Source organism: Nesterenkonia sp. CL21, assembly GCF_031705515.1.
Classification (GTDB): domain Bacteria; phylum Actinomycetota; class Actinomycetes; order Actinomycetales; family Micrococcaceae; genus Nesterenkonia; species Nesterenkonia aethiopica.
Map to the genome: position 1 here is coordinate 226,051 of NZ_JAUTWR010000002.1, position 56,287 is coordinate 282,337.

General features: G+C 71.0%; 53 protein-coding genes and 1 tRNA gene (2 of these 54 running past the window's edge). 24 read left to right on the plus strand and 30 right to left on the minus strand.

Annotated elements, in window-relative coordinates; all coding sequences use genetic code 11:
* From Q7C18_RS05985 to Q7C18_RS06015, 7 genes are all read left to right on the plus strand, one after another.
* On the plus strand, window positions 1-318 hold the final stretch of the coding sequence (locus tag Q7C18_RS05985) for a 3-hydroxybutyrate dehydrogenase (RefSeq protein WP_311024597.1). 480 nt of this gene lie to the left of the window's left edge; only the last 318 of its 798 coding nucleotides appear in the window; its start codon lies beyond the left edge, outside the window; it ends in the stop codon at window positions 316-318.
* 118 nt (window positions 319-436) lie between these two features.
* A complete protein-coding gene (locus Q7C18_RS05990) occupies window positions 437-1,219 on the plus strand; it encodes a CoA transferase subunit A (protein WP_311024598.1) in 783 nt (260 codons plus the stop codon).
* Window positions 1,220-1,226: 7 nt separating this feature from the next.
* Window positions 1,227-1,895 carry a CoA transferase subunit B gene (locus Q7C18_RS05995; protein WP_085437072.1) on the plus strand — a complete coding sequence of 223 codons (669 nt, stop codon included), beginning with the start codon at window positions 1,227-1,229 and terminating at the stop codon, window positions 1,893-1,895.
* 66 nt (window positions 1,896-1,961) lie between these two features.
* Window positions 1,962-2,948, plus strand: a complete 987-nt coding sequence (locus Q7C18_RS06000; protein ID WP_311024599.1) for a 1,4-dihydroxy-2-naphthoyl-CoA synthase — start codon at window positions 1,962-1,964, stop codon at window positions 2,946-2,948.
* Between the two features lie 110 nt (window positions 2,949-3,058).
* Window positions 3,059-4,186, plus strand: a complete 1,128-nt coding sequence (locus tag Q7C18_RS06005; RefSeq protein ID WP_311024600.1) for an aldo/keto reductase — start codon at window positions 3,059-3,061, stop codon at window positions 4,184-4,186.
* Between the two features lie 59 nt (window positions 4,187-4,245).
* Window positions 4,246-5,427 (plus strand): AMP-binding protein, encoded by a 1,182-nt coding sequence (locus Q7C18_RS06010; protein ID WP_311024601.1) that lies wholly within the window; start codon window positions 4,246-4,248, stop codon window positions 5,425-5,427.
* 63 nt (window positions 5,428-5,490) lie between these two features.
* Window positions 5,491-6,366 (plus strand): 1,4-dihydroxy-2-naphthoate polyprenyltransferase, encoded by an 876-nt coding sequence (locus Q7C18_RS06015; protein WP_311024602.1) that lies wholly within the window; start codon window positions 5,491-5,493, stop codon window positions 6,364-6,366.
* Here Q7C18_RS06015 and Q7C18_RS06020 read toward each other — a convergent pair whose 3' ends face one another.
* The gene (locus tag Q7C18_RS06020) at window positions 6,367-6,888 is read right to left on the minus strand and encodes a PLD nuclease N-terminal domain-containing protein (protein ID WP_311024603.1); all 522 of its coding nucleotides are present in this window, start codon (window positions 6,886-6,888) and stop codon (window positions 6,367-6,369) included.
* A gap of 122 nt (window positions 6,889-7,010) precedes the next feature.
* Here Q7C18_RS06020 and Q7C18_RS06025 point away from each other — a divergent pair, with 122 nt between their 5' ends.
* A complete protein-coding gene (locus Q7C18_RS06025; RefSeq protein WP_311024604.1) occupies window positions 7,011-7,388 on the plus strand; it encodes a DUF4229 domain-containing protein in 378 nt (125 codons plus the stop codon).
* Window positions 7,389-7,491: 103 nt separating this feature from the next.
* Here the strand turns inward: Q7C18_RS06025 and Q7C18_RS06030 are convergent, their stop codons facing one another.
* The 6 genes from Q7C18_RS06030 to Q7C18_RS06055 form a co-directional block, all read right to left on the minus strand.
* Window positions 7,492-8,451, minus strand: coding sequence for a hypothetical protein (locus Q7C18_RS06030; protein ID WP_311024605.1), 960 nt, complete (start codon window positions 8,449-8,451; stop codon window positions 7,492-7,494).
* Between the two features lie 221 nt (window positions 8,452-8,672).
* On the minus strand, window positions 8,673-9,797 hold the full coding sequence (ccsB, locus tag Q7C18_RS06035) for a c-type cytochrome biogenesis protein CcsB (protein ID WP_311024606.1): 1,125 nt from the start codon (window positions 9,795-9,797) through the stop codon (window positions 8,673-8,675).
* The gene (locus tag Q7C18_RS06040) at window positions 9,797-11,485 is read right to left on the minus strand and encodes a cytochrome c biogenesis protein ResB (RefSeq protein WP_311024607.1); all 1,689 of its coding nucleotides are present in this window, start codon (window positions 11,483-11,485) and stop codon (window positions 9,797-9,799) included. The genes ccsB and Q7C18_RS06040 overlap by 1 nt, the downstream gene beginning before the upstream one ends.
* Complete coding sequence (locus Q7C18_RS06045; RefSeq protein ID WP_311024608.1) at window positions 11,485-12,291, minus strand: cytochrome c biogenesis protein CcdA; 807 nt, start codon at window positions 12,289-12,291, stop codon at window positions 11,485-11,487. Before Q7C18_RS06045 ends, Q7C18_RS06040 begins: the two co-directional genes overlap by 1 nt.
* A complete protein-coding gene (locus Q7C18_RS06050) occupies window positions 12,288-12,938 on the minus strand; it encodes a TlpA disulfide reductase family protein (RefSeq protein ID WP_083277572.1) in 651 nt (216 codons plus the stop codon). Before Q7C18_RS06050 ends, Q7C18_RS06045 begins: the two co-directional genes overlap by 4 nt.
* Window positions 12,939-13,157: 219 nt before the next feature.
* Window positions 13,158-13,841 (minus strand): histidine phosphatase family protein, encoded by a 684-nt coding sequence (locus tag Q7C18_RS06055; RefSeq protein WP_311024609.1) that lies wholly within the window; start codon window positions 13,839-13,841, stop codon window positions 13,158-13,160.
* 113 nt (window positions 13,842-13,954) lie between these two features.
* Here Q7C18_RS06055 and Q7C18_RS06060 point away from each other — a divergent pair, with 113 nt between their 5' ends.
* Window positions 13,955-14,989, plus strand: coding sequence for a hypothetical protein (locus tag Q7C18_RS06060; RefSeq protein WP_311024610.1), 1,035 nt, complete (start codon window positions 13,955-13,957; stop codon window positions 14,987-14,989).
* 220 nt (window positions 14,990-15,209) lie between these two features.
* Here the strand turns inward: Q7C18_RS06060 and Q7C18_RS06065 are convergent, their stop codons facing one another.
* Entirely contained in the window at window positions 15,210-15,698 is a 489-nt protein-coding gene (locus tag Q7C18_RS06065) for a hypothetical protein (RefSeq protein WP_311024611.1), read from the minus strand.
* 53 nt (window positions 15,699-15,751) lie between these two features.
* Here Q7C18_RS06065 and purN point away from each other — a divergent pair, with 53 nt between their 5' ends.
* Both purN and Q7C18_RS06075 read left to right on the plus strand, forming a co-directional pair.
* Complete coding sequence (gene purN / locus Q7C18_RS06070; protein ID WP_070160719.1) at window positions 15,752-16,336, plus strand: phosphoribosylglycinamide formyltransferase; 585 nt, start codon at window positions 15,752-15,754, stop codon at window positions 16,334-16,336.
* 10 nt (window positions 16,337-16,346) lie between these two features.
* Window positions 16,347-17,246: a DUF4031 domain-containing protein gene (locus Q7C18_RS06075; protein WP_311024612.1), complete on the plus strand. Its 900-nt coding sequence runs from the start codon at window positions 16,347-16,349 to the stop codon at window positions 17,244-17,246.
* A 188-nt stretch (window positions 17,247-17,434) separates the two neighbouring features.
* Here the strand turns inward: Q7C18_RS06075 and Q7C18_RS06080 are convergent, their stop codons facing one another.
* On the minus strand, window positions 17,435-18,841 hold the full coding sequence (locus Q7C18_RS06080; RefSeq protein ID WP_311024613.1) for a DUF6350 family protein: 1,407 nt from the start codon (window positions 18,839-18,841) through the stop codon (window positions 17,435-17,437).
* A 64-nt stretch (window positions 18,842-18,905) separates the two neighbouring features.
* Entirely contained in the window at window positions 18,906-19,667 is a 762-nt protein-coding gene (locus Q7C18_RS06085; protein ID WP_311024614.1) for a sulfite exporter TauE/SafE family protein, read from the minus strand.
* A gap of 201 nt (window positions 19,668-19,868) precedes the next feature.
* Here Q7C18_RS06085 and Q7C18_RS06090 point away from each other — a divergent pair, with 201 nt between their 5' ends.
* Window positions 19,869-21,062 carry a glycosyltransferase family 1 protein gene (locus Q7C18_RS06090; RefSeq protein ID WP_311024615.1) on the plus strand — a complete coding sequence of 398 codons (1,194 nt, stop codon included), beginning with the start codon at window positions 19,869-19,871 and terminating at the stop codon, window positions 21,060-21,062.
* Window positions 21,063-21,114: 52 nt separating this feature from the next.
* A complete protein-coding gene (locus Q7C18_RS06095) occupies window positions 21,115-24,450 on the plus strand; it encodes a S41 family peptidase (RefSeq protein ID WP_311024616.1) in 3,336 nt (1,111 codons plus the stop codon).
* On the opposite strand, the gene Q7C18_RS06100 is transcribed toward Q7C18_RS06095, so the two are convergent.
* Together Q7C18_RS06100 and Q7C18_RS06105 are read right to left on the minus strand one after the other, a co-directional pair.
* Window positions 24,451-25,575 carry an App1 family protein gene (locus Q7C18_RS06100; RefSeq protein ID WP_237089899.1) on the minus strand — a complete coding sequence of 375 codons (1,125 nt, stop codon included), beginning with the start codon at window positions 25,573-25,575 and terminating at the stop codon, window positions 24,451-24,453. It abuts the gene before it with no gap.
* A 157-nt stretch (window positions 25,576-25,732) separates the two neighbouring features.
* Entirely contained in the window at window positions 25,733-27,154 is a 1,422-nt protein-coding gene (locus tag Q7C18_RS06105; protein ID WP_311024617.1) for an MFS transporter, read from the minus strand.
* Window positions 27,155-27,323: 169 nt separating this feature from the next.
* Here Q7C18_RS06105 and Q7C18_RS06110 point away from each other — a divergent pair, with 169 nt between their 5' ends.
* From Q7C18_RS06110 to Q7C18_RS06125, 4 genes are all read left to right on the plus strand, one after another.
* On the plus strand, window positions 27,324-28,235 hold the full coding sequence (locus tag Q7C18_RS06110; RefSeq protein WP_311024618.1) for an inositol monophosphatase family protein: 912 nt from the start codon (window positions 27,324-27,326) through the stop codon (window positions 28,233-28,235).
* Between the two features lie 53 nt (window positions 28,236-28,288).
* Complete coding sequence (locus Q7C18_RS06115; protein WP_070158706.1) at window positions 28,289-28,897, plus strand: TetR/AcrR family transcriptional regulator; 609 nt, start codon at window positions 28,289-28,291, stop codon at window positions 28,895-28,897.
* 122 nt (window positions 28,898-29,019) lie between these two features.
* Window positions 29,020-29,559, plus strand: a complete 540-nt coding sequence (locus tag Q7C18_RS06120; protein ID WP_311024619.1) for an ester cyclase — start codon at window positions 29,020-29,022, stop codon at window positions 29,557-29,559.
* Between the two features lie 100 nt (window positions 29,560-29,659).
* Window positions 29,660-30,766 (plus strand): VIT1/CCC1 transporter family protein, encoded by a 1,107-nt coding sequence (locus tag Q7C18_RS06125; RefSeq protein ID WP_311024620.1) that lies wholly within the window; start codon window positions 29,660-29,662, stop codon window positions 30,764-30,766.
* A 50-nt stretch (window positions 30,767-30,816) separates the two neighbouring features.
* Here the strand turns inward: Q7C18_RS06125 and Q7C18_RS06130 are convergent, their stop codons facing one another.
* A complete protein-coding gene (locus Q7C18_RS06130) occupies window positions 30,817-31,272 on the minus strand; it encodes a pyridoxamine 5'-phosphate oxidase family protein (RefSeq protein WP_311024621.1) in 456 nt (151 codons plus the stop codon).
* Window positions 31,273-31,711: 439 nt separating this feature from the next.
* On the opposite strand from Q7C18_RS06130, the gene Q7C18_RS06135 reads away from it, so the two are divergent.
* The gene (locus tag Q7C18_RS06135; protein WP_311024622.1) at window positions 31,712-32,437 is read left to right on the plus strand and encodes an MBL fold metallo-hydrolase; all 726 of its coding nucleotides are present in this window, start codon (window positions 31,712-31,714) and stop codon (window positions 32,435-32,437) included.
* A gap of 238 nt (window positions 32,438-32,675) precedes the next feature.
* On the opposite strand, the gene sucD is transcribed toward Q7C18_RS06135, so the two are convergent.
* The 3 genes from sucD to Q7C18_RS06150 all read right to left on the minus strand — a co-directional run bounded on the left by sucD (window position 32,676) and on the right by Q7C18_RS06150 (window position 37,487).
* Entirely contained in the window at window positions 32,676-33,611 is a 936-nt protein-coding gene (gene sucD, locus Q7C18_RS06140) for a succinate--CoA ligase subunit alpha (RefSeq protein WP_070158701.1), read from the minus strand.
* 16 nt (window positions 33,612-33,627) lie between these two features.
* Window positions 33,628-34,791, minus strand: coding sequence for an ADP-forming succinate--CoA ligase subunit beta (gene sucC, locus Q7C18_RS06145; RefSeq protein WP_311024623.1), 1,164 nt, complete (start codon window positions 34,789-34,791; stop codon window positions 33,628-33,630).
* A 122-nt stretch (window positions 34,792-34,913) separates the two neighbouring features.
* Window positions 34,914-37,487, minus strand: coding sequence for a UvrD-helicase domain-containing protein (locus Q7C18_RS06150; RefSeq protein WP_311024624.1), 2,574 nt, complete (start codon window positions 37,485-37,487; stop codon window positions 34,914-34,916).
* 135 nt (window positions 37,488-37,622) lie between these two features.
* On the opposite strand from Q7C18_RS06150, the gene Q7C18_RS06155 reads away from it, so the two are divergent.
* Both Q7C18_RS06155 and Q7C18_RS06160 read left to right on the plus strand, forming a co-directional pair.
* Complete coding sequence (locus Q7C18_RS06155) at window positions 37,623-38,306, plus strand: hypothetical protein (protein WP_311024625.1); 684 nt, start codon at window positions 37,623-37,625, stop codon at window positions 38,304-38,306.
* 15 nt (window positions 38,307-38,321) lie between these two features.
* Window positions 38,322-38,397: transfer RNA gene (locus Q7C18_RS06160), tRNA-Arg, on the plus strand.
* Window positions 38,398-38,444: 47 nt separating this feature from the next.
* Here the strand turns inward: Q7C18_RS06160 and Q7C18_RS06165 are convergent.
* The 6 genes from Q7C18_RS06165 to Q7C18_RS06190 form a co-directional block, all read right to left on the minus strand.
* Window positions 38,445-40,226, minus strand: a complete 1,782-nt coding sequence (locus Q7C18_RS06165; protein ID WP_311024626.1) for an ABC transporter permease subunit — start codon at window positions 40,224-40,226, stop codon at window positions 38,445-38,447.
* Entirely contained in the window at window positions 40,213-41,607 is a 1,395-nt protein-coding gene (locus tag Q7C18_RS06170; RefSeq protein ID WP_311024702.1) for an ABC transporter substrate-binding protein, read from the minus strand. The genes Q7C18_RS06165 and Q7C18_RS06170 overlap by 14 nt, the downstream gene beginning before the upstream one ends.
* 128 nt (window positions 41,608-41,735) lie before the next feature.
* Entirely contained in the window at window positions 41,736-43,139 is a 1,404-nt protein-coding gene (locus Q7C18_RS06175; protein ID WP_311024627.1) for an MFS transporter, read from the minus strand.
* The gene (locus tag Q7C18_RS06180) at window positions 43,136-43,822 is read right to left on the minus strand and encodes an ATP-binding cassette domain-containing protein (protein WP_311024628.1); all 687 of its coding nucleotides are present in this window, start codon (window positions 43,820-43,822) and stop codon (window positions 43,136-43,138) included. Before Q7C18_RS06180 ends, Q7C18_RS06175 begins: the two co-directional genes overlap by 4 nt.
* Window positions 43,819-44,490 (minus strand): ATP-binding cassette domain-containing protein, encoded by a 672-nt coding sequence (locus Q7C18_RS06185; RefSeq protein ID WP_311024629.1) that lies wholly within the window; start codon window positions 44,488-44,490, stop codon window positions 43,819-43,821. The genes Q7C18_RS06180 and Q7C18_RS06185 overlap by 4 nt, the downstream gene beginning before the upstream one ends.
* A gap of 128 nt (window positions 44,491-44,618) precedes the next feature.
* Complete coding sequence (locus Q7C18_RS06190; RefSeq protein WP_311024630.1) at window positions 44,619-45,542, minus strand: CPBP family intramembrane glutamic endopeptidase; 924 nt, start codon at window positions 45,540-45,542, stop codon at window positions 44,619-44,621.
* Window positions 45,543-45,744: 202 nt separating this feature from the next.
* Here Q7C18_RS06190 and Q7C18_RS06195 point away from each other — a divergent pair, with 202 nt between their 5' ends.
* Entirely contained in the window at window positions 45,745-46,608 is an 864-nt protein-coding gene (locus Q7C18_RS06195; protein WP_311024631.1) for a DMT family transporter, read from the plus strand.
* 51 nt (window positions 46,609-46,659) lie between these two features.
* Here Q7C18_RS06195 and Q7C18_RS06200 read toward each other — a convergent pair whose 3' ends face one another.
* The gene (locus tag Q7C18_RS06200) at window positions 46,660-47,715 is read right to left on the minus strand and encodes an Lrp/AsnC family transcriptional regulator (RefSeq protein ID WP_170922625.1); all 1,056 of its coding nucleotides are present in this window, start codon (window positions 47,713-47,715) and stop codon (window positions 46,660-46,662) included.
* 71 nt (window positions 47,716-47,786) lie between these two features.
* Here Q7C18_RS06200 and Q7C18_RS06205 point away from each other — a divergent pair, with 71 nt between their 5' ends.
* The 3 genes from Q7C18_RS06205 (at window position 47,787) to Q7C18_RS06215 (ending at window position 51,654) form a co-directional block, all read left to right on the plus strand.
* Window positions 47,787-48,980 carry an amidohydrolase gene (locus tag Q7C18_RS06205; protein ID WP_311024632.1) on the plus strand — a complete coding sequence of 398 codons (1,194 nt, stop codon included), beginning with the start codon at window positions 47,787-47,789 and terminating at the stop codon, window positions 48,978-48,980.
* A complete protein-coding gene (locus tag Q7C18_RS06210; protein ID WP_311024633.1) occupies window positions 48,977-50,332 on the plus strand; it encodes a DUF3100 domain-containing protein in 1,356 nt (451 codons plus the stop codon). Before Q7C18_RS06205 ends, Q7C18_RS06210 begins: the two co-directional genes overlap by 4 nt.
* Window positions 50,333-50,442: 110 nt before the next feature.
* Window positions 50,443-51,654 (plus strand): MFS transporter, encoded by a 1,212-nt coding sequence (locus tag Q7C18_RS06215; RefSeq protein ID WP_311024634.1) that lies wholly within the window; start codon window positions 50,443-50,445, stop codon window positions 51,652-51,654.
* Between the two features lie 35 nt (window positions 51,655-51,689).
* On the opposite strand, the gene Q7C18_RS06220 is transcribed toward Q7C18_RS06215, so the two are convergent.
* From Q7C18_RS06220 to crtI, 7 genes are all read right to left on the minus strand, one after another.
* A complete protein-coding gene (locus Q7C18_RS06220) occupies window positions 51,690-52,529 on the minus strand; it encodes a hypothetical protein (protein ID WP_311024635.1) in 840 nt (279 codons plus the stop codon).
* Window positions 52,530-52,597: 68 nt separating this feature from the next.
* Window positions 52,598-53,062, minus strand: coding sequence for a pyrimidine dimer DNA glycosylase/endonuclease V (locus Q7C18_RS06225; protein WP_311024636.1), 465 nt, complete (start codon window positions 53,060-53,062; stop codon window positions 52,598-52,600).
* 2 nt (window positions 53,063-53,064) lie between these two features.
* Window positions 53,065-54,294, minus strand: coding sequence for a ferrochelatase (locus tag Q7C18_RS06230; protein WP_311024637.1), 1,230 nt, complete (start codon window positions 54,292-54,294; stop codon window positions 53,065-53,067).
* A gap of 70 nt (window positions 54,295-54,364) precedes the next feature.
* Complete coding sequence (locus tag Q7C18_RS06235) at window positions 54,365-55,213, minus strand: prenyltransferase (protein WP_311024638.1); 849 nt, start codon at window positions 55,211-55,213, stop codon at window positions 54,365-54,367.
* Window positions 55,210-55,563 carry a lycopene cyclase domain-containing protein gene (locus Q7C18_RS06240; RefSeq protein ID WP_311024639.1) on the minus strand — a complete coding sequence of 118 codons (354 nt, stop codon included), beginning with the start codon at window positions 55,561-55,563 and terminating at the stop codon, window positions 55,210-55,212. The genes Q7C18_RS06235 and Q7C18_RS06240 overlap by 4 nt, the downstream gene beginning before the upstream one ends.
* Window positions 55,560-55,898 (minus strand): lycopene cyclase domain-containing protein, encoded by a 339-nt coding sequence (locus Q7C18_RS06245; RefSeq protein WP_311024640.1) that lies wholly within the window; start codon window positions 55,896-55,898, stop codon window positions 55,560-55,562. The genes Q7C18_RS06240 and Q7C18_RS06245 overlap by 4 nt, the downstream gene beginning before the upstream one ends.
* Window positions 55,891-56,287 carry the final stretch of a phytoene desaturase family protein gene (crtI, locus tag Q7C18_RS06250; protein WP_311024641.1) on the minus strand. It continues 1,184 nt past the right edge of the window, so 397 of the gene's 1,581 nt are visible here — the last part of the coding sequence; its start codon lies beyond the right edge, outside the window; its stop codon occupies window positions 55,891-55,893. Before crtI ends, Q7C18_RS06245 begins: the two co-directional genes overlap by 8 nt.

Here is a 56,287-nt window from a genome sequence, read left to right on the forward strand (position 1 = left end):
GTGGCCGCCAAGCACGCGCTGGAGGGCCTGTCCAAGGTCACAGCCCTGGAGGGCGCCGACCACGGCGTGACCTCCAACTGTCTCAACCCGGCCTATGTGCGCACCCCGCTGGTGGAGAAGCAGATCGCCGACCAGGCCCGCCTCCACGGCATCGGTGAGGACGAGGTGGTGGAGCGCATCATGCTCACCGAGTCCGCGGTGAAGCGACTGGTGGAGCCCGAGGAGGTCGCCTCCCTGGCCACCTGGCTGGCCTCCGACGCCGCCGGCATGGTGACCGGCACGTCCTACGCCATCGACGGAGGGTGGACCGCGAGCTGACGGGCCGCTCCCACCGACGCCGGCCTCCCCACCAGAGATCCGCACCGACCACCACGACCCACACAGACCCACACAGACCTGCACCGATCCAGAGCCACCGAGTCCCCGAGGAGGACCCATGACCATCGACAAGTCCGTGGCGACCGCCGCCGAGGCCGTCGCCGACATCCCCGACGGCGCCTCGCTCGCCGTCGGCGGCTTCGGCCTCTCCGGCAACCCCATCCAGCTCATCGAGGCGCTGCTGGAGCAGGGGGCCTCCGGGCTCTCGGTGGCCTCCAACAACTGCGGCGTGGACGACTGGGGACTGGGCATCCTCCTGTCGGCCGGGCGCATCGCGAAGATGACGTCCTCGTACGTGGGTGAGAACAAGGAGTTCGCCCGCCAGTACCTGGAGGGCGAGCTGGAGCTGGAGCTGGTCCCGCAGGGCACCCTGGCGGAGAAGATGCGCGCCGGCGGTGCCGGGATCCCGGCGTTCTACACCCGCTCCGGCGTCGGCACCCAGGTGGCCGAGGGCGGCATCCCGATGAAGTACGACGGCGTCGGCGGAGTCGCACAGGAATCTCCCCCGAAGGAGGTGCGTCCCTTCACCGTCCATGACGGACGCGAGCTGGAGTTCGTGCTGGAGGAGTCGATCGTCACCGACTTCTCCCTGGTGCACGCCGCGAAGGGCGACCGGCACGGCAACCTGGTGTTCAACAAGGCGGCCCGCCAGTTCAGCCCGGACGCGGCCATGGCCGGCCGCATCTGCATCGCCCAGGTGGAGGAGCTCGTGGAGCCGGGCGAGATCGACCCCGACACCGTCCACCTCCCCGGGGTCTTCGTGCACCGCGTCGTGGAGGTCGGCACGGAGATCGAGAAGCCCATCGAGAAGCGCACCGTCCGCAGCGACGAGAAGGAGTGACCCTGCCATGAGCAGCGACTTCAGCACCGAGACCCGCGCGGGCTGGACCCGTGACCAGATGGCCGCGCGCGCCGCCGACGAGCTGCCCGACGGCTCCTACGTGAACCTGGGCATCGGCATGCCCACCCTGATCCCCAACCACATCCCCGCCGAGCGCACCGTGGTGCTGCAGTCGGAGAACGGGATCCTCGGGGTGGGCCCCTACCCCACCGAGGATGCGGTGGACCCCGATCTGATCAACGCCGGCAAGGAGACCGTCACCGTCCTGCCCGGCGCGGCGTTCTTCGACTCCTCCACCAGCTTCGGGATGATCCGCGGCGGCAAGATCGACGTCGCCGTGCTGGGCGGGATGCAGGTGGCCGCCAACGGAGACCTCGCCAACTGGATGGTCCCCGGCAAGATGGTCAAGGGAATGGGCGGCGCCATGGACCTGGTGCACGGGGCCGAGCGGGTCATCTGCCTGATGGACCACGTGGCCAAGGACGGCTCCCCGAAGATCCTGCCCGCCTGCACCCTGCCGCTGACCGGCAAGGGCGTGGTGGACCGGATCATCACGGACCTGGCGGTGATCGACGTCGTCGGCACCGAGGCCGAGCCGCGCCTGCAGCTGGTGGAGACCGCACCGGGGGTGAGCGAGGAGCAGGTGCGCGAGGCCACCGGTGTGGAGCTGCACTGAGAGCTGCGCCGCGAGCTGGACTGATCGGCGCCGCGCGGGCCTCCCGCCTGTCGGTAGACTCTGGGCGTGACCGACGCACTGAACTCTGACGCACCCCTCGCTGACGCACCGCAGCTTCCCGAGAAGGTCTCCGACGTCTTCGACCCCTGGCAGTGGCGCCCGGTGGAGGGCTTCGAGCTGACCGACATCACCTACCACCGGCGCGTGGAGCGGGACGCGGACGGGCGGATCCTGCGTGATCTGCCCGCGGTGCGCATCGCCTTCGACCGGCCGGAGGTCCGCAACGCGTTCCGCCCCGGCACGGTGGACGAGCTCTACCGCACCCTGGACCATGCGCGCATGACGCCCGACGTCGGCGCGGTGATCCTCACCGGCAACGGCCCCTCCCCGAAGGACGGCGGGCACAGCTTCTGCTCCGGCGGGGACCAGCGCATCCGCGGTCGGGACGGCTACCGCTACGCCTCGGGCGAGACCGCCGAGACGGTGGACCCCGCCCAGGCCGGCCGGCTGCACATCCTGGAGGTGCAGCGGCTGATCCGCACCATGCCGAAGGTCGTCATCGCCGTGGTCAACGGCTGGGCCGCCGGCGGCGGGCACTCCCTGCACGTGGTCGCCGACCTCACCCTCGCGTCGAAGCAGCACGGGAGGTTCAAGCAGACCGATGCCACGGTGGGCTCCTTCGACGCCGGCTACGGCTCCGCCCTGCTGGCCCGTCAGGTGGGCCAGAAGAAGGCCCGAGAGATCTTCTTCCTGGCCCGTGAGCACTCGGCCGACGACATGGTCGCCGCCGGGGCCGTCAACGAGGCGGTGGACCATGAGCAGCTGGAGCAGGTGGCGCTCAAATGGTGCGCCGACATCGCCGCCCAGTCCCCGCAGGCGGTGCGGATGCTGAAGTTCGCCTTCAACGCGGTGGACGACGGCATGGCCGGTCAGCAGGTCTTCGCCGGGGAGGCGACCCGCATGGGGTACATGACCGACGAGGCGGTCGAGGGCCGTGACGCGTTCCTGCAGAAGCGGGACCCGGACTGGTCCAGCTACCCGTACTACTTCTGAGACCCTGACGTTGACTCCGGAGATATGGTCGCACTGAGCGCACTGACGCGACGTTTAGCGACCACGCGTCCGGAGGCAACGTCAGCCGTCCCGTCTAAGGAGGACACACTGTGAGCACCCCAGACGCCCCCACTGGTTCCACGCCGTTCTACCGCCAGCTCTCCCCCACCTGCGGCCTCCGGGTCTCCCCCGTCGCCCTGGGCACGCTGACCTTCGGCCGTGGTGAGGAGCTGACGCACATGGGCGACCTCGACGCCGACCGTGCCGCAGAGATGCTGTCCCGCGCGCACGAGGCCGGGATCAACCTGATCGACACCGCCAACCTCTACGGCCGCGGAGTGGCCGAGGAGGTCGTCGCCGCGGCGCTGAAGAAGCTCGACCATGCCGAGGACTTCCTGATCACCACCAAGGCCCGCATGGTCATCGGTGACGGTCCCAATGACGGCGGCGCCTCCCGCTGGCACCTGCTGCGTGAGGTCGACCGTTCCCTGGCCCGGCTGGGCCGGGACCACATCGACCTGTTCTACCTGCATCAGTGGGACGGCCAGACTCCGCTGGAAGAGACGCTGGAGACCATGGACACTCTGGTCCGGTCGGGCAAGATCCGCTACTACGGGGTCTCCAACTACATGGGCTGGCAGCTGCAGAAGTCCCTGCGGGTCTGCGAGGCCCACGGCTTCGTCAAGCCGGTCGCCCAGCAGATCCTCTACTCCGCCTACACCCGCACCGCGGAGTACGAACAGATCCCCGCCGCCCTGGACGCGGGGATCTCCACTCAGCCGTGGAGTCCGCTGAACATGGGCCTGCTCACCGGAAAGTGGCGCCGGGGGCAGCAGCCCGACGGCCCTGCCCGCCTCAAGGACGGCACCGGTCAGGAGATGCGCGTGCCGGACTGGGACCGCCTCTACGACGTCGTCGACGCCCTGGAGGAGGTGGCGGGCAGGCACGGCGCCACCATCCCGCAGGTGGCGCTGGCGTGGACGCTGACCCGTCCCGGAGTGCACAACACCGCCGTTGCGGCCCGGAACCTCGACCAGCTGGAGGACCTGCTGGGCTATGCCGCGCTCGAGCTCACCGAGGAGGACCGGACCGCGATCGACCGCGTCGGCCGGCCGGAGATCATGTACCCGCACTGGCACCAGGCGGATATGGCCGGAGAACGACTGGGCGCGGCCGATCGGGACATCATCGGCACCATCGGCGAGCAGGTGGCGGGACAGTTCGGGGCCCGAGGCTGAGAGGGTCAGCGGATCATGCCCACAGTCGTCACAGCGACCCCCGACCCATCCACCGCCCGATGAGCCGCACCGGTCACTCCTGGATCGAACCCGCCCTGGAGGCGCTCGACGCCGCCCTCCGCGGCGAGACTCCCCCGATCGAGTTCCTTCCGGCCGCCGACGACGCCCCCCGCTGGGTGCACCGCCCCGACGCGACGGACCATGGCCGCGACGGTGAGGCCCCCGCCGTCGTCGTGCGCACCTCCGGCTCCACCGGGACGGCGAAGCAGACCCTGCTCTCCGCCGCCGCGCTGCAGGCTTCCGCCGACGCGACGGCGGCGGCACTCGGCGGACACGGGCACTGGCTGCTGACCCTGCAGCCCAGCTATGTCGCGGGCCTGGCCGTGCTCTCCCGCAGCCTGGTGGCCGGCACCGTCCCGGTGCCGCTGCTGACAGGGACCACCGATCCCGCGGCGTTCGCGGGCGCCGCCGAGCAGCTGACCGCTGAGCCTCGCTTCGTCTCCCTGGTGCCCACGCAGCTGGGCAGGCTCCTGGAGGCCGGAGATCCCCGGACGCTGTCCGCGCTGCGGAGCATGGACACGATCCTGCTCGGAGGCGGCGCCTCCCCGGCGCCGCTGCTGCGCCGAGCCGATCAGGCCGGCCTGCATGTGGTCCGCACCTATGGCATGAGCGAGACCTGCGGGGGGTGCGTCTATGACGGCCATCCCCTTCCCGGCGTCACCGTGGACACCGACGACGCCGGCCGGGTCCGACTGGCCGGTCCCATGGTCGCCCTGGGCTATCTTGACGACCCGGAGCTCACCACCGAGCATTTCGACGTGGAGCCGCTCATGGGGCACCGCCGCTACCTCACCGACGATCTCGGGGAGCTGACGCCTGCCGAGACCCGAGGCGCCACGCCTGAGCTGAGCATCTCCGGCCGCGCCGACGACGTCATCAACACCGGCGGGGTCAAGGTCTCCGCGGAGCGGGTGCGCGCGGTGCTGCTGGACCATCCCGGAGTGCGCGACGCGTTCGTCGGCGCCGCCCCGGACCCGGACTGGGGGCAGCGAGTCTGCGCCGCCGTCGTGCTCTCCGCCGTCACCCGCACCGACGACACCCTGGGCGACCTGCGGGAGGCGGTGCGGGAGACGCTGGGCCCCGCGGCCGTGCCGAAGGACCTGCACGTGCTGGCCGCCCTGCCCCTGCTGACATCCGGGAAGCCGGATCGGCGAGAATTGCTCCAGATGTTCTCCGGCTGACCTGCTGACCGGACGCGCACCCGACCCACCCCCCCCCCATCCGTCCCCCATCGAAGGAGTCCCGTGGCCACCACCGCAGAATGGATCGCAGGTTCCCGCCCCCGCACGCTCCCGATGGCGGTGGCCCCGGTGGTGATCGGCACCGCCGCGGCCGCCGGGCTGGGCTCCTTCGACCTGTTGATCGGCGCGCTGGCGATGATCGTGGCGCTGACCCTGCAGGTGGGCGTCAACTACGCCAACGACTACTCCGACGGTGTGCGCGGCACCGATGACTCCCGGGTAGGGCCCATGCGGCTGACCGCCTCGGAGGCTGCGTCCCCGGGTGCGGTGAAGGCCGCCGCGTTCATCTCCTTCGGCATCGCCGGTGCCTCCGGTGTAGTGATCGTGGCCCTGTCAGGGATGTGGTGGTTCCTCGCCGTCGGCGCGGTGTGCGTGCTGGCCGCCTGGTGGTACACCGGCGGCTCGCGCCCCTATGGGTACCTGGGGCTCGGTGAGGTGATGGTGTTCATCTTCTTCGGGCTGGTCGCCACCCTGGGGACCACCTGGGTCATGGCCGCCCAGCTGAGCCCCGCCGCCTGGGTGGGTGCGGTGGGCGCCGGGCTGATCGCCTCGGGGCTGCTGATGGCCAACAACGTGCGGGACATCCCCACGGACCGCGAGTCCGGGAAGATGACGCTGGCAGTGCGGCTCGGGGAGCGGAAGGCGCGGATCAGCTACGTGCTGATGATCGGGGTGGCGGTGCTGCTGCCGCTGGCGCTGGTGGCGCAGAACCTGTGGTTCCTGCTGGTGCTGTTGGTGTGGCCGCTGTGCGCCGGCCCCGTGCGGATCATGCTCTCGCGCCGGCACACCGGGCGTGCACTGATCACGGTGCTGCAGCTGACGGGCCAGGTGAGCCTGGCGTTCGCGGCCACGATGGCCGCGGCGATGCTGCTGGGCTGATCAGGTGCTGTGCGGGTCGTCGACGTCGGTGTCTTCGGCGGCGTCGCCGGCCGAGTCCTCGGGGCGCCGAGGCGGACGGCCGTTGCCGTTGCGGCTGCCGTCGCCGTCCTTGCCCGCGCCAGGGGCGCCGGAACCGTCGGACGGTGTGTCCGTCGCGGCGCCGTCGTCGGGCTTCTTCTGCGGGGTCTGACCCTTCTGCCGGGCCTCGAGCTCGGCCTCCTTGCGACGGAGCTCCTCCTCGCGCTGCTTCTGCATGCGCTGGATCTCCAGGTTCCGCAGGAAGTTGGGGTCATCATCGGGGGCGGACGGGCGCTTGGGCGCGGCTCCGGGAGCCGCCACCCGGCCGCGGCCGAACGCCAGCCACAGCCCGGCGCCGATGATCGGCACCAGCACGATCACCGCGAGCCAGGCACTCTTGCCGAGCACCCGCACGCGGTGGCGCGGGGTCTGGATGCATTCGATCAGGCTGTAGATCATCAGCCCGGCACCCACAATTCCCAGCGGGATGATCACCTTCAACATATCTTCCAGGGTAGTTCATAGGGCGCCGCGGGATCACGCCGAGACCTCCTGGTCAGCTCCGGGCGGACACCGCGCCGACACCGGGCCGGCACTGCCACCTCTACAGGACGTAGAATCGAGTGATGGCCGTTCTCAAGTACTCCCTGATCCGCCTGGCGACCTTCTTCATCCTCTTCGCCGCATGCCTGCTGCTGGAGCTGGGCATGATCTTCGCGCTCATCGTGGGGCTGCTGGGGTCCTGGGCGGTCGGCTACCTGTTCTTCAACAGCCTCCGCGTCGAGGCCGGCGAGGCACTGGCCCGCCGATTCGGGGGCGCCCGGCGACTGGGCGCCGGAGAACAGCAGGACAACGACGCCGAGGACGCGCTGGCCGAGGACTTCCACCGGCAGCAGGACGAACAGCGCCGGGACTCCTCGCCGGGCGAGGCTGAGCAGGACGGAGACTCGGGGACTGACCAGGACGGAGACCCAGGGACTCGCCAGGGAGACACACCTCGCTGATCCCCGCCTCATATCCAGTGGCCACGAATCCCGGCATCTCCCCGATGACGCGCCGCGACACGGCCTGAGAACCCGGGGTTCGTGACCAGTGGATGCACGGAGCTCAGCTGTCCACCCATCCACGCGCTCGCAGAGCACGGCGGATCTTGAGCAGACCCGGCCGCCACTGCTCCCGGCTGTGGTCCTTGGTGATCCTCAACTCCCACCATCCCATCGCCTCGGCCCGATCCGCGCGCCGGACGTCTCGGAGCACCTGGCCCGGCTCGGAGTGCACCTCGACGCCGTCGTACTCGATCGCGATCCGATACTCGTCGATCGCCAGGTCCGGCTCGAGCACCACACGCCCCGCCTCATCCAGGATCTGGGGATTCACCCGAGGCTCGGGCAGCCCATCCCTCCACATGGCGAGCCGCAGCCGCGTCTCCTGCGGCGAGTCGGCCCCCACCCGAGCCAGGTCGGCGGCCAGGCGCACCCTCCGGATGCCCCGACTCCCCCGGCGTCGCGCGACGGCGGCGCGCATCTCCTCGCACCGCATCACCGCGTCCCCGTGCTCGCCGAACTCGTGCCGCGGCGGACGCAGCATCCGGTCAGCCAGGATGACCGCGTCGGTCAGGGTGCGTCCGAGCGCCAGGTCCACCCAGGTCCGGCCGGGCCGGGTGAGCCGGACCCCGCCCAGCACGGTGATGTCCTCTTCAGGGACGTCAGAACGGTGCGCCCGCACCTGCCCGCGCCGGATCCGCCCGCCGGCAACGGGGCTGGTGATGTGCAGCGGCGGGACCAGTCGGAACCCCGGGACGCCGAGCAGTGCGGCAGCGGTGGTGTGGCTAGCCACCTGGTCGCCTGAGGCCGTGAGCGCCTGCAGCAGGGTGAGGGATCGTGCCTCGACCTCCGTCGTCAGGGCGCCATAGATCCCGTGGTCCACCCGTTGCAGGGTGCTGTAGTCGAGGGACCGGCGGACATCCGCCTCCTCCCACCCCAGGTCCAGCAGCTCATGCATGCGGTGGGCACCGGCAGGCGCGGGCCGGGGAATCCTCCGGCGGCGGTCGTGCTGAGGGAACTCCATGCGCCCATCCCAGCGGGACGGCGGACGAGTCCGCTGCGGCACCGGGTCACTTGGGGAGGGATGCGCGTGTCGGAGCCAGACGGCGTCGGGCTGTGGAGGAGTGCCCTCCTGGAACCACTGGCCACGAATCCCGGCATCTCAGCCCGTGTCGCGGCGTGTCATCAGGAAGATGCCGGGATTCGTGGCCACTCGAGGCAGTGGGGGTCAGCTGCGGCGGAGCCTCACTCCGGCAGGCCGGCGTAGGAGTGCAGGCCCGGGAAGTACACGTTGACCACCGAATAGTTGAAGATGATGCAGGCGAAGCCGATGATCGACAGCCAGGCGGCCCGGTTGCCGGTCCAGCCGCGGGTGGCCCGGGCGTGCAGGTAGCCGGCGTAGACCACCCAGATCACGAAGCTCCAGACCTCCTTGACGTCCCAGCCCCAGTACCGACCCCAGGCCTCCTCGGCCCAGATCGCACCGGTGATCAGCGGGCCCAGCGTCCACAGGACGAAGCCGACCGCGTTCATCCGGTAGGCCCAGTTCTCCAGCGACGTCGACGACGGCACCATCCGCATGAACTGCCAGCCGCCGGTGCCCCGCAGGTCCCCCGCGGCGACCTTCAGCTCCCGGCGGTGCTGCACCAGCTGCAGGATGTTCATGGCGAAGGTCAGGGTGAACAGGCCCATCGCCAGCACCGCGAGGGTCACATGCACGGCCAGCCACGGGGACTGCAGCGCCGGCTGCACATGCGCCACCGGCGTCGGGAAGCCCATGGTGGCCGCCGTCATCATGACCACCACCAGGCCGATGGCGAAGGTGCCCAGGAACCGCAGGTCCTTCCGAATGAGGGTCAGAAGGTAGACCACCGCGACGATCAGCGCGCCGGTGGTGAGGAACTCGTACATGTTGGCCCACGGCACCCGGCCGGCGGCCACCCCGCGGGCGACGACGGCGAACGCGTGCGACCCTGCGGCCAGGATGGTCAGCGCCACCGCCACGTTCGCGAACGGTCGGCGGGTGCCCAGATAGGCCATGTCCTCGTCGACGAGGTCCTCTGCCTCGGCGGCCACCGGAGCGTCCGCCTCGGCGTCGCCGGCTCCCTCAGGGACGGAGCGCCCGGAGACAGCGCCCTCAGAGACAGCGCCCTCCGCAGAACCGCCTCCGGCGCCGACCAGCGACCCGCGCCGGGCCCGGGCCAGCTCCTCCTGCGCCTCCTCGGCCAGCTCGACCTCCAGGCGGCGGATCGTCGCTGAGCTGCGGACCATGTCCACCGCGAAGACGATGAACGCTGCCGTGTAGATCAGCGCGGCGATGAGCATGAACAGATCGCTGTACTGGGCCAGCTCCTGATTGACGGGATCCATCAGTCCTCCTCCTCGGGGGCCCGCACCGGCCACCGCTTCTCCAGCTGGGCGCGCAGGGCGATGTTCTCGTCCCGCAGGCGGAAGTCCTCGCCCCGGGACAGCAGGCCGTAGCGCACCAGCGTGCGCCCGGCCTCGGTGGTCTCCACCGTCACCCAGGCCCGACGGCGGCGCAGGAACAGGGACAGGATCAGCCCGCCCAACGCGGTGAGCGCGAAGACCAGCACCCCGCCCTGCGCGGGATTGTAGTGGATGTCGATCGCGATGTAGTCCTGGACGTCCTCGAAGGTGATGGACCCCATCCCCTCGGGGAGCTCCTGGGTCTCCCCCGGGTCCAGGACGATGCCGCCGGCGTCGACCTCCCGGGAGTTCAGGACCTCGAGACTGTCGGTGTCCAGGACATAGACGTTCTGCGGGATGCCCTCGTCCAGGCCGAGGTCCCCGTAATAGGAGTTGAGCTGCAGCTGCGGGTTGTACAGCTCCGGATCCACGGAGATCGCCGGGCCGCCGTCCTCCGCCTCATGGGCGGTGGGCAGGAAGAGCCCCACGAAGCCGAGCTGCTCGGGCTGCGCGTCCGGGGCCTTGATGACCGCCATGGAGGTGTAGACCTGGTCGTCCGGCCGGGAGATCACCGGCCCGGAGAAGGCCACCTCACCGTCGCCGTCGCGGATGGTCACCACCGGCGCGTAGCCGTTGCCCACCAGGAACACCCGGGCGCCGCCCAGGGTCAGCGGGTGGTTGACCTTCAGCTCCTCGGTCTCCGGCTCGCCGTCGGCGCCCTCCTGGGTGGTGACGGTGGCGGTGAAGTCCAGGGCTTGTCCGTAGTGGGTGGCGGAGTCGCGGTCGAAGACCCGCTCGAAGTCGTCCAGCCGCAGCGAGAACGGGTGCAGCCGGGATTCGTCGAACCAGGTGCCCGGGTAGAAGTTGTCATAGGCGACCAGCGCGTTGACGAAGCCCTCGTCCTCGATGATCACCTTCTGCCCGCGGTAGCTGAGCATCGACCCCAGGGCCACACAGATCAGCACGCCGACCAGCGCCACGTGGAAGAGCAGGTTCCCGATCTCCTTCAGGTACCCCTTCTCCGCACCGATCGACGCCGGTTGGGGGCGGCCTCGGGCGTCCTGGCCCGCGGCGCGCACGTCCACCCGGTAACGGCGCTTCCGCAGGACGTCGGCGGCGTCCTCGAGCGCCTGCTCGGGGGTGGGGCCGGCGTCGTCGAGCTCCAGGGCTCCGTACTCGGGCAGCCGCTCCAGTCGGGCGGGGGTGCGCGGCGGGGCCGAGCGCATCTGCTGGATGTGCTTGCGGGCCCGCGGAATGATGCAGCCGATCAGGGAGATGAACAGCAGCAGGTAGATCGCCGAGAACCACACCGAGGAGTAGACGTCGAAGGCCTGCAGGGTGTCCAGGATCGGACCCGCTGTGGGGTTGTCGTCGATCCAGGTCTGCACGGCGAAGGCGTCCTGGACGCGCTGCGGGAACAGCGAGCCGGGCACGGCGGCCACGGCCAGCAGGAGCAGCAGCATCAGGGCGGTGCGCATGCTGGTCAGCTGGGTCCAGGCCCACCGGAGCATGCCGACCAGCCCGAGGGCCGGCGGGGAGACCTCCTGGCGGGGTGAGTCCCCCGTGGCCTCGTGGAGAGCGTCCTCCCGGGCGTTGTCCCGGTGCGCGGACGGCTGAGATGGCTGGGTCATCAGATCGGCATCCTCACCTCATTGGCGAACCAGTCCTGCAACGCGTAGACCCACATGTTCCACACGCCGGAGAGCATCAGCAGTCCGACGACGATCAGCACGCCGCCGCCGATGCGCATGACGGCCACCCGGTGCTTCCGGAAGAAGGACACCGCCTTCATGCCCCGTTGAATGCCGAAGCTGATGAGGATGAAGGGGATGCCCAGGCCGAGGCAGTAGACCAGCATCAGCAGGGCACCGCGGGCGGGGTCCCCGCCCACCGGGGTGGAGAGGGCGAGCACCGCAGCCAAGGTGGGACCGATGCAGGGAGCCCAGCCGATGCCGAAGGTCGCGCCCAGCAGCGGGGCGCCGAGCAGACCGTCGGGCGGGCGGCGCTCGATCTTCCGCTCCCGCTGGAAGATGCTGAACGCGCCCATGAAGATCAGGCCCATGAGCACGACGACGGCGCCGAGCAGCTGGGTCAGCCAGCCTCCCTCCACCCGCAGCCACACGGTGGCCTGGGTGAACAGGACGCCGATGAGCACGAAGATCACGGAGAAGCCGAGCACGAACAGGGTCGCACCCAGCACCATGCGGGATCGACGCCGGGCGGCCAGGTCCACCCCGGAGAGCCCGGTGACGTAGCCCAGATAGCCGGGCACCAGGGGCAGCACGCAGGGCGAGAGGAAGGAGACCAGCCCAGCGAGCAGCGCCACCGGGGCGGAGATGAGCAGGGAACCGTCGAAGACGATCTCCGCGAACCGGTTGTTGACCGCACCCAGAGGGTTGGCCGCGCTGAGGGTCGCGAGCCCGACGTCGGCGATCATGCCTCCGCGGACTCCTCCAGCGCGGTGGTGATCAGGGCGCGCAGGGTGCCCGGCTCGGCGATGCCGAGGATGCGTGCGGAGACCCGACCCTCGCGGTCCAGCACGAGGGTGGTGGGCACCGCCGACGGCGGGACATAGTCGGTCATGGCCAGCATGACCTGCCCGTCCCGGTCCTCCATGGACGGGTAGCCGATGCCGAAGCGTCGCTCGAACGCCTCCGCGGTGGGCTGGGTGTCGCGGGTGTTGACGCCGTAGAACTGGACGCCGTCGTCGGCGAACTCCTCGTGGATCTCGGCGAGGTCGGGGGCCTCCACGCGGCAGGGTGCGCATGCGGCGTACCAGAAGTTGATGACGGCCACCTCACCTTCCCAGCGGGAGGGCTCCACCGTTGAGCCGTCGAAGAGGGTGGACTCAAAGTGCACGGGTTCGCCGCGTTCCTCGGGGGCGAACTCCTGGACGGATCCGTCGCCGGCCACGTAGTTGCTGCCGTCGTTGGCGGCCTGCTCGGCGAGCCGGTCGTTCTCGGAGCTGCAGGCGGTCAGTGCGAGCAGCCCCGCCATCAGCCCGGAGGCACCGATCAGGGCACGGCGTCCCATCACCGGCCGGAGGCGGTCCGGCTGATGCGCGGCGGAGTCAGGTGAACTCATGGGTCGGTCCTTGCGGGGTGACGCGTGGTGGTGTCGCTGGTTCGGCGGCGCGCAGGGGCGCTGACGCGGACGTCGGCATAATTCTACAGCGTGTAGTAATCCTGGTCGCTGGCGGCGTCGTCATATGACCACGCCACCCGCACCGACCCTGCGGGCCGACGCCGGGAACGGTCCGGCGCCGTCGGGAAAGGTATCAGCCGAACCTGGGCGTCCGCCTGATCAGGCGCCGGGCAGGGCGATGGCGTCTTTGAGGAGCTCCTTGTTGGGCTCCGCGTAGCTGACCGACTCCACCCCGTCGGGACCGATGTGCAGGCTGGTGATGGAGGTCAGGGAGCATTCGCGGCGTCGCGGATCGTGCCACAGCGGGCGATCCTCAGCCCACAGACGGGTGACCCAGATGGGCAGCTGGTGGGAGATCACGACGACCTCAGCGCCGTCGCCATGCTCGGCGACGGCCAGCTCGGAGAGGTCCTTGGCCGCGGCGAGCATCCTGCTGACCTGCTGGGCGTACGGCTCGCCCCAGGAGGGGCGCAAGGGGTTGACCAGCAGGGGCCACCAGCGGGGACTGCGCAGCTGCTGCTTGACGCGGGAGAGTCCTTCGAAGGCGTTCTCGGCCTCCAGGACCCGCTCCTCGGTGAGCACCGGCATGTCCAGCCGTTCGGCCAGCGGGGCGACGGTCTCCTGCGCGCGCTGCAGCGGCGAGGCCGCGAGCAGGTGGACCGGATGCCCGGCCTCCGCCCGCGCGGCGAAATGGTCCGCGATGCCGGCGGCCATGCGATGGCCGAGCTCGGAGAGCCCGAACCCCGGCAGGCGGCCGTAGAGGACCTTCTCAGGATTGTGGACCTCCCCGTGACGGACGAGGTGGACGGTGGCCGTGGTCTGCGCGGTGGTGCTGGATGCCATGGGCACCAGTGTCGCAGAGTCACGGAGCCGCACCCTGCCTTTCCCCCGCTCAGAGCGATAGGGTTCTGTCAACGAGCGCTGAACGACCCCGACGGCGAGAGGTATCGACGACGATGAGCACCACCGGTGATGAGAACCAGGGCGGGCCGCAGGATCCTGACGGGGCGCAGCAGCCGCAGGGCCAGCCACCGCAGGAGCCCCAGCACGGGCAGCAGCACGGGCAGCAGTACGGGCAGCAGCAGGGCCAGCACGGCTCGGCGCCCTCCGCCGGGTCTGCGCCCGGCGCTCCGGCCTATGGCGCCGGCTATGGACAGCCGCCCCAGTACGGCCAGCAGAACCAGTACGGCCAGCAGAGCCAGTACGGGCAGCAGGGCCCCTATGAGCCGGCAGGGCAGAGCCCCTACGGGGCGCCCGGCCAGCCGCCTGCCGGGCCGGGCCCGACCGGTCAGCCGACGGTCACGGCAGAGAAGCCGACCCGTCCACTGACGATGACGCTGTCCATGATCTTCCAGCTGCTGGCGGGCCTCCTGCTGGCTGTCGCCGGGGTGATCTCCGGTGTGAGGATCATGGGGGCCCACCCCACCCAGCTGCTGCCCGAGCAGGAGTGGCAGGAGATTGCGGACGTCTCCATCGCTGAGGCGCAGGACTACATGGCGATCTTCGGCGTCGCCCTCATCATCGGCGCCGTGGTCCTGGCCCTGCCGTACTTCGCCCTGGCTTTCCTGAGCACCCGGGGCTCCCAGGTGGGCCGCATCCTGGCCACGATCTACCTGGCGCTGAGCATCTTCTCCGTGTTCTTCGGCCTGCTGAACCTGCTGCTGGTCGTCCTGCCCAGCCTGGTGGCCCTGGTGCTGCTGTGGCTGCCGGCCAGCAACACCTATGTGCAGCAGGTGCGCGCGGCGAAGCAGGGATCGGGCACCCCGGGCCAGGGACCAGGGACGTATGGCACGGGCGGATACGGCACCGGCGGGTACGTCCAGCCCGGGCAGCAGCCGGGTCAGCCGGGTCAGCCAGGTCAGCCGGGTCAGCAGCCCGATCCCTACGGGCAGAATCCCTACGGTCAGCCTCCCCAGGGCGGTTACGGCCAGCAGCCCGGTCAGCACCCCGGACAGCCGGGTCAGCAGCCGGGTGGACCCTACTCCTCCTGAGCCGGGAGAACCACCTGTCACGACGGCCGGCCGGGCGCCTGTTCGAAGGCGCCGGGTCGGCCGTCGTCGTCCCTGTGGGCGCGCTCGGCGTCGGCCTATGTGCGGTCGCATCGCGCCGCGGCACGTAGCGACCGGAGCCCGGCCCACGCGATGTTCAATCCCCGGGTGCCGTCCAGCAACCTGGGTCAGACGATCCAGCAGCCTCCCGGCTTCTGAACGGTCAGCGGCTTCCCGGGAGTCCGGGGATGGTGGTCAGCATGTCGTCCTCGTAATCGAGGTAGCACTGCGTCATGGAGCGCTCCGTGAGCGCGTGGGTGCGGCACTGGTCGAACTCGACGGTGGCACCCCAGAACATAGCCTGGGCGGTGGCTGTGGCCGCGAAGAGACCGCAGCACACGATCGCCGCCGCCGCACTGACATGCATGAGGGCCGGCAGCTTCTTCCGGATGGCCTGCACCAGAAGGATCACCCCGCCCGTCGTCCCGACGAGTCCAGCCACCACGGCCAGCAGCCGGTAGGGCAGCGGCGTCTGCAGTCCGATGTAGGACACGATCAGCGCGAGCACCAGCCACCCGGTGAAGCGGGCGTACCGACGGAAGGTCTCCGGCTCCAGATCCACGGCACGACGGCGGCCCGGCTTGCCGCCGTCGGGCCCGCCGCCCGCGGACCCGTTCTGCGGGGGCTGCTGCTGAGGTGGAGTGACGCTCATAGCTCACCAGCCTACGCGGCGCGGGCCCCGCCCGGGGAAGTAGGGTGGAGTCCATGCGCATCGTGGTTCTGGTCTCCGGCTCGGGGACGAATCTCCAAGCCGTCATCGACGCCGTCTCCGCCGGCTCCCTGCCCGTGGAGATCGCCGCCGTCGGTTCCGACGTCCCCGGCTGCGGCGGCTTGGAACGGGCCGAGCGGGCCGGGATCCCCACCTTCGCGGTGCCGTTGGCACGCGGGGGCGATCGTGCCGCATGGAACTCGCGTCTGCGGGACGAGGTCCGCGGCTTCAGCCCGGCCCTGGTGGTCTCCAGCGGTTTCATGCGGATCCTCGGCGCGGAGTTCCTCGACGGCGTCGGGGTCCCGATCATCAACACCCACCCGGCACTGCTGCCCAGCTTCCCCGGGGCTCACGCGGTCCGTGACGCCGTCGAGCACGGGGTGAAGATCACCGGCTGCACTGTGCACCAGGTGGACGCCGGGGTGGACACCGGTCCGATCCTCGCGCAGGAGGCGGTGCGGGTGCTGCCGGATGACGACGTCGACACGCTGCACGAGCGGATCAAGGTCGAGGAGCGCCGACTGCTGGTGGAGACCATCGCCGGCATCGCCGACGGCCGGATCGGACTGCCGAGCTCGTGAACGCCGCCTCGTGACCATCTACATCGACCCGCCCGTATGGCCCGCCCATGGGACGGTGTTCGCGCACCTGATCTCCGACTCCTCCTTGGAAGAGCTGCATACTTTCGCCGCGCGGACCGGCATCCGGCGCCAGGCCTTCGACGAGGACCACTACGACGTCCCGGAGCACCGGCACCGTGACCTCATCGCCGCCGGCGCCACACCGGTCAGCGGCACCGAGCTGGCGAAGATCCTGGCCTCCTGCGGGCTGAGGGTGCGCAGCGTCGAGCGCCCGACGAAGGTCCGTGCCCGGCTGCTGCGCGCCTGGGAGCGGCTGCTGGACACATCCGACGCCGCCGTGCTGGGCGAGGAGCTGTTGGATCGCTGGGCGGAGCCGCACCGCCACTACCACTCGCCCGCCCATCTGGCCGCGGTGCTCAACGCCGTGGGCGTGCTGGAACGCGCCGGAGAGCTGCCGGCCGAGTGGCGCCGCCCGGTCCGCTTGGCCGCCTGGTTCCACGACGCCGTCTACGCCGGGGCCGCGGGCCAGGACGAGGAGGACAGCGCCCGACTGGCGGAGGAGCGACTGGCTGGCCTGCTCCCCGCCGAGGAGGTCACCGAGGTGGCCCGCCTGGTGCGCCTGACCGCCACCCATGACCCGGATCCCGCGGATGCCGCAGGCGCCGTCCTGGTGGACGCCGATCTGGAGGTGCTGGGGCGTGCCCCGGCGGCCTACCGGCGCTATACCGCCCAGGTGCGCAGGGACTTCGACCACGTGCCCGAGCCCCTGTTTCGCGAGGGCCGGGCCCGCGTGCTGGCCACCCTCTTGGAACGGCCCCGCCTGTTCCACACCCCCGCGGGGCAGCAGCTCTGGGAGAGCGCCGCCCGGGCGAACCTCACCGCCGAGCTGGCGGAGCTGCGGTCCGCCTGAGCGGCTGCCCCAGGCGTCGGCACCCGCTCCCTGGAACCCCGCATCGAGGAGTCATTCTCCGGCACATCTCTCCTCGGGTGATGCGCTTCAGCTCGGGATGATGCACGGGAAAATGACTCCTCGACGCGCGACGCGAAGTGCTGAACGGCACCCCGGGGCGCGGAGAGCGGAAGTACCGCCCCGAGTCCTCAGTCCTCGGGCTCGTCCGGGCTCTCCCCCGGCTCCGCAGGGTCCTCCGCGGACCGTCGGCGGCGCGCCGAATGCGCCGCCGGGGCGATCAGATAGCCGAGGATCGTCCCGACGCACACCCACGCGCCCAGCAGCCCGGCCGCCAGCAGCGCATGCGGGCCGATGTCGGTGAGCCGGCCGATGCCCAGGGAGATGTGCGAGAGCCACAGCGGCAGCACGGCGACGCCGGCAGCCACCACTCCGGTGAGCAGCCCGAGGACCAGGGTGGAGAGCGTCAGGGAGATCGGGCGCCAGGAGATGCGCAGGACGAACCAATCGTCCAGGTGGTTCTCCCCCTCCCGCATGAGCCACCAGCCGGCGATGATCCCGGCCAGCAGCGGCACGGCCAGCACCGCGAGGAAGGCCTCCCCGGCGCCGCTCGGCAGCGCGCCGAGCACGGGCAGGGCCGGCACGGGTCCGAGCTCCACGGCCTGCGGGGCCACGGTGGTGCCGGTGCCCAGTGCGAACCCGGCACCGGTGGAGTAGGACAGCGTCCACAGCACCATGTTGGGCAGCAGCCCCAAGTGAAGCAGCGTCAGGCCGACCACTCCCCACACCCCGGGGTCCAGCTGCTGGTACGTGTTGGCGATCTCCATCCAGGAGACCCCCAGCTGAACAGCCAGCAGCACGGCGGAGAGGCCCACGGCGGCGACGACGGCGATCAGCCCGCCACGCAGCACACCCCACAGGTAGCTTCCCGCCCATTTCAGCCGCTGGGAGAGCCGCTCCACCCGATCCTCCAGGTCCACCCCGATGAGCCGGGCCCACGAGCGGGCCTCCGCATAGCTGCCGGCCAGCGCCCCGACCGCCATGACCCCGGCGGCGCACAGCCCCGCCCAGTGCAGCTGCGCGGTGAAACCCTCCGCCTGCCCCAGGTGCGCGATCCCGACGCCGGCGCCCGCGTAGACCACCACGAGGGCGAGCAGTCCCTGCCAGAGCTGATCGGACCAGGCGCCGCGGGCAAGCCGCCCTCCAGCCCGCCACCCCAAGGCCAGGGGCACCAGAGTCAGCCCCATGGGCAGCAGGTGGAGCCAGCCCTCCGCCAGCGTCACGCCCTCGCCGAGCACGTCCCCGGGCACCGGCACCGCGAGCTCCGCCGGGGTTCCATGCAGGATGAGCCACACCTGGGCGGAGAACCTCGCCACGAACTCCAGGTCGATCCGGGTGAACCCTCCGGCCAGCCCCACGGCGAGCACCGGCAGCGCCACCAGCAGCACGGTGGCCAGCAGCGCCTGCACCGCCTCCAGCAGGCCCAGCAGCCACAGGGGCGGAGCGGGCAGGCGGAACCGGCGACGAGGGCGGTCGCCGCCGTCGTCGGCGCTTCCGGGGTCGCCGGGGGTGCGGGTGTCGGCTTCGGAGGGGGTCATCGGGTCCATCGTGCCAGCCGGGGGCACGGATCAGCGCCGCAACAGACCGGCGTCCACGGAACTCTCAGGTTCCGATCAGCAGCCGGATGCCGGTGCCCAGCGCCAGCAGGGATCCCAGGATGGCCAGCGCGATCACGAACTTCCGGACGGTGGCGTCGTCCACCCGGCGCTGGATCCACTCGCCGACCCAGATGCCCAGCACGATGGAGACCACGCACCCGGCCCAGGCCCACCAGGGCATGTCCGGCATCTGACCGTCGTCGAAGGCCCATTTGATGCCGAAGGAGAAGGCGGAGATGAGGATCCACAGCGGCTGCAGGGTGGCGACCATGCGCATCACGGGCCACCGGGAGACCACCGCGTAGATGGTCATCGCCGGTCCGCCGACCCCGCCGAGCACAGTGCCCACTCCGGAGCCGAGGCCGGTGAGGATCTGGGCTGTGCGGCCGTCGCCGTCGACGGCGGAGCTGATCCGGCTCAGCAGCATGGAGGTGATCAGCCCGAAGAGCACCAGGGCGGCCACCACCACGTACAGCGGGCCCGCCGGGGAGACGACGGACACCCAGGCGGCGGCCGGCATCACCAGCACCGCAGGGATGCCCAGCCACAGGACCTTGCGCCATTCGATGTCGTCCCAGATGCGCGGCAGCACCAGCACCGGGGCGATGATGGAGAGGAAGTTGACCAGCATGACGCCCTCGTGGGCACCGATGAGCACCACGAGGAACGGCGCCAGGATCATGCCGAACCCGAGCCCGGCGATCCGCTGGATGGTGGCGGCCAGCAGCACGAATGCCACCACGCCGACGGCCATCGCGATGCCCATGCTGTTCCTCCCCTCCGCTCAGCCGCGCGCGCGGCTGCCAGGACCACCAGCAGACTCTACGCCGCGGTCCACAGTCCTGCAGAATGCAGTGACTGCCGTCTCACCCCGCGGATGACCCGCTCCGGCAGGGTTCTTCGGGGGTTCACCTGCCCTCCATGACCACGACGGCGCCAGGGCACCTTCAGCCGCCACGCTGGTGCCGTGAAGGTCGTGGTGGTCGCAGAATCATTCCTCCCGCACATGAACGGGGTGACGAACTCCGTGCTGCATGTGCTCGCCCACCTGCGCCGGCGCGGAGACGAGGTGACGGTGATCGCCCCGTCCTCCTCCCTGCTGGACGCCGGGCAGGACGCCGAGCTGTGCGAGGGCTTCCCGGTGGTGCGGGTGCCCTCCCTGCCGTTCCCGGACTACCCGAAGGTGCGGGTGGCGGCAGGCTTCGTGCCGCGCATCCGGCACCTGCTGGCGGAGCTCCGGCCCGACGTCGTCCACGTGGCCTCTCCGTTCGTGCTGGGCTGGCGGGCCATCCAGGCGGCCCGGTCGCTGGGCCTGCCGACCGTCTCCGTCTACCAGACAGAGGTGCCCACCTATGCGTCCCGCTACCGCCTGCCCTGGGCGGAGGAGCTGCTGTGGCAGCACGTGGACCGCATGCACACCTCCTCCACCCTGACCCTGGTGCCGTCCCGCTTCTGCAAGGACCAGCTGAGCCGCCGGGGCATCCGGCGGCTGAAGACCTGGCGGCGCGGCGTCGACCTCCGGCGCTTCTCCCCTGCGCGCCGGGACGAGACGCTGCGCCATGAGCTGGCCCCGGGCGGGCAGAGGCTGATCGGTTTCGTCGGCCGGCTGGCCGCGGAGAAGCAGGTGGAGGACCTGGCCGCGCTGAACAGCCTGCCGGACAGTCGGCTGGTGATCATCGGCTCCGGGCCGGCGGAGGAGCAGCTGCGCCGCCGCCTGCCGGGCGCCCACTTCGCCGGGTTCCGCAGCGGCGACGACCTCGGCCGGCACGTGGCCAGCCTGGACGTCTTCGTCCACCCGGGCGAGGCGGAGACCTTCTGCCAGACCATCCAGGAGGCGATGGCCGCCGCCGTGCCGGTGGTCGCCGTCGGGCGGGGCGGCCCGTTGGACCTGGTGGACGAGGGCCGCACCGGGTGGCTTTACCGCCCCGGGGATCTGGCCCGTATGCGTTCGGCGGTCGCGCACCTGGTGTCCGACGACGACGCCCGCGCCCGGTTCGCCCGGGACGCGGCCGCCTCGGTGCAGGGCCGCACGTGGGAGGCGATCTGCAATCAGCTGATCGGCCACTATGCCCGAGCGATCGACGTCACCGAGCGCCTCCAGCGCCAGCAGGCCAAGGATTTCATCCGGCAGCAGGCGTGGCTCGCGGGAGGATTACGCTGACAGCCGATCCGGAGCTGATGCTTGCCTGAGGCAACCTCCCTAGGGTGGAGTCATGACCTCCATCACTCCATATCTGCGGCACCCCCACCTGCAGGGTGACCTCATCACGTTCACGGCCGCCGACGACGTCTGGCTCGCCCCCGCGGACGGCGGCCGGGCCTGGCGGCTCACCCGCGACGGCACACCGGTGCGCACCCCGCGCCTCTCCCCCGACGGCACTCAGGTGGCGTTCATCTCCACCCGCGACGGGCACCCCGAGGTGTACGCCGCCACGATCGACTCCGGTGAGGTCCGGCGGCTCACCTGGTGGGGCGCCTCCAAGGCGGCCGTCCTCGGCTGGGCCCCGGACGGCCGGCTGCTGGTGGCCACGCACGCCGTGGAGGCGAGCATCCGCGAGCAGGTGGTCCACGCGGTCTCCCTCGACGGCGGCACCGAACGGCTGCGCTACGGATCCGCCGGCGGGCTGGCGATCAGCGCCACCGGTGCGGTGGCGCTGGCGACTCCACCCACCCGCCCGGCCGGGCACTGGAAGCGGTACCGCGGAGGAGTCGCCGGGATGCTGTGGCTCGGCACCGAGGGCGTCGACGGCCCGGGGACCGCCGGCGACTGGCAGCGCCTCCTGCCCGACGACGACGCGGGCCTGCTGGACCCGATGTGGGTGGACGGGAAGCTCGTGTTCTCCTCGGACCGGGCGGCGTCGTTCCCGGACCGCACCCGGGAGCAGGCCAACCTGTGGATCTACGACGACGCCCCGACCGGCGAGGCTGAGCCCCGGCAGCTCACATTCCAGGGCGAGGGCGCCGGCTACGTCCGCGACGCCACCACGGACGGCACCCGCATCACCTGGCACTCGCGTGGGGAGATCCATGTGCTCGACTCCCTCGACGCCGAGCCGCGCCGCCTGGAGATCACCCTGCCGGGTGCCTCCGCGGCGCCGCTGACCGTCTCACCGACGCAGAATCTGGACGCCGTGGTCCCGGACCACACCGGCGACACCTCGGTGGTCTCCTGGCGGGGCGCGACGTTCTGGCTCACCCACCGGGAGGGCCCGGCCCGCGCGCTGGCCGCCGTCTCCGGTGTGCGCACCCGGGAGCCGGTGCTGCTGGGCCGCACCGGGCGGGTGGCTGTGGCCACCGATGCCGAGGGCGAGGATGCACTGGAGATCATCCCGATCGACGGCGACGGCGGGCCCCGGCGGGTGCTGGTCGGGCAGCTGGGGCGAGTGCTCCACCTGGCCTCGGACCCGGCCGGCGAGCGCCTGGCCGTGATCTCCCATGACGGTTCGCTGCGGCTGGTCACCTGGGGCGGGGACGGCGCGGCAGGCGACGCCTCGCCGCAGGTGCGGCAGATCCACCGCTCCGAGCACGGGGAGATGCTTTCGCCGTCATTCTCCCCGGACGGCCGCTACCTGCTGTGGACGTCCCCGACGGTGGTGGAGTCGCAGGTCCATCAGCTGATGGTGCTTGACACGTCCCGAGAGTCCGAGCCGGTGGCCCTGACCGGAGGGGTCTTCCATGACTCCTCCCCGGCGTTCACCGCGGACGGGAAGCACATCGCGTTCCTGTCCACCCGGACGCTGGATCCGCACTATGACGACCACGAGTTCAACCTGTCCTTCGCCGGGTCGGTGCGGCCCTGGCTGCTGCCGCTCTCGGCCGCGGAGCCGGCGCCGTTCGGCCCCAGCGCTGAGGGCTGGCCGGTCTCCGGAGGACGCACCGGCGACGCCGCAGACTCAGCCACGGCGGGCGCCGGCGGCACGGACGCCCCGGCCAGCCCGGATCTGGACGCCGAGCACGCCGAACAGCGCATCGTGCCGTTCCCCGTGCCGTCAGCCTCATACCGCGACCTGCGGACAGCCCAAGGCGGCGTGCTGTGGATCAGATCAGCCCAGGAGACCGGCGAGCTGGGCACCCGGCGGGCCGGGGTCTCCGGGGAGGCCGCCGGGGACGAGCTGATCCGGTGGGACGTCGCCGCCCGGAAGGCCACCACCCTGGTGGACAAAGTGGACTCCTATGCGGTCTCCGGCGACGGATCCCGGCTGGTGGTCCGCGCCGGGGAGAAGGTGACCGCGGTGCCGTCCACCCGGAAGGTGGAGAAGGACGACGACGCCGAGAGCGTCACCGTCGACCTGGAGCGACTGCGGCTCACCGTGGACCGCTCCGCCGAATGGGCCCAGATGTTCGAGGAGACCTGCCGGCTGATGAGTCAGCAGTTCTGGCGCGAGGACATGGACGGCGTCGACTGGGATGCCGTGGTGGACCGCTGGCGCCCCGTGGTGGCGAAGGTCCGCACGGACGACGACCTGCACGACGTCCTCTGGGAGACCGTGGGCGAGCTGAACACCTCCCACGCCTATGTGATGCCGGCCGAGGGCGACGCCCCCGGCTCCGCACGGAAGCTGGGACTGCTGGGGGCGGACCTCGAGCCCGCCGGAGCGCAGGGCTGGCGCATCACCCGCATCCTGCCCTCGGAGTCCAGCGAGCCCGAGGCGCGCTGCCCGCTGCGCGCCCCCGGCGTGGACGCCCGCGAAGGGGACCTGATCACCGCGGTGGACGGCCGCCCGGTGGACCCGGTGGCCGGGCCGAACGCGCAGCTGGCCGGGGCCGCGGGCAAGCCGGTGCTGCTGGACCTGCGACGCGGCTCGGGCGAGGACGGTGCGGTCGGAGCCGCCGGCGGGGTGACCCGCCGCGTCGTCGTCGTGCCGCTGGCCAGCGAGGAGGAGCTGCGCTACCAGGACTGGGTGCGCTCCCGCCGGGAGTATGTGGCGCAGGCGTCCCAGGGGCGGCTGGGCTATGTGCATGTGCCGGACATGTCCTCCCCCGGGTGGGCGCAGCTGCACCGGGACCTGCGTCTGGCCGCGGAGCATGAGGGCATCGTGGTGGATGTGCGCTACAACCGCGGCGGCCACACCTCGCAGATGGTGCTGCAGCGGCTCTCCAAACAGCTGGTGGCCTGGGCCACCGCTCGCTGGGAGACCGGCGTGGAGCCCTACCCGTCCTCGGCGCCGCGCGGCCCCGTGGTGTTCGTGGCCAACCGATGGTCGGGCTCCGACGGGGACATCGTCAACGCCGCCGCCCAGGCCATGGACCTCGGTCCGGTGATCGGCGAGCGCACCTGGGGCGGGGTGATCGGGATCGACGGCCGGTTCACCCTGGTGGACGGCACCACGGTCACCCAGCCGAAGTACTCGTTCTGGATCGACGGCTACGGCTGGGGCGTGGAGAACCACGGCGTGGACCCGGACATCGAAGTCGTCCACGACCCGAGCGTCTGGTTCTCCGAGGACGATCCGCAGCTGGACCGTGCGGTGGCCGAGGCGCTGGAGCGGCTGCGGCAGACCCCGGCCGCGACCCCGCCGTCGCTGGGAGCGCCGAAGAACCGGGGCTGATCAGTCCATCAGCCCGTGGGCCTGCAGCTTGGCGACGATGTCCTTGCCGTCAGGGCCGTAGATCCACGGGATGCTGCGCCCCTCCACCTCCTGATAGCCGGTCGGCGGGTGGGTTCCGCCGGCCCCGAGCAGCGTCTCACTGTCCGGGTCGTTGGCGCGTCCACCGGCCAGCAGAGCCTCCGAGTAGGTGAGCTGCCGGATGATCACCGCGGTGACCGCCTGTGGGTGGCGACGGGCGAAGTCGGCGTAGATGGTGGGGTCGTGCTGGCCATCGTCGCCGATCAGGACCCAGGAGACGTCGGGGAAGTCCTGGGCGAGGCGCTCGAGCTGCTCCTCCTTGTGCTGCTTGCCGGACCGGAACCAGCGGTCCTCGGTGGGGCCCCAGTCGGTGAGCAGCAGCGGCCCGTGCGGGTACAGATTGCGGGTGAGGAACCGGGTGAGCGTCTGGGCGACGTTCCAGGCACCGGTGGAGATGTAGATGACCGGCGCCCCCGGGTGCCGGTGGAGCAGCCGCTCCATCATCACCGCCATGCCGGGGGTCGGGGTGCGTGCGTGCTCATCGAGCACGAAGGAGTTCCAGGCGGCGAGCACCGGACGGGGCAGCTTGGTGACCACCACGGTGTCGTCGATGTCGCACACCACCCCGGTGCGGGCGGTCTCGGCGATGATCTGCACCTCGGCGCGGGTGGGCTGGGCGCCGTGGGCCCGCAGCGTGACAGGCTGCCAGCCGGGCTCGAGGTCGACGTCGATGACGGCGTCGACGATCCCGCCTCGGTCGGCGACGACGTCGACCGTCTGGCCTCCCACGGTGATGCTGACCTCGGCGAAGGGCACCGGGGCGGAGATGAAGTTCCGCCAGCCGCGCACGCCGTCGGCGATCACCTTGGCCACGCGGCGGCCGTTCTCGAAGTGCGAGTCCGGGGCCATCACGACGCGCGAGAAGACCCGCACCCAGCGCTGGGTGCCGTACCCGGTCAGGGAGAGGACCGTGACGTGCTGCCGACGGCGCTGGGCCATCCGGAGGCGGAACCGATGCCACCGGTCCTCGGCCTTCATGGCCGGGTTCCGGTGCGGGTCGGAGTATTGACGGCGCACGGCATCGTCGTTCTGGGCCACCTCGGTCACACTCCCATCCTGCCATGGTCGGCGCGGGCCCCCGAACCAACGCGCACCAGTGCCGCCGGAGGCCCACCCCTCCCCGGCACAGCGCTCCGTCCACCACGCCCCGGGCGCTGCAGGCAGCCCTGCCCGACCAGCGCGGTGCACTGGCGGCCCCTCCTCCTCAGATGGTGGTCCGCAGCGGCGTCTCGCGGATCAGCAGGTTCGCGACCACGGCCGGCAGGGTCATACAGGCGGCCACGAGGAACATCGTCCCGGACCCGTCGGCGAACTCAGGGGTGGCGGTGCCCGCCGCCCCGTTGACCTGCCCCACCGAGATGCCGGCCACCTGCAGGGCCATCACCGAGCCCAGGATGGCGGTCCCGGCGGCGCCGCCGAAGACTCGGAAGAACGCCACCAGGGCGCTGGCCTGACCGACACGGGTGACCGCCACGGTGTTCTGCACCGCCAGCATGAGGTTCTGCATCTGCGCCCCGAAGCCCAGCCCGACGATGAAGATGATCCCCATGACGAGGCGCAGATCGGTGTGCGAGTCCACCGTGGAGAGCCCGAACATGGCCGAGGAGAGCAGCAGGGAGCCGATGGCGAGGTAGATCTTCCAGCGCCCGTAGCGAGTGATGAGTCGCCCGGAGGTCAGCGAGCCGATGAGGTTGCCGACCACCAGGGGCAGGATCATCATCCCGGAGGCGGTGGGGCTCAGCCCGCGGCCGATCTGGAAGTACTGTCCCAGGAAGGCCGGCATGCCGAACAGGCACACCGCAATGGAGGCCGAGGAGATCACCGCCAGCAGCGTGGTGCGGCTGATGAGCATGCGCAGGGCCACCACGGGTTCGCCGCTGCGCCGCTCCACCAGGACGAAGGCCGTGAGAATGACCGCGACGCCGGCCAGCAGCATCCCGGACTCCCAGGACACCCAGTCGAAGAACTCCGGGGTCCCGGCGAAGGAGAGCCACATCAGCAGCAGCGAGGACGCAGTGACCAGAAGCAGCGCCCCGACGTAGTCCATGCGCACCTTCCGGCGCACATGGGGCAGCTTCAGCGTCCGGTGCACCAGCACCAGGGCCACCAGGGAGAGCGGGACGCCGACGAAGAAGCACCAGCGCCAGCCGATGGTGTCCACGGTCAGGCCGCCGATGAGCGGCCCTGCCGCGGTGGCGGTGGTGAGCACCGCACCGATGTATCCGGCGTAGCGGCCCCGCTCCCGCGGCGAGACGATCGAGGCCATGATGGCCATGGCGAGCGCTCCGAGGCCGCCGAGACCGATGCCCTGGACGAAGCGTGCCGCGATGAGCATCTCCATGGAGACGGCGAACCCTGCGGCCAGCGAGCTGAGCACGAAGATGACGTTGCTCAGCTGGAAGAGCCGCTTCTTGGAGACCATGTCGGCGAGCTTCCCCCACACCGGGGTGGAGGAGGCGTTGGCCAGCAGGGTCGCGGCGACCACCCAGCTGTACTGGATCTGGGTGCCGTCGAGGTCCCCGACGATCACCGGCAGCGCCGTGACCACGATGTTCATCGCCAGCATCGCGGCGAAGAACACGATCAGGATCCCCGCGATCGCCCAGCCGACATCGCGCCGCGACATGCCCTCTGGCGTGGTCTGCGGCGGGCGCCGTCGGGGACGGGAACTCGCTGACTTTAGTTGCATCCGTCAACGAGCTTAGTCGCCGCGGGGCGGAAGCGCCAATGGGAGCGCACGCGCGAGCACGGGGATCAGCCCCGCCGCCGAGCCGACACCCCGCTACGCTGGTCCCGTGACAGACACTCGCGCCCCGCAGTCGCCGTCCACCGAACCCCCCTCCCCCGCACTGCTGCGCCATGCGGCGATGCACGCCGCCGACGACGTCGGCCCGGCCCTGGCCGCGGCCTTCCGCACGGCCGTGGAGACCCAGGAGAAGACCAGCGCCCACGACCTCGTCACCCACTACGACTCCGCCACGGAGGTCCGGCTGGTGGAGCTGCTGACAGCAGCCGTGCCGGATTCGCGGATCACCGGCGAGGAGGGCGGCTCCCAGGGCTCCGGCGCGGTGGAGTGGATCGTGGACCCGATCGACGGCACCTCGAACTTCGCCCATGGATTCGCGATGTTCTCCGTGTCCATCGCAGCGGCCGTCGACGGCGTCGTGGTCGCCGGAGTGGTCCATGATCCGGTCAATCAGCTGACCTTCTCCGCCGACGACGACAGCGCCTGGCTGCGTGAGGGCGGCCCGGCCGGCGTCGAACGCGCCCTCACCGGCCGGCAGAGCACCCAGGGAGCTCTCGGCCCCGACGACCGTCGGCTGAACCTGGTGACCAGCTACCCCTCCGCCGAGGCGCTGCAGCGTGACGGCCAGGCGGCCCTGGTGACCTTCGCCGAAGCGGTGACGACCTTCGCGACGGTGCGCCGGCTGGTGTCCGGGGCATTGGAGCTCTGCCATGCGGCCGCCGGCTGGGCCGACGTCGTCCTCGGCGTGGACACCTGCCCCTGGGACGTGGCGGCGGGGATGCACATCCTCCGCCGCGCCGGCGGCACCTACGTGGGACTGCCCGACGGGGCCGACGACGCCTCCGGCGACGGCGGCACCTCAGATCACCTGGCGCCGCACTATCTGGGCCTCGCCCCCGGCGTGGACTCCCCCACCGCCCGGCGCCTCCTGGCGGGCGTGGCGGCCCGCCGCGGGGACTGAGCACGCCGAGCTGTCCGGCAAGTTCGGCGGGAGCCCTGTGGCACGATGTCACCATGCCGAAGAAGGTCGACCACCACCAGCGCCGGGAGCTGCTGGCACACGCCGTGAGACGAGTGGTGGCCGACCACGGCCTCGGAGCGGTGAGCCTCCGCAGCGTCGCCGCGGAAGCGGGAGTCACCGGCGGCATGGTCCAGCACTACTTCCCCACCAAGGAGGCCATGCTGGACTTCGCCATGCGCTCCGCCAGCGCTCAATACGGGGAGCGGATGCAGAAGGCGCTCTCCACCCTCGGCGAGGCCCCGGAGCCCACCGCCGCCCTGGAAGCCGTCCTCACCGCGCTTCTCCCCCGGTCAGAGCAGGAACGGGCGGACGGCCGGGTGGCGCTGGCCTTCATGTCTCATGCCTCGCTCGACTCCTCCGCCGCTGAATATCTGCGAGAAGGCAACGACGGCATGCGCATGCTCCTGGCCGACTGGATTCGGAGCGCTCGGGATGCGTCCGGCCCTGCGGCGACCGCAGAGTCCGAGAGCGATGCCCCCTCCGCCGCAGCCGCCCTGTTGGCCCTCACCGACGGCCTGGCGATCCAGGTGCTCAGCTCCGGCCTCGACGTCGACGATGCCGAGAGCATCCTCCGCCTCCACATCGCGGCCGTCCTGGCCTGACGCCGCTGTCTGACCGCTGTCGCCACTCGTCGACGCCCCTGTTTTACATTGCATCTGCATTGCACCTAGAATGCAATGCAGATGCAATGTACAAGATGTTGCCTCGGAGAGGGGAGCACCCCATGACCACATCACGACCCACCACCATCGAGCCCGTCCCGCTGCTGCGCGCCGCCTTCGACGCGCTGGAACGACAGGACTTCGACGCCGTCGTGGACATGATGGTCGATGACTTCCGCATCAACATCGCCGGCATGCCCACGCAGAAGCGAGGCATTCCCGCATGGAGGAGGAACATCCAGATGATGTTCTCCGCCTTTCCAGACCTGAGAGTCCACATCCAGGACATCTTCGCCGAGGGTGACCTCGTCGCGATGCGCGTGAGATTCACAGGGACCCATCGCGGGGAGTTCCTCGGGATCCAGCCCACCGGCAAGCGCATCGACTACCTCAGCCATGAGATCTACCGCGTGGAGAACGGCAGGATCGCTGAGGAATGGATCTGCTCGGACCTGATGACCCTGCTCACGCAGATCGGCGGCATCTCCTCCACCCGGCTGATCTCCATGTGGCTGGCCGGGCACCGAACATGGTTCGCCCTGGCCGGAGGACTGCTGGGCGGGGCGGCGGCCGGAATGACTCTCAGCCGACTCCTGCGGTGAGAGCAAGCCGGCGCGGACCGGGGAGATTTAGGGATCCCGAAGAATCGTCACAGTGTCCGACCCACTGTCGGCGCGTGCTCAAGCTGGGAACAATGGTGGTGTGACCACCGACGACGGCGCCCCGCCCGCGCCCACCAGCCGACAGATCCGCCGATGGCGGCGCTACCTGGCCGACGAGATCGCCGAGGGGAAGCTCTACGCGGACCTCGCCGAACGCAAGCAGGGCGAGGAACGCCTGATCCTGCGGGGGCTCGCCGAGGCGGAGCAACGGCATGCCGACCACTGGCGGCAGCTGCTGGGCCCCCAGGCGGAGAAGCTGCCCTCCCCCTCGGCCCACCGGGTGCTGCTGGGCTGGATGGCGCGGATCTTCGGCTCCGTGTTCATCCTTGCCCTGGCCCAGCGGGCCGAATCTGACTCCCCCTACGCGAAGGACTCGGATGCGACCGCCGGCATGGCGGCCGACGAGGCCATCCACGAGGAGGTCGTCCGAGGGCTGGCCACTCGGGGCCGGGAGAAGCTCTCCGGTGGGTTCCGCGCGGCCGTGTTCGGCGCCAATGACGGCCTGGTCTCCAACCTGGCTCTCATCATGGGCATGGGCGGCACCGGCGTGGGGGCCTCGATCATCCTGGCCACCGGCATCGCCGGACTCCTCGCCGGGGCGCTGTCCATGGCCGCCGGGGAGTACGTCTCGGTACGCAGCCAGCGGGAGCTGTTGGCCGCCACCCGCCCCACTCAGGTCACCCTGAAGGCCGCCCCGGATCTGGACTTCGATCAGAACGAGCTGGTGCTGGTGTACCGGGCTCGAGGACTCAGCCGTGAGGACGCCGAACACCGCGCTATGGAACGCCTGGGAGTCTTCGACTGCGACTGCAACCCGTCGAAGTCCTGGCAGCCCGTGGAGGAGGGCGACCAGGACGACCATGACGTGGTCGGCAGCGCCTGGACGGCCGCATTCTCCAGCTTCGGCTGCTTCGCCGCCGGGGCGCTGATCCCGGTGCTGCCCTATCTGTTCGGCATGGCCGGGCTCTCCGCCGTCGTGCTCTCCCTCTCGCTGGTGGGGGTGGCACTGCTGTGCACCGGTGCGATCGTGGGCCTGCTCTCCGGCGCCTCCCCGCTGCTGCGCGGCCTGCGCCAGCTGGGCATCGGCATGGGGGCTGCGGCCATCACCTACGCGCTGGGCTCAGCGTTCGGCGTCGTGCTCGACTGATGGCCTGAGCGTTCCTGCCGCAGCCGGGCGAACCTTCTGCGTCGACCGGCTCAGGCAGCCCCCGTGCCGTCGCCGAGCTGCTGCTCAGGCTGCTCACCGAGCCGAAAGTGCCGACCGCTGATCTCCGTGGGAGCGATCCGCACGAAGTGCTCCTTCGGCGTGGGGGTCCACGGGTGCAGGTCCAGCTCACGCGCTGCGGTCAGCTCTGCATCGGTGCGCAGCTCCCGGGCCGTCCCCCGCACCACCACAGACCATGCCTCATCGTCGAGGATGCCATCGGCTTCGAACACGACGTCGTCGTTGATGGTGGCCTCTGCCAGCTTGGACCCCTCCCCCGTGCGGAACACCAGGGTGCGGTCGTCGGCGACGACGTTGACCGGGAAGATGTCGACCCGGCCCGCCACCACGGTGACGAGCCGACCGTGCCGCACCCCCTCGAGGAGCTGCCAGCTCTCGTCGGAGGTGAGGATGAGGATCGGAGTATCTTCGGGATGATCGAACATCATGGGATGGTCCTCTCTCCCGCCGCGCAGGAGGTGCGCGGGGCTCGAAGTCTACTCCGCCTCCCACCGCTCTCCTACATCTCGTAGGACACACGCCGAACGCGCCTCCATGCTGCGCCGTCAGGCTGACTGCTCACCCGAGTGGCCGGCCCCTCGGGGGACGGCACCACCGCCTGCGTCCTCACCGTCGGCCCGCGACTCTTGACGCCCCGATGCCGCGCAGGATCAGCATGAGGCCATGCCCACCGATCACGCTGCCGATGACCCTGCCGATCGCGTTTCCGGCCCGCCGACCGGCCAACCCGCCGAAGCCGATTCCCTTCCCTCCGGAGCTCCCACCGCACCGCGTCGACGGGTGCTGCAGTGCCGTACCTGCGGGGTGGAGCGCCCACCTCACGATCGCCCCGACCGCTGCCCGATCTGCGCCGACGAGCGACAGCACGTGCCGCCCCAGGGCCAGGCGTGGACCTCCCCGCAGGAGGCCGCGCAGGCCGGGGCGCACCTGGAGCTGATCACTCGGGAGCCCGGGGTGCACGGTCTGGTCCTGCACGACGGCCCGGGCATCGGGCAGGTGACCAGCCTGGTACGCACGAGCATCGGGAACGTGATGATCGAGCCCCCGGCCTACATCGACGACGACGCCGTCGCCGTCGTCGCATCGGTGGGCGGGGTGGCGGCGGTCCTGGCCTCGCATCCTCATATGTACGGGGTGCAGTCGCTGTGGGCTGAGGCGTTCAGCGACGCGGGCGTGTACGTCTCCGCCGCGGATGAGCACTGGCTGGCTCTGCGCCCTGCCCGCACCGTGGTCTGGGACGATCGGGTGCAGATCGCCGAAGACCTGGTGGCCACCCAGATCGGCGGACACTTCCCCGGCTCCATGGTGGCCCGCTGGAGGGCTCCAGATGGGCGCGGCGTGCTGTTCAGCGGTGACGCCATCTTCCCCGTGGCGGACCAGGGGTGGGTCACGTTCATGCGCTCCTACCCGAACATGATCCCGCTCTCCCCTGCTGTGGTGCGTCGCCTCGCCGATCATGCCGCGCAGCATGACTACGACAGGCTCTACGGCAATTTCGCCCGGCACATCTCCGCCGACGCCGCTGCGGCCGTCGAACGGTCCGCCCGGCGCTACATCGACTGGGCCAGCGGAGCGCGCGACGACGAGACCTGACACCGCCCGTGGGCCCCGCTCATCCAGGAGTCAGAATCCCGGACATTCCGCAGAACTAGAAGCGCTTCAGCAGCGCGAGATCCACGGGGAAATGACCCCTCGACCGCAGAGGCCGTCAGGGCGGGGCAATGGGCCCGCACGCCCGCAGACAGCACGCCCCACAGACAGCTGAGGCCCGCACCCTGGAGCGAACTCGGCGAGCTCCATGGGTGCGAGCCTCAACTGCGTGCGGGAAGCGTCAGAGCGCGGAGGGCTCCACCGCGACCGGGTAGACCTCACGCAGCAGGTGCGCGGTCTCGGACGGGGTCTTGCCGACCTTCACGCCCGCGGCCTCGAGGGCCTCCTTCTTGGCCTCCGCAGTGCCGGAGGAACCGGAGACGATGGCGCCGGCGTGGCCCATGGTCTTGCCTTCCGGGGCGGTGAAGCCAGCCACGTAGCCGACCACCGGCTTGGTGACGTTGGCCTTGATGTACTCGGCCGCACGCTCCTCGGCGTCGCCGCCGATCTCACCGATCATCACGATCGCCTTGGTCTCCGGGTCGTTCTCGAAGGCCTCCAGCGCGTCGATGTGCGTGGTGCCGATCACCGGGTCACCACCGATGCCGATGGAGGTGGAGAAGCCGAGATCACGCAGCTCGTACATCATCTGGTAGGTCAGGGTCCCGGACTTGGAGACCAGCCCGACGCCGCCCTTGCCGGTGATGTTGGCCGGGGTGATGCCGGCCAGCGATTCGCCCGGGGTGATGATGCCGGGGCAGTTCGGGCCCAGGATCCGGGTGACGGGCTTGCCGTCGGCGCCGGTCTTGGTCAGCGAGTAGTTGTAGAACTCGGCGGAGTCCTGCACCGGGATACCCTCGGTGATGACCACCAGCAGGCCGATGCCGGCGTCGATGGCCTCGACGGCGGCGTCCTTGGCGAACTTCGGCGGCACGAAGACCACCGAGACGTCGGCGCCGGTCTTCTCCATCGCCTCGGAGACGGAGCCGAACACGGGCAGCTCGACCTCGTCACCGTGCTGATCGGTGTGGGTGACGGTGGTGCCGGCCTTGCGGGCGTTGACGCCGCCGACGATGTTCGTCCCGGCCAGCAGCATGCGGGCCGTGTGCTTGGAGCCCTCGCCGCCGGTGATGCCCTGGACGATGACCTTGGAGTCCTTGTTCAGAAAGATAGCCATGCTCGATCCTCAGTCCTTACTTGTTCGCCAGTTCGGCGGCCTTGTCGGCGCCTTCGTCCATGGAGGTGGCCAGGGTGACCAGCGGGTGGTCGGCCTCCCGCAGGATGCGGCGGCCCTCCTCCACGCTGTTGCCGTCCAGGCGGACCACCAGCGGCTTGGTGGCGGCCTCGCCCAGGATCTCCAGGGCCTTGACGATGCCGTTGGCCACGGCGTCGCAGGCGGTGATGCCGCCGAAGACGTTGACGAACACGGACTTGACCTGGTCGTCACCGAGGATGACGTCGAGGCCGTTGGCCATCACCTCGGCCGAGGCGCCGCCTCCGATGTCCAGGAAGTTGGCGGGCTTCACACCGTTGTGGGCCTCGCCCGCGTAGGCGACGACGTCGAGGGTGGACATGACCAGACCGGCCCCGTTGCCGATGATCCCCACCTCGCCGTCGAGCTTGACGTAGTTGAGGTCGTTGGCCTTGGCCTTGGCCTCCAGCGGGTCCTCGGCCTGCTCGTCGACGAGATCCGCGTGGCCCGGCTGACGGAAGTCGGCGTTCTCGTCCACGGTGACCTTGCCGTCGAGGGCGATGATCGTGCCCTCACCGGTCTTGACCAGCGGGTTGACCTCCACGAGGGTGGCGTCCTCCTGGGAGAACGCGGTCCACAGCTGCTGGAACACCTCGGCCAGGGCGGGGACCTCGTCGGCGGAGAAGCCGGCCTGCTCGGCGATCTCGGCGGCCTTGCCGGCGTCGATGCCGGTGTTGGGGTCGAAGTTCACCCGCGCCAGCGCCTCGGGGCGCTCCTCGGCGAGCTGCTCGATCTCGACGCCGCCCTCCTTGGAGCACATGGCCAGGTAGTCGCGGTTGGCGCGGTCCAGAAGGATCGAGAAGTAGTACTCCTCCGCGATGTCCGCGCCCTGCGCGATCATCACCCGGTGCACGGTGTGCCCCTTGATGTCCATGCCCAGGATCGCCTTGGCGTGCTCATAGGCCTCGTCGGCGGTCTTGGCCAGCTTCACGCCGCCGGCCTTGCCTCGCCCTCCGACCTTGACCTGAGCCTTGACGACGACGACGCCGCCGATCTGCTCAGCAGCTGCCTTCGCTTCTTCCGGGGTCTGCGCCACGATTCCGGCCAGCACGGGAACTCCGTGTGCCTCGAACAGATCGCGCGCCTGGTACTCATACAGGTCCACGGGTGGTGTCCTTCTGCGTCGAAGTCGTTTCTGACAACCTCAGCCCGACGTCGACGGCGGGACCCGCCGGCACGGGCTGAGCGGCCACGCTGCACGCTGGGCGCAACGCTGAGCCTGAAGGCTCAGTCGGCCTTCTCCAGGGGAGCATATCGCAGGAGCAGACGCTTCTCGGTCCCTGCGAAGCTGACCTTCGCCACAGTCTTGTCCCCCGTGCCTTCCACGGCCAGCACCTCGCCGCGACCGAACTTCTGGTGAGAGACCTTGTCACCGGGGGCCAGGGAGGGGATCGTCCGGCTGGGGTCCACCTGACGGGGCGCGACGCCGCCGGTCGCCCCGGGCAGCGAAGATGACGTCTTCTCGCTGTTCGCCGCCCCATAGACGGTGGGCTCGGAGCGCCCTGCCCGGCCGGTTCCGCCGGAGCGGCCCCCGCCGGAGCCGCCGCTGAAGGACCAGCCGGAGCCACCCACGGATCCGCGTGAGGACGGGCCACCACCGAAGCTGGGCGTCCCGTAGTGATGGCCGCCCAGACCCCCGGAGAACCCTCCGCCGAGGCCTGATGACGATGCCGCATCGACATGGAGCAGGTCCTCGGGGATCTCGCCGAGGAACTGGCTGGGCGGGTTGTACTGGTGCTGGCCCCACAGGTGGCGGGACTCCGCGCGGCTCAGGTACAGCCGCTGCCGGGCCCGGGTGAGCCCCACATAGGCCAGGCGACGCTCCTCAGCCAGCTGTTCGCCGTCGGACATGGAGCGGGCATGCGGGAAGATGCCGTGCTCCATGCCCGTGAGGAAGACCACAGGAAATTCGAGTCCCTTGGCGGTGTGCAGCGTCATGAGCGTGACCTGACCCTGCTCCTGGGCGAGCTTCTCGGACTCGGCGTCTCCGGCGGACGGGACGGCGTCGGCGTCGGCGATGAGGGAGACCTGCTCCAGGAAGTCCGCGAGCGTGCCGCGTTCGGTGGAGGCCTCATATTCCTTGACCACGGCCACCAGCTCACCGAGGTTGTCCGCCCGGGACTCGTCCTGCAGATCCTTGGACTGCCGCAGCGCCTCGAGCATCCCAGTCTGTTCGAGCACCGCCTCCAGCACCACCGAGGGCTTCTCGGACTCCAGCAGGGAGGCGAGGTCGTCCATCATCCGGACGAAGGAGTCCACGGCCTTCAGCGAGCGGGTCGCCATGGCCGGGGCCTCCTCGGCCCGGCGCAGCGCCTCGAAGAACGTGGTCCGGTCCCGCTGGGCCAGCGCGGCGACCGCACCTTCGGCCCGGTCTCCGATGCCGCGCTTGGGCTCGTTGAGGATGCGGCGGAGGTTGACGTCGTCGTCGGGATTGTTCAGCGCGTGCAGGTACGCCAGGGCGTCCTTGATCTCCTTGCGGTCATAGAACCGCGTGCCGCCGACCACCCGGTACGGGATGCCGCGGCTGACCAGGCGCTCCTCCAGGGAGCGGGACTGCGCGTTGGTCCGGTAGAACACGGCGACGTCGGCCGGCCGGATGCCCTCCCGGTCCCCGAGGTCGTCGATGGTGCGGGCGATCCATTCGGCCTCGTCAGACTCGGAGGGCGCCACATGCAACGTGATGGGCTCGCCGGAACCTTCGTCGGTCCACAGCTTCTTCTCGGTGCGTCCCGGGTTCTGGGAGATCACGGCGTTGGCTGCGTCGAGGATCGTCTGGGTGGAGCGGTAGTTCTGCTCCAGCTTGATGGTGGTGGCGTCCGGGTAGTCCCGCTCGAAGCCGGTGATGTTGCGGATGTCCGCACCGCGGAAGGCATAGATGGACTGGTCCGAGTCGCCGACGACGGTCAGCTCGGCCCCCGGGGTCTGCACGCCGTCGCCGGGGCCTCCGGTCAGCTGGCGGACCAGGCGATACTGGGCGTGGTTGGTGTCCTGGTACTCGTCCACCAGCACATGGCGGAAGCGCCGCCGGTAGCCGTCCAGGATGCCGGGGAAGGCGTCGAACATGTAGACGGTCTCGGCGAGCAGGTCGTCGAAGTCATAGGCGTTGGCCTGACGCAGCCGCTGGGCGTACTCCCGATACACGGTGGCCACGGCCTCTGAGAAGGGCTCGTTCGGCGCGGTGGCCGTGAACTCCTCGGCATCGACCAGCTCGTTCTTCAGCGTGGAGATCCGGTTCTTGATGGCCCGCGGAGCGAACCGCTTGGGGTCCAGGTCATGGAGCTTGGCAATGGTGGTGATCAGCCGCAGGGAGTCGGCGGCGTCATAGATGGTGAAGGCGGACTTCCGGCCCAGGTTCGCCGCCTCGGCGCGCAGGATCCGCACGCAGGAGGAATGGAAGGTGGAGATCCACATGCGCTCCGCCGCAGGGCCCACCAGGCTCACCACCCGCTCCTTCATCTCCCGGGCGGCCTTGTTGGTGAAGGTGATCGCCAGGATCTCGTGCGGGCGGGCCGCTCCGGTCTGGAGCATATGGGCGATGCGCCGGGTGAGCACGCTCGTCTTGCCGGAGCCAGCGCCGGCGACGATCAGCAGCGGGGACCCGGTGTGCAGCACCGCCTCCTTCTGCTGAGGGTTCAGGCCACGGGTGGGGTCGGCCGGGGTGACCGCACCGGTCGCGGATCCCGGGGACCCGCCGGAGGCGGCGGGATCCTGCAGGACGGCCGGGGCGCCGTCGTCGGCGGCCTTGGCGGCGCGGGCGGTCTCGGAGGGACGCTCTGAGGGCGGGGTGAAGAGGAACTCCATGGTCCCTCAAGTCTAAGGGCGGGCTGTGACGGACGCCCGCGGGCCGCATCCCGCGCTCTGCAACAATGGAGCCCGGACCCGCCACCTCTCACGGCAGGGCCGCAGCGCCTGCGCTGATCATCAGGAAGGAACAGGATGTCCAGACGACGGAAGGCCACCCGCGGCAACCCAGCCGCGGACTCCGGGGCGACGTCGGGCCGCGGACCCTCCTCCGGGAGACGGCCCTCCGCGGGGCCCAGGTTCCTCTCCGGCACCGACCAGCGGGCCGCCGACGAGGCACAGTCCAATCCACGGATGCTGGTCTACGCGCTGCTGGGCACCACCGTCTTCCTGTTCATCTATCTGCACCTGATCGCCCTGCCGCAGATGACGCAGTTCACCGGCGGCTTCTCCATGCCGGATGCGCTGCTGACCGGCTATGACGCCTCCGACATCGAGCGGCTGCGCAACGTGATGGACGACGCCGCGATCGGCCAGCTGAACTTCGTGCACAAGACCGCCGGGATCCTGTTCCCCGTCTCCTTCTTCCTCACCGCCTGGGCGGTGGTGGGGCTGATGATGCGCGAATCCGTGGTGCGCTGGCTGCTGTTGGCCGCCGCGGGCCTGTTCAGCGCCATGGACATCGCCGAGAACTTCCTGATCGACGAGATCCTCACCGCTGAGAGCGTGGACTCCTCCCTGGTGCACACCGCCTCCGCCCTCACCGTGAGCAGCTGGCTGCTCTTCGCGGTGGTGGGCTCGCTGCTGATCATCGCGGTGATCATGGCGATGGTGCGACGCTCCGTGGAACGGACCGCGCGCCCGCTGGGCAACCGGTAGGATGGTCGGGTCCCAGCCTCCGTAGCTCAGGGGATAGAGCACCGCTCTCCTAAAGCGGGTGTCGCAGGTTCGAATCCTGCCGGGGGCACCAGATCGTCGTCGCTCAGGCAGACGGCGCCGTCTCCCGGCGCACCCGGTTCACCCGCCCCGCGGTCCCACCTCGGCCGTCGGCCTGGCCTCCGCCCGACGACGGCGGGGCCAGCGCACCCGTGAGCCCTGCAGCGAGGCCGCAGCCACGGCGATCACCGAGACGAGCACCAGCGCCGCCGCCGGGGCGGCGGTCGCCCACGGTCCGCGCTCCACGTAGTCGATGCCCTCGGCCAGCAGCCGGCCCCAGTCCGGCGTCGGGGGCTGCGCGCCGAGCCCCAGGAACCCCAGCGAGGCCAGCGCCAGCGCCACACCGGGCAGCCGCAGCATGCCGTGCCGGGCCAACGCCGGGGCCACCACCGGCACCACGTACCGGATCATGATCTCGACGGGCCGCACTCCGGCCAGCGGCAGCCATGTCACATGCGGCATCGCCTTGGCCTCGTCCACCAGCGCCACCGCGTGGGAGGCCAGCGGCGGCCAGCTCACCCAGAGCACCGCGGCCGCGGCCCCGCCCATCGTGGGCCCCATCAGCGCGGCGATCACCACTCCGGCGATCACCGGCGGGGTCGCATTGGCGACCTCGATCGGCCCCCGCACGGCGTGCGGGATGAACGCGAGCACCAGCCCGATGACGATCGCCAGCACCACGATCGCCAGCGCGGGCACCAGAGTGCCGAGCGCCCCATGGGCGACCCGGGCCAGCAGATCACGGCCGCTGGCGTCCGCGCCGAACGGAAGATCCCACGACGGCGCGGCGAGCCTGTCATGGACGATCCCGTACGGGTCACGCGGCAGCCCCGCGACCAGCAGCAGACCCAGCAGCGCACAGCCGATCCCGAACGTCCACTGCGCGAGCCGGTCGCCATGCGGCCGTTCCGGCGGCGCGGACACCGCTCCGGCGGGCAGCGACCCGCCGAGCAGCCACAGTCGTCCCGCACCAGCTCCCACGCCGATCACGACGGCGGCGCCCGCCATGGCGAGCACCCCGGCCTGCAACGCCGGCAGGTCCTGAGCGTTGGCGGCGCCCAGCAGGTACCGGCCCAGTCCGGGGACGGCGAAGATCTGTTCCACCGCGACCGCTCCGCCGAGCAGACCGATCACGATCAGCCCCATCTGGTCCACCACCGAGGCGGCGGCCCGACGCATCACGGCGGGCAGGATCACTCGGCGCGGAGCTCCGGCGAGCCGCCAGACGGCCACCCAGGACTCCCGGGAGGACCCGGCGAGCGCGTCGCCCAGCAGACGGCCGAACAGGCCGCCGGCGGGAATGCCAAGCGCCGCCGCGGGCAGGATCATGGTCTCCAGTCCAGCCCACCCGTACGGCGGGAACCAGCGCAGATGCACGGCGAGCACGACGAGGAACCCGCTGGCCAGCAGGAACTCGGGAAGCGCCGTCAGCGCCACACCCATCGGCCCGGCACCCCGCACGGGCCGATCCCGGGCGACGGCCCGCAGCACCGGGGCCACCAGGGCGGCGGCGACGAGCAGGCAGACCACCACAGCCAACAGCGTCAGCGTGGCGGAGACGCCCACGGCCTCCCACACCCCCGGACCCACGGGGTTCCCCGAGACCCAGGACTCCCCCAGGTCCCCCCTCAGCACTCCCAGCCACCAGCGGGCGCTGATCGCGAACGGGCCGCCGTCCAGGCCGAGCTCGGCACGCACCGAGGCGACGGCCTCCGGCGTCGGCTCCAGCTCCGCATAGCGCGCCCGCAGCACGGACAGCGCCGGGTCTCGCTGCGAGAGCCAGGGCAGGGCCCCGACCACCACGAGCAGGCCCAACCCGGCCAGGACCCGCGAGATCAGGGCCCGGCGGTCACCGCTCCTCATCGCGGCCGGTCTGCTCGTCCACCAGGGCACGCTCGCGGGGGTCCCGGATCGCGTCGTGCACGTCACTGGTCTCACCCTGGATGACCCGCTCGTGCAGCAGCGGGATCGCCGTGTCGGTGGCAAGGATCTCGGCCTCGGCGAGAAGGATGGCCTCGCGGCGCTCATCCCCGGCCGGGAGCTGTGAGGCCGCCTGCACGGCGGCGTCCACGTCCTGGTCGCACAGCTGCGAGATGTTGAACCCTCCGGCGCAGGTGAAGTCCGCGCTGAAGTACGCCACGGGGTCGCCGGAGTCCAGGATCGTGGCACGGGAGAGGATGAACGCGTCGAAGGCCCCGTCGAGCGCATCGGACTCGATGAACTGGTACTCGCGCACGTCCTGGACCACCTCGAACCCGACCGCCTCCAGCTGCTGCTCGAGCAGCACCGCGACCTCGGGCAGCTCGGCCCGGTCCGTGAAGGTGCCGAGGCTGATCTGCACACCGTCGACGTCGGCGGGCTCGGCACGATCCTCCAAGATCTCCTCGTACTCCTCGCTCCCCCGCTCCTCGAGCGTCCAGGGCAGCGCCGGCCCGAGCAGGCCGACGGCCTCGTCGGCCCGGTCCTCGTAGGTGGAGGCGATGATCTCCGCCCGGTCGATCGCCTCACGCGCCGCCGCTCGGACCGCGGGGTCCTCGAACGGACCGGAGTCGGCGTTCAGGTACAGGGTGTTGGTGCGCGGCATGGGCACCTCATGCAGCAGGTCCTCGTCGATCGAGGCGGCCTGGCCGGCAGGGACGGTCTCGACCAGGTGTGCGGTCCCGGTGCGCAGCGCGGCGGCGCGCGCCGTGCCGTCGGGCACGAAGTCGGCGTCGATGCCGGCGGCCGCAGCCGGTGTTCCCCAGTAGTCGTCGTACCGGTCCAGAGTGGCGCTGGAGGTCCCGTCGACGGCGACCAGCTCGAAGGGCCCCGTCCCGGTGCCGATCGGGCTGACCGTGCTGCCCGTGTAGGCGTCCTCGGACAGGATGGACAGCTGCGGGCTCGACAGCCTGTTCGGCAGCAGCGGGTCCGGCTCACCGGTGGTCAGCACCACCTGCTCGTCGTCGACCTCGACCTCCAGCTCCACGCCGTCGAGGATGCGCGGAAGCGGGGAGGCCTCGGAGGCGACGCGCAGAGAGTTGGCGACCGCCTCCGGCGTCAGGGGCGAGCCGTCGTGGAACGTCACGTCCTCACGGATGCTGAAGCGCCAGGTGTGGTCGTCGGTCTGTTCCCACTCGGTGGCCAGCAGCGGCAGCGGGTCGCCGTCGTCGTCGAGCGCGACGAGGGTCTCGGCGGTGCTCCAGCGGGAGAGCTTGAACGCGTCGTCGCTCAGCGGGCTCAGCCCGGACCGGGGAGGCTGCATCATGGCCAGGGTGAGGCGGGCGTCGTCCCCGGAGCCGGAGGTCTCGGCCGATTCGGCAGAGAAGCAGCCGGTCAGGGGAAGAGCCAGAGCGAGGGCTCCGACGGTGATCGCGCGGGCGCGGAGAGGACGGTTCACTGCGTGTGCTCCTTGGTGGTCGAGGGGTGGGTCGTCGAGGGGTGAGCGTTCGGGGAATGGGGGTTCGGGGCGCCGGCGGACGCCGCCAGGGATGGTGCCGGTGGGGCGGGTGGTCCGGAGGGTGAGAACTGAGCGGGGTGACGGTGGCGACGGTGATGACGGGAGCCCAGGCCCAGCGCATACCAGGCCAGCGGCATCATCACTGCGGGCAGGACGGCCGCGACCGGCCATGCGGCCGAGGTGTTGGCACTGCCCGAGACGACACCGGTGACCGTGGTGCTGAGGAAGGCCGCCACCCCTCCGGCGGTCGGCACCAACGCCAGGCGTGTGGCCCTCCGCCGCCCCGAACCCTCGGCGATGAGCGACTGAGCACTCGGATTGCCGAGCATCAGGGACGCGCCCACCAGGACGGCCACGCCGCAGAGCAGCCCGGTCAGTGCCCCAGACGGAAGGAGCAGCTGACCGGCGAATGCGCACAGGCACGCCGCGGCCGAGAGACCGAGCGCCAGCATCACGGCCGTTCCCCGGCCGATCCGCTCGGCGGCTCGGGACAGGGGCCACTGCAGCACCAGCGTCGCCGCCGACAGGGAGGCGGCCACCGCCCCCATGTGCCCCGGAGGGAGCCCGTGGTCGGCCAGGGCCAGCGGCACGGTCGAGAACAGCTGAGCGTAGACCGCCAACAGGGCCGAGCAGGCGATCGCCAGCGGGAGCACGCGCACGCCGAGCTGCGGGCCGGACGTCCCCTCTGGTGCCCGCGCTGACGCCCGCGCTGACGTCCCCGGAGCACCCGAATCGCGGCTCCGCGGCCCGGGCTGCGTCTCGACTGCGGCGGAGCTCAGCCGGAGGACGGCGGCCGCGGCTCCGAGGAAGATGACCGCGGAGAACGCGGCGACTGCTGAGGAATGCTCGGGCATGACCCTGGCGGCGCCGAGCGCAGCGATCACGCCTCCGAGCTCACTGACCATCAGCAGAGCCGCGAAGGGGGTCGGACCGCGCCGGATGCCGTGGTCCGCTGCACGGCGTCGTCGGGCGTCGATGCGCCCGACGAGGGCGTCCACGGCAGGTGAGAACAGCGCTCCGGCCAGGCCCACGAGCACGACGCCGACGACGAACGCCGGCGCGTGCGGCGCCCACGCGATGACCCCGAACGCCAGGGCTCGCAGCAGGCAGCCGGCGAGCAGCAGGGCCCGCGGGCCGAATCGGTCGGTCAACAGCCCACCGACGATGAACAGTCCCTGCTGCGCGAGGACCCTCGCACCCACCAGGATGCCGACGGCCGAGGCGTCCAGGGCGAACCGGTGCTGCCCGATGGCCGCGACGAACGGGACCACTGCGGAGAAGCCCAGCATGAACACCAGCTGCAGCGTCAGCACGGACCGCAGCGAGTCGCCGGTGGTCATCGGGCCTGCTCCACGACACCGTCCCGGACCGTCAGCGTGCGGTCGCATCCGGCGGCCAGCGCGTCGTCGTGCGTGACGACCAGCAGCGCTCCGCCGGTCCGGGCCGGCAGACCGAGCAGCGCCTCTGCGAGGTCAGCCGAGGTGGACGGGTCCAAGGCGCTGGTGGGCTCATCGGCCACGATGGCATCCGGTCCGACGGCGACGGCACGGGCGATCGCCGCACGCTGCGCCTGCCCTCCGGAGAGCTGGCGGGGCGTGCGGTCCAGCAGCTCGGGCTCGAGCCGGGCGATCTCGGCGGCGGCCGCGATCCGCGCTCCGGGGTCGCCGTCGACGCCGAGTCTGGCCAGCGCCCGTTCGATCGAGGTGCGGACCGCCACGCGTGGCGGCAGGGAGGCTCCCGCATCCTGGGGTATCCCCTGGACCAGACGCCGCCGGTGCGCCTGTGGTGCACGGCCCGCGCCGCAGAAGAGCTCGCCGTGCACCGTGACATGACCGGTGCTGGCCAGGCGCAGCCCGAGGATGATCTCCGCGAGCGTGGATTTGCCGGCCCCGGACCGGCCGATCACCGCCACGGACTCCCCCGCATGCAGCGCGACATCGGTGGGGTGCAGGACGGTCAGAGGACGTCGTCGGGTGCCGTAGACGGCACCGATGCCGTGCGTTTCGAGGATCGCGGTGCTCACGCGGCCTCTGCCTCCCTGTCCAGTCCCAGAGCCACCTGGCCGGAGGCGACGCGGATCAGCTGGGCGTCCAGCCGGTCGCGGACCTGCGGGTCATGGGTGGCGACCACCAGGGCGCTGCCCGTGGTCTCCGAAAGTTCGCTCAGGACGGCCAGGGTCTCGTCTCGGGAGGCGCCGTCCAGTGCACTGGTCGGCTCATCGGCGATGACCAGTGCCGGGGAGCCGAGGAATGCCAGGGAGATGGCCACACGCTGGAGCTGACCGCCGGACAGCTCGGCCGGCCGCCGTCGGCCCAGCAGCTGGAGGTCCAGTCCGACCGCCGCCAGCACCTGCCGGATGCGGGCGGCGTCGGCTCCGGTCACGGCTCGCAGCTGGCGCGCGATCGGCATGAGCGGGTGCACGGCGTCGGCTCCCCGCTGAGGAACGAATCCGATGCGCAGATCAGAGGTTGCGCGCCGGAGCCCGGTCATCTCGACGCCGGCAGGCAGTCGGCCGGTCAGTGCCGAGAGGAGCATCGACTTCCCTGCCCCCGAGGGACCCATGACTGCCGCCCGGGATGCCGGGGCGATCGGGAGGTCCGGGACGCTCAGCAGGGTCTGCCTGGTGCGCCGTGTGACGACCTCGACTCCCTGCAGGTGGACAAGGGGCGGCGAGGCGGGGTGCACGGACATGGACTGGTGCTCCTTGGTCTCAGGCGCGACGGTGGGAGGACCAGCACAGCAGCCCTCCCCCTATTGCGAATGCGTCTGAATTACACCAAGGAACCATGTCCTGCGCAAACTGTGAATCCCGCCTGCACTCAGCCTCGCTCGGCCTGCCGGTCGGCCCGTCGGCCGGCCTCGTCAGGCGTCGAAGCCTGCGGTGTGGCCTCCGGGGTGGCCTCCGGTGTGCTCCAGTTCACGGGGCCGCGCCAGAGCAATGCCGCCACCGTCGTCGCCGCACAGAACGCCAGGACCGCCGTGGCGAGCGTGAAGATCGCCTCATCATCGACCTCGATGGCCGCATAGTGCGAGGAGAGGACCAGCTGCATCGTCACCTGGAATGCCAGGTGGAACCCGATCGGGCCCCAGATCGAACCGGACATCACCCGCAGCAGCCCCACCACGACGGCCATCGCGAAGAACATGACGGACCGCTCGAGGAGCACGCCCCACCCGGCGGTGATCACCCACAGGACGGTGCCGAAGGCGGAGAACAGCAGAGCCTGCACGACGACGGCCACCCAGGGCGCCATCACATCCGCCAGATTCCTGTAGATGTACCCGCGGAAGATGAGCTCCTCAGGGAACGCCTCGAAGACGAACACCAGCAGGATCAGCAGCAGCACAGCACCCAGCAGCTCCCCCGGCGCCGCGTCGACACGGATCTCCACCCAGCCGAACAGGACCACCGCGGCAAGTCCGATCCCGGCCGGCAACACCCAAGTGAGCATCCCGCGCACCAGGTCCGTCAGAGCCGTGCTCCACCCCGGAAGGCCCAGGGTGGCCAGCGGCCGCCTATCGATCAGTCGACGCAGGACCACGACCATCGGCACTGCCAGGAGCAGCACGCCCACCGCATTGGCCACATGCCGGCCCAGCGTCATCTCGTCTCCCCACCACAGGGCCGTCAGGTGGGTGACGGAGACCCAGATGGCCAGACAGCCGAGCACGGTCACGCTCAGCCTCGCGGGAAGAGACAGTCGAGGGGGCGGCATCGTCGAGACCTGCGGTGCTTCTTTCATGAGGCTCACGCTAGGCGGAGGCCTCGACGCGTGCAGGTGCCGAAAGTCACGAGCGTGGTCCGGTGTGCAGCGCGCCGTCCCCTCCCCCGGGCGGCGCCTGAGCGCTGCGCCCGAATCGATCCGGACCCTCAGGTAGCCTCTCGACTGTGACGACCGATTCCAGGCGCACGGACCCCCACGGCCCAGGGCTCGAGGCCCCAGAGTGAGCACCGGGGCCCTGGCGCTCATCCTCACCGCGGCGGTGTTCCACGCGGTGTGGAACCTCGCGGCCAAGACCGCCCGCGGGGACACCGCGGTGTTCGTGTGGTGCTACTTCACGCTCGGCGGGCTGCTCTGCCTGCCGGTGGGCCTGGTCCAGATGCTGCGCACCGGTGCCGCCTACGGCTGGGAGCTGGTCGCCGCCGCCCTGGTCAGCGCGGTGATCCACATCGGCTACGCCACACTGCTGCAGACCGGGTACCGCCGAGCCGATCTGGGTGTGGTCTATCCGGTGGCCCGTGGAGTGGGACCGGTGCTGACCATGGTGGTCGCCGTCGGTCTGCTGGGCGAACGCCCGGGCATCGCCGCCCTGACCGGAGGCGCGGTGGTCGTGGGCGGGATCCTAATCGTCACCGGCCGGCGTCTGCTCCGCCGCGGCGACCGCCTGCGGACCGGCCTGCTCTACGGCAGTGCCACCGGTGCCGCCATCGCCGCCTACACCCTGTGGGACAGCTTCGCCGTGACCGCCCTGGGGCTGGAGCCCATCCTGTACTTCGCATTGAGCAGCGTGCTGCAGTCCGCCGTGATGCTCCCCTGGGTGCTGCGCCGGCGCAGCCTGATCCGTCCCACCTGGCGCACAGACCGCCGTCCGGTGATCGTCGTGGCCGTACTCTCCCCGCTGGCCTACATCCTGGTGCTCTATGCGATGGCGACGACGCCGGTCGCGCTGGTCGCCCCGGTGCGGGAGTCCTCCATCGTGATCGGGGCGCTGCTGGCCTGGTGGCTGTTCAAGGAGCCGGACCCCGTGAGGCGAACCCTGGGAGCCGCCGTCGTCTGTGCCGGGATCGGGCTGGTCGTCTCCGGGTGACAGGACCGTCACGCCGGCCGGACACGGCGTCGGGGCGGGGCCGCACGGCGCTCACCACCCGTGTCGGCCGCCGTCGCCCCGCAGCGGCACGGTCCCGACGGCGAGGCCTCGGGCGTCCAGCAGCCGGCCCACCAGCTTGACCGGGCGCAGCACCACGCTGCGGTCGATGACCTCCATCCAGGGCAGCAGCTGGGTCAGGCGCCTCTCGAGGCGCTGACCGTCGGCCACGGTGCGCAGCCAGGCGGCGACGATGACATTGGCGGGCCCGGTGGTGGACAGCACGGCGCGCAGCTCCGGGATGCCGGCGAGCACCTGACCGGCCTCGTCGATGTGGGCGGGCGGCACCCGCAGGAAGAACCACTCGAGGACATGCCACTCGGTGAGCCCCCGGGCGACCTCGCAGCGCAGGCGCAGCGCCCCGGCGTCGGTCAGACTGCGCAGGCGGCGTCGCACGGTGCTCTCGGAGACGTCGAGGTCCTCGGCCAGGCGCTGGACGGAGCGTCGGCCGTCCACGGAGAGCTTCTCCACGAGCTTGCGCTCCAGAGCGTCCATGGTCGGAGCGGAGGTCGAACCGGGGGGACGCGGTGCGCTGGAGATCCGGCTCTCCTCCCGCGACGTGAGGCTGCGCAGCCTCCACCGGCTGGCATCCAGGTACACCCGGGTGACCACATGGCTGCGCACGGATTCGACCTCGGGGATCTGCGCCACCCGTTCGAGCAGGTAGCGGCCGAGCGCCAGCTGGTCCGGGCAGGTGACGGTGATGAGCAGGTCCCGGCCGCCGGCGGTGACGTCGATCGTCATGGCCGCCGCATCCTCGGCCAAGGTGCGGGCCGCCTGCAGGATGTCGCCGGCGCGGCAGACGACCTCCAGCACGGCGATGGCGGAGTCCCGCCCATGCAGCGGCTGGCAGGAGACCCAGGCGGCACCGGAGGACTCCAGCCGCTCCCAGCGCCGGGCCACTGTGGTCGGGGCCGCGCCGAGGGCACGGCCGAGCTCGCTCCATCCGGCCCGCGGACTGATCTGCAGCGCCTGAATCAGACGAAGATCATTCTCCTGCAGCCTGATCGGATCCTGCACATCCGGGACATCACTGACGGAATCCTGCACCTGAAACCTCCTGATGCCGCACGATCCTACCGTGGCTGTGACCAGGATCACCACTATCGAGAGGTCCTCCGATGCCCTCACCCCACCACCGCGCCACCCAGTCCGTGCTGCAGATCCGCGAGCGCCTGACCCGTCTCAGCCATGACATCCACGGCCTGGCCGAGACCTCCTTCGAGGAGCACCGCAGCGCCGCCCGGCTGCGCGACGAGCTCGCCGACGCCGGATTCGCCATCACCGCACCGGTGGCGGACCTGCCCACCGCCTTCACCGCCCGGTACGGCACCGGCGACTTTGTCGTCGGGATCTGCGCCGAGTATGACGCGTTGCCCGAGATCGGCCACGCCTGCGGGCACAACGTCATCGCCACCGCCGCCGTCGGCGCCGCCATCGGACTGGCCGCCGTCGCGGACGAGCTCGGTCTCACCGTGGAGGTCGTCGGCACCCCCGCGGAGGAGCACGGCGGCGGCAAGGTCCTCATGCTGGAGCGGGGCTGCTTCGACCACCACACCGTGGCCCTGATGGTCCATCCCGGCACCGTCGACGCCGATCCGGTGGAGACCGCCTCCCAGGGGGTCGCGCGCTTCGCCGTCACCTTCACCGGGCGTGCCGCCCACGCGGCGGCGGCCCCCACCGACGGCGTCAACGCCGCCGACGCTGCCGTCGTCGCCCAGGTGGCGGTGGGGCTGCTGCGCCAGCAGGTCCCCGCCTCCTCCCGGATCGGCCTGTTCGTCCGCGACGGCGGCCAGGCCACCAACATCATTCCGGAGCGCACCGTGGTGGACGTCGAGGTCCGCGACTTCGACCTCGAGGCGCTGCACAGCCTGCGTCGACGTGTGGAGGACTGCTTCTCGGCCGGCGCTCTGGCCACCGGCTGCCAGATGCAGGTGGAGGAGACCGAGCCCCTCTATGCCCCGCTGCGCCAGGACCCCCGGCTGGCTGGACCCTACCGTGACGCGGTGCGGGCACTGGGGCGCCGCCTCGCGGACACCGGCGGACTGACCGGTGGCTCCACGGATATGGGCAACGTCTCCCAGCATGTGCCCGCCATCCACCCGATGATCGATGTCGACGGCAGCGGAGCACCGCCCCACACTCGTGGCTTCGCCGACGACGCCGTCTCCCCCGGAGGCGACGCCGCGGCCGTCGACGGCGCCATCGCCATGGCCCAGACCATCATCGAGGCGGCCTCCGACGCGGACCTGCGGGCCGAGCTGATCGCCGAGCAGACGACCCGCACCCCGTTCACCGAGGGGGTGCCGGCATGAGGTCCCGCGCTCCCCGCTCCGTGACGCCCCCGGAGAAGCACCCGAAGAATCTCTCTGAGAAGCCCTCGATGCGCTCCCGTGCGCGCCTGTGGATCCCCCTGCTGCTGGTCGGTGCGCTGCTGACCGTGCTGGCGGAGCTGATCGGCGCCCAGGAGGTCGGCGTGGGCATCGGCACGCTCACCCTGCTGCCACTGATCTGGGGGCTGCTGCTGGGTGCCACGGTCAGCCTGCAGAAGGTGCGGCCCTTTCCGGAGGGCGCTCAGAGGATCGCCTCGGTGGCCATGCAGATCGGCGTGCTGCTGCTGACCACCCGCCTGGCCTTCATGGTCGGAGAGAACCTCGATCTGCTCGTCCAGGTGGGGCCCGCGCTGGTCCTGCAGGAGATCGGCAACCTGGCCACGATCCTGATCGCCATGCCCCTGGCAGTCCTCCTGGGCATGCGCCGCGCCTCGGTGGGTGCCACGTTCTCCATCGGCCGTGAAGGCTCCTTCGCCATGGTGGGCGAGCGCTACGGGACCGAGTCCCGCGAGATCCGCGGCGTGCTGGCCATCTACATCTTCGGCACCGTCTTCGGCGCCCTCTGGATCGGCCTGCTGGCCTCCATGCTGGCCGGCACCGGGTGGTTCAATCCGCTCGCCCTGGCCATGGGCTCCGGCGTGGGATCAGGGTCCATGATGGCCGCCGCCTCCAACGCCGTGGTCGCCCAGTTCCCCGGCATGGAGGGCGAGATCCTCGCGCTCGCAGCGATGAGCAACCTGCTCAGCTCCGCGCTCGGCCTCTACATCGGCGTCTATGTGGCCCTTCCCCTGGCTGACCGGTTCTACCGGCTCCTGACCCGCCGCCGTCGTGCTGACGAGGGCGAGCAGGCCGAGGAGTTCCTCAGCGGCGTCGAAGTGTCTGCGCAGAAGGTGGAGGCGCCGGTGCAGCGGGTCCACCCTGCCGCCCTGCTGGCCCTGTCCACCGTGCTGACGATCGCCGCCCTCTGGGCCCACGACGGCGCGGTCACCCTCTCGGCGCTGCCGGGGATGGGCCTGATCGTGGTCTTCGTGGTGCTGGGCCTGCTGGCCCGCCGCTTCCTGCGCATCTCCGCGATCGTGACGGCGATGACCCTCGCCATGGCTGCCTCCACGCCGTGGTCCCCCGTGGCGGACACGGTGCTGGCGCTGGTGGAGCCGGTGGCCTTCCTCCCGATGACCACCTCGGTGCTGGTGCTGGCCGGGCTGGGCCTGGGGCGCGACGCACGGATCCTACGCTCCGTGGGCTGGAAGATCGTGCCTGTGGGGCTGGCGGTGTTCACCGCGACCTTCCTGGCCTCGGTGCTCATCGCTCAGGGGGTGCTGGGGGTCGGCTGAGTCGGACGGCCCGACCGGCGGGAACGGAGCGAGCGACAGGTGGTGGCCAGATGGTGAGATGACGTCCGCGGGCGCATCGACGACGCCGCCGATGGGCCATGATGGGTCCCGTGCGTCCCTCCTCCCGTCTGTGGCTTCTGCTGCTGGTCCTGACCTCGATGCTGGGCCAGTTCTCGGTCAACATGATCCGCCCGGCCACCACGTACAAGGTGGACGCGCTCGGCGGCGACGCCGCCGTCGTCGGACTGGTGGCGGCCTCCTACGCCATCGTCCCCCTGGTGATCGCGATGCCTGTCGGGCGCCTCATCCAACGCATGGGCACCGTGGCCGGCCTGATCGGCGGGGGCCTGTGCGTGATGGCCGCCGGAGCCGCGGCGATCGCCTTCTCCTCGGCGGTGTGGGGTGTGGTCCTCGGAAGCGCCGCGCTGGGCCTGGGGCAGCTGGTCTTCGCCATCGGCGGGCAGAGCGGGGTGACCCGCGCGGCCGATCCGGCGAAGCGCGATGCGGCCTTCGGCTGGTTCACCGCCGCCGTCTCCGCCGGTCAGATGCTGGGGCCGCCCGTGGCCGGATGGATCATCAGTGCGCCCGAGGACGTGGGGACCGGCATCGACCTGTCGATCCTCGCCGGAGGTGCGGCGGCCCTGCCAGGAGCCCTGCTGCTGTTCCTCGCGCTGTGGCGGATGCGCCGCCACGCACACGGCGCCCCGGCGACGGGCGTGGCCGCCTCAGCCCGCGACGGCGAGCCGAAGGCCTCCACGCGGGCGATCCTGCGCACCCCGAGGGTGGGCTCGCATATCGCCGCTTCCGCCGGACTGCTCGCGCTGACCGACGTGCTGGTGGCGTTCCTTCCCCTGCTGGGCCAGCAGGCCGGGCTGAGCCCGTCGGAGGTGGGGCTGCTCCTGGCCCTGCGCGGGCTGGGCTCCCTGGCCTCGCGGATCCTGCTGGGCGGACTGGTGCGCCGGATCTCTCGGGAGGTGCTGCTGGTGCTGTCCCTGCTGCTCTCCGCCATCAGCTTCGCCGCCATGCCCTTCACCACCGGGACCGTCGCCATGGCCGGCGCGCTGATGGCGGTGGGCGGATTCTTCCTGGGGCTCGGTCAGCCGCTGACGATGACGATGGTCACCGCCGCCGTCCCCGAAGGTTGGAGCGCCCCGGCCCTCGCCCTGCGACTGATCGGCAACCGGCTGGGCCAGGTCGCCATGCCGGCCGCCGCCGGAGCTCTGGCCGGGCCCGTGGGCCCGGCGGCCGCCGTCTGGCTCGGGGCCGCTGTGCTGCTGGTCTCCGGAGCTGACCAGCTGCGGCATCTGCGACGGCGCAGCTGAACGGCTGACCCTCTGAGCAACTGATCGACGCCGGGTCAGCGGCCGAGATCGTAGGGGTCGCGATACCCCTCGGGCGTCTGCGGCGGATCCTCGGGGCCCCGCCGGCCCTGCCGGCCCTGCCGCCAACCCTGCCGCTGACCCTGCTGCTGGTCCTGTCGCTGGCCTGACCTGTACCAGCCCTGCCGCTGCGCCTGGGACCAGCCGGACTGGTCCGGCTGGTCTGACCCACTGTGGTAGCCGTACGGAGCGTGCTGGCCGGGATGCCCCGACTGGCCGGGGTTCCATCCGGCGTCGGGCCCCCAGCCCTGGGGTGCGCCGTGGCCGCTGCGCTCCACCGGCACACCCAGGAACTCGGCGACCCGCCCGGCCTCCTCCACGAGCGCCTGCTCCCGCTGGAAGAAGCTGCCGCGCCGATTGACGCCGATCAGGATCTCCCCGCCGTCCTGCAGGCCCAGGCTCATGAAGGTGACCAGGTCGCGCCGACTGCCGTTCCTGCTGCGACTGATGCGGACCTCGGTGTGGAGCCGGACCACTCGCACCTGGTGGGCGGTGAACGTGTCGTCGCGCCGCTGGATCCCGTACCAGCGGCGGAAATGTGCCTCAGACTCCCCATAGGGGCGCAGCGTGGCCGAGACCTTCTTGCTCGCACCGAAGATGCCGAATCCCACGGTCAGGAAGATCATCGGGTGGAGCAGGAACAACCACGCCAGGTGGCCGATCTCCGCCAACGCCCCACCGGCCAGCGCCATTCCGATGACGGCGGTGCCGATGCTCGCCCCGAACACTCCGATGGCCAGGCCCAGCCAGGCGCCGAATCCCTTGGTGCTGCTGCGCAAGGTGAGTGTGCCGTGCTCCGGCCCGTGATCGATCCGCATGACACCACAATACTGGCGCTTCTGACGCCCTTCCGTCCGCACCCCGTCGAGTGGGGCCGACCACGCCGTCAGGGGCGCTCCCAATCCTCCACGCCGCCCGGCACCTCGGTGAACAGTGGATGCACCGGCCACGGTGACCCGTCTCCGTCTGGGCACGTCGCCGCCCACTCGGCCAGCAGCTCCGGGGAGCGGCGAGCCAGTTTGGCCCGGAGGTGGTCGGCTTCGAAGGCGAGCTGCCCGGAGGTCACGGGGATCGGCGTCGTCACGCGCTCGGCGGAGCCCGCCGCTGGGCGGTCGATGCGGTCGACATCGAACCGGTATCCGCGCACCCCGGCCTCCTGGTGGAGACCGGTGAGGTAGGCGGCGATGGCCGCCTGCGGGTCCTCCTGAGAGCGGAAGCGTTCCAGCTGAGGATGGCGGGTGTAGCCGCGGGTCCGCCCGAGCAGCACGGCCTGGGCCAGCAGGGCCTCGCGCCAGCAGGCGATGAGACCCTGCCGGTCCAGCAGGCGGGGATGCAGTGACCAGAGTCGCATGACTACGGCGCCACCCCAGCCGCGGCGGGGCTGAACCCCCGGCGGACGTTCTCGCAGCATTCGGGGCGGCAGACGTCGTACCAGGGCCCGAGGTCGGTGACATGCGGTCGGTCCGCGGCCGGGACAGCGTGGATGCGTTCCTCGAGCAGGTCCACCAGGCTGGCCACGAAGGCTCCATGCACCCCCGGGGTGGGAGTGCGCACAGCACGAAGACCGGCCTGCTCGGCGGCCTCCATGGCTTCCTCGTCCAGGTCCCATAGGACCTCCATGTGGTCGCTGAGGAAGCCCAGCGGGACCACGATGACGGCCTGCACGCCCTCCCCCGGAAGCTCGGCGATCCGGTCGCAGACATCCGGCTCCAGCCACGGCTGCGAGGGCGGGCCGGAGCGCGACTGGTACACCAGCTCCCAGGCGGTGGTCTCCTCCGCGGCTCCCTCCTCGCGCAGCTGCTCCATGATCTGCCGGCCCACGGCACGGTGCTGGGCGGCGTAGGCCCCGCCGTCGCCCAGCCCCAGCTCGCGGGGTCCGGAGCGCTCCGCGTCGGCGGTGGGGATGGAGTGGGTGGCGAACAGCACCCGGACCTGCCCGCCGGTGAGACCTTCGGCGGCGAAGCCACGGACGGCCTCGGCCACGCCCTCGGCGAAGGGCTGGACGAAGCCGGGCACGTCGAAGAACTGCCGCACCTTGTCGATGCGCACGACGCCGGCCAAGCCCGTCTCCAGCACGGCACGGGCGAAGTCCTCCCGGTACTGGCGGCAGGAGGAGTAGGAGCTGTAGGCACTGGTGGCCACCGCCAACAGACGGGTGTGGCCGGCCTCGGCGGCCTGGGTCACCGTGTCCTCGAGGTACGGCGCCCAGTTGCGGTTTCCCCAGTAGACGGGCAGCTGCAGGCCGCGGGCACGCATCTCCTCCTCGATGGCCTGGCGCAGCTGGCGGTTGTGCTCGTTGATGGGGCTCACCCCGCCGAAATGCCGGTAGTGCGTGGCCACCTCCTCCAGCCGCTCATCGGGGATGCCCCGTCCGCGGGTCACGTTGCGCAGGAACGGGATGACGTCCTCCTGGCCTTCTGGGCCGCCGAATCCGGCGAGCAGGACGGCGTCGTAGTCCTGGACGGCGGTCACATGCGGTGCCCCGTCCGCCGAGGCGTCGGTGGCGAAGGGGACCTCCCCGGGACGGATCGCGGCAGACGAGGTCTCCACCGGCTGCGGGGACTTCGCGGGCGTGTCAGACATGATGATGCTCCTTCTCTCGGATGTCTCAGACGTCTCAGGACGTGTCATGCTGATGGAGTAGATGTGGCGGTCATGTGGCCTGGATGAGCAGGATGGTCAGTGCGGCTCCGACGGCATAGTTCAGCAGGAGGAAATGCCGCCACCCCCGATGCGCCTGGGCAGCCTCGGCGTCGCCGATCGACCGGTAGGGCAGGGCCAGGGCGATGTAGGGCAGCACCAGCAGCCCGGCGAGCGCCCCGGGCCATCCCGTCCCGATGACGATCACTCCGGCGGCGGCCCAGAGCGCCAGGGCGAACCTGACCGTCCGACGGGCGCCGAAGACCGTACCGATTGAACTGATGCCCGCGGCCCGGTCCGGCCCGATGTCCTGGACCGCACCGAAGGCGTGGCTGGCCATCCCCCAGAGCAGGAAGGCCCCCAGAGCGCACACCACCACGGCGTCGACGTCCGCACCGGCCAGCGCAAGACCGTAGGCGGCTGGCGTGACGAAGTGCAGGCTGGAGGTCAGCGAGTCGAGCACCGGGACCTCTTTGGTGCGCAGCGGCGGAGCCGAGTACGCCACCAGCGCCACCAGGCTCACGCCCAGCACCATCCAGGAGCTGGGGCCGCCCAGGATCACCAGCACGACGACGAACGGCAGCACCAGTGCCGCACTGATCACCAGCAGGGGCCGATGGCGGCGGACGTCCAGCAGGGCCCCCTCCGCTCCGCCCTTGCGCGGATTGGCCAGATCTGAGGCGTGGTCGTAGACGTCGTTGATGCCGTAGAGCGCGAGGTTGTACGGGACCAGGAAGAACACCGTGCCGATGATCAGCGCGGGATCGAGGCCTCCGCCGGCGAGCAGCCACGCCGCGGCGAAGGGGTATGCCGTGTTGATCCAGCTCAGCGGGCGGGAGGCGCGCAGCAGGTCGGCTGTCATGCGGCCTCCCTCTGGGTACGGCGCGGCCCCAGCAGGGTCCAGAGCGCAGGCAGCAGGATCACGGCGGCCACCGGATAGGCGAAGTCTTCGATCGGCGCCAGCCCGAGGCGCAGTCCAGAGATGCTCTCCTCCGCATAGCTGAATAGCCCGACAGCGATCATGAGGTTGTCGAAGACCGCCGTCAGCAGCACCAGCACGAACCCGGCGAGCGCGGCCGCCGGCATGAGCCGACCCGTGCCGTCGGCCGCAGGGCGCCCCTGCCGGGACCGCACTCCGGCGGCCGCTGACGCAACCGCGACGGCGACCCCCAGGAACACCAGGCACAGCAGAAGATACGTCCACTCGGTCATGCGGGTTCCCTCCTGGTCAGCAGCTTCTGGAACCCGAGTGTGGCCACCATGGCCAGGTGACACAGGAACAGCAGGAAGACCAGCTCCTCCAGCGGCAGCTCGGGGGCCAGCATGACGCCGGTCATGAAGGGGGCGGGTCCGTGGAGGAATACGCCCAGAGCGATCCCGGCCAGATCCCAGGCCAGGAAGAACACCGTTCCGAGAGCCAGCACGGCTCCGGCCCGCAGGGGGCTCCGGACGAGGAAGAGCCTGAAGCGGGCATCCACCAGGATGATGCAGCCCCAGGAGAACAGCAGAGCGATCAGGTAGGCCATGCTCATCAGCGCTTCAGGCATGGACACCCCCGGTCAGCGCCTCCGGGCGAGCCGGGCGCCCACCCCGCAGGGAGCTGCGCACGAGCTCAGCGCTGATCAGGCACATCGGCACGCCGATGCCGGGCATGGTCGTGGCGCCTCCGTAGCAGAGCCCCTTCAGCCTCCGAGAGCGGACGGGGCCCCGGAGGAACGCGCTCTGCCGCAGCGTGTGCGCGGGCCCCAGCGCTCCGCCGCGCCAGGCTCCGAAGTCGCGGGCGAAGTCCGCCGGTCCGATGGAACGTCGCACCACGATGCGGGAGGCGAGGTCGTCGATTCCGGCCCAGTCCGCGATCTGCCGGATGGAGTCATCGACCATCTGCTCCACGGGAAGGTCTCCGGCGCCGTCGACGCCGCCGGCGCCCAGGTGTGTG

Bases quoted from the DNA above. Each gene is read 5' to 3' on its own strand.
- Q7C18_RS06205 (WP_311024632.1), top strand. From the start codon at position 47,787: ATGCCCTCACCCCACCACCGCGCCACCCAGTCCGTGCTGCAGATCCGC.
- Q7C18_RS06150 (WP_311024624.1), bottom strand. From the start codon at position 37,487: ATGGAGTTCCTCTTCACCCCGCCCTCAGAGCGTCCCTCCGAGACCGCC.
- Q7C18_RS06060 (WP_311024610.1), top strand. From the start codon at position 13,955: ATGAGCACCACCGGTGATGAGAACCAGGGCGGGCCGCAGGATCCTGAC.
- purN (WP_070160719.1), top strand. From the start codon at position 15,752: ATGCGCATCGTGGTTCTGGTCTCCGGCTCGGGGACGAATCTCCAAGCC.
- Q7C18_RS06030 (WP_311024605.1), bottom strand. From the start codon at position 8,451: ATGGAGTTCCCTCAGCACGACCGCCGCCGGAGGATTCCCCGGCCCGCG.
- Q7C18_RS05995 (WP_085437072.1), top strand. From the start codon at position 1,227: ATGAGCAGCGACTTCAGCACCGAGACCCGCGCGGGCTGGACCCGTGAC.
- Q7C18_RS06105 (WP_311024617.1), bottom strand. From the start codon at position 27,154: ATGTCGCGGCGCGATGTCGGCTGGGCGATCGCGGGGATCCTGATCGTG.
- Q7C18_RS06065 (WP_311024611.1), bottom strand. From the start codon at position 15,698: ATGAGCGTCACTCCACCTCAGCAGCAGCCCCCGCAGAACGGGTCCGCG.
- Q7C18_RS06120 (WP_311024619.1), top strand. From the start codon at position 29,020: ATGACCACATCACGACCCACCACCATCGAGCCCGTCCCGCTGCTGCGC.
- Q7C18_RS06245 (WP_311024640.1), bottom strand. From the start codon at position 55,898: ATGCCTGAAGCGCTGATGAGCATGGCCTACCTGATCGCTCTGCTGTTC.
- Q7C18_RS06165 (WP_311024626.1), bottom strand. From the start codon at position 40,226: ATGAGGAGCGGTGACCGCCGGGCCCTGATCTCGCGGGTCCTGGCCGGG.
- Q7C18_RS06010 (WP_311024601.1), top strand. From the start codon at position 4,246: ATGAGCCGCACCGGTCACTCCTGGATCGAACCCGCCCTGGAGGCGCTC.
- Q7C18_RS06230 (WP_311024637.1), bottom strand. From the start codon at position 54,294: ATGTCTGACACGCCCGCGAAGTCCCCGCAGCCGGTGGAGACCTCGTCT.
- Q7C18_RS06225 (WP_311024636.1), bottom strand. From the start codon at position 53,062: ATGCGACTCTGGTCACTGCATCCCCGCCTGCTGGACCGGCAGGGTCTC.
- ccsB (WP_311024606.1), bottom strand. From the start codon at position 9,797: ATGGATCCCGTCAATCAGGAGCTGGCCCAGTACAGCGATCTGTTCATG.
- Q7C18_RS06085 (WP_311024614.1), bottom strand. From the start codon at position 19,667: ATGGGCATCGCGATGGCCGTCGGCGTGGTGGCATTCGTGCTGCTGGCC.
- Q7C18_RS06210 (WP_311024633.1), top strand. From the start codon at position 48,977: ATGAGGTCCCGCGCTCCCCGCTCCGTGACGCCCCCGGAGAAGCACCCG.
- Q7C18_RS06185 (WP_311024629.1), bottom strand. From the start codon at position 44,490: ATGTCCGTGCACCCCGCCTCGCCGCCCCTTGTCCACCTGCAGGGAGTC.
- Q7C18_RS06040 (WP_311024607.1), bottom strand. From the start codon at position 11,485: ATGACCCAGCCATCTCAGCCGTCCGCGCACCGGGACAACGCCCGGGAG.
- Q7C18_RS06175 (WP_311024627.1), bottom strand. From the start codon at position 43,139: ATGACCACCGGCGACTCGCTGCGGTCCGTGCTGACGCTGCAGCTGGTG.
- Q7C18_RS06240 (WP_311024639.1), bottom strand. From the start codon at position 55,563: ATGACCGAGTGGACGTATCTTCTGCTGTGCCTGGTGTTCCTGGGGGTC.
- Q7C18_RS06050 (WP_083277572.1), bottom strand. From the start codon at position 12,938: ATGAGTTCACCTGACTCCGCCGCGCATCAGCCGGACCGCCTCCGGCCG.
- Q7C18_RS06190 (WP_311024630.1), bottom strand. From the start codon at position 45,542: ATGAAAGAAGCACCGCAGGTCTCGACGATGCCGCCCCCTCGACTGTCT.
- Q7C18_RS06045 (WP_311024608.1), bottom strand. From the start codon at position 12,291: ATGATCGCCGACGTCGGGCTCGCGACCCTCAGCGCGGCCAACCCTCTG.
- Q7C18_RS06130 (WP_311024621.1), bottom strand. From the start codon at position 31,272: ATGATGTTCGATCATCCCGAAGATACTCCGATCCTCATCCTCACCTCC.
- Q7C18_RS06115 (WP_070158706.1), top strand. From the start codon at position 28,289: ATGCCGAAGAAGGTCGACCACCACCAGCGCCGGGAGCTGCTGGCACAC.
- Q7C18_RS06020 (WP_311024603.1), bottom strand. From the start codon at position 6,888: ATGTTGAAGGTGATCATCCCGCTGGGAATTGTGGGTGCCGGGCTGATG.
- Q7C18_RS06220 (WP_311024635.1), bottom strand. From the start codon at position 52,529: ATGCGGATCGATCACGGGCCGGAGCACGGCACACTCACCTTGCGCAGC.
- Q7C18_RS06235 (WP_311024638.1), bottom strand. From the start codon at position 55,213: ATGACAGCCGACCTGCTGCGCGCCTCCCGCCCGCTGAGCTGGATCAAC.
- Q7C18_RS06080 (WP_311024613.1), bottom strand. From the start codon at position 18,841: ATGACCCCCTCCGAAGCCGACACCCGCACCCCCGGCGACCCCGGAAGC.
- Q7C18_RS06170 (WP_311024702.1), bottom strand. From the start codon at position 41,607: ATGATGCAGCCTCCCCGGTCCGGGCTGAGCCCGCTGAGCGACGACGCG.
- Q7C18_RS06025 (WP_311024604.1), top strand. From the start codon at position 7,011: ATGGCCGTTCTCAAGTACTCCCTGATCCGCCTGGCGACCTTCTTCATC.
- Q7C18_RS06095 (WP_311024616.1), top strand. From the start codon at position 21,115: ATGACCTCCATCACTCCATATCTGCGGCACCCCCACCTGCAGGGTGAC.
- Q7C18_RS05990 (WP_311024598.1), top strand. From the start codon at position 437: ATGACCATCGACAAGTCCGTGGCGACCGCCGCCGAGGCCGTCGCCGAC.
- sucD (WP_070158701.1), bottom strand. From the start codon at position 33,611: ATGGCTATCTTTCTGAACAAGGACTCCAAGGTCATCGTCCAGGGCATC.
- Q7C18_RS06055 (WP_311024609.1), bottom strand. From the start codon at position 13,841: ATGGCATCCAGCACCACCGCGCAGACCACGGCCACCGTCCACCTCGTC.
- Q7C18_RS06155 (WP_311024625.1), top strand. From the start codon at position 37,623: ATGTCCAGACGACGGAAGGCCACCCGCGGCAACCCAGCCGCGGACTCC.